Raw genomic sequence first — 55910 nt, 5'->3', positions numbered from 1 at the left:
CTTGGCCAGGATCGCGTCGGCACCGGGCAGCAGCTCCGCCTCGCACACCGTCGCCACCCGGCCGCGCGGCACGCGTGCGACCGTGACCGTCCACTCCCAGCCGCGGTAGCCGCGCGCCAGGCTGGCGAACCGGTGCGCGACCAGGCGCTCCGCCTCCTGCACCGCGCCGAGGTACTCGCCGACGTCCGCCGGGTCCTCCGCGAGCTCGACCGCCACCTCGCGAGCGAGGTCGACCGCGCGCTCGAGGACGGCGTCCTTGGTGGCCGCCACGTCAGGCCTCGAGGTCGTCGGCGACCGCCCGGAGCAGCTGCGCGTACTTCGTGGCGCGCTCCTTCTCGGGATAGCGGCCGCGGCGCAGGTCGTTGCCGACCTTGTCGAGCACCTTGATCAGGTCCTCGACCACCACGGCCATCTCGTCGGCCGGCCGACGCCGCGCCTTGACCACGGAGGGGACCGGGTCGAGCAGCGTCACGGACAGGGCCTGCGGGCCACGTCGCCCGTCGGCCACGCCGAAGTCCACCTTGGTGCCGGGCTTGGGTGCGGTGACACCCGCGGGCAGCGCGGAGGCGTGCAGGAACACCTCACCGCCGTCATCGCTGGCGATGAAACCGAAACCACGCTCGGCGTCGAACCACTTGACCTTGCCGGTGGGCACGGAACACCCCTCGCCTCGTAAGAACACAGACGAGCCCAGGCTACCGGCCGCGCCCCAGCGTTTTCGCCCCGGACCGCGCTGGTCACCTGCACGGGGCCGCAGTGAGGACGACGACGCAGCGGCGCAGTCGGCCCGGGCGTGCTGTGCTGGGCTGCGTGAGGCCGGCCGGCGACGAGGGTGACGACGAGGCGCGCCGGCGTCTGCTGCGCCTGCGCGCGGCGGTCGAGGCACGGCTGGCCGGGGTGACGACGAGCCGGTCGGACGTGGTGGACGCGGCGCGGGGCGCGAACGTCGACGACGAGCACGATCCCGAGGGCGCGACGATCGCGTTCGAGCGCGCCCAGCTGGAGGCGCTGGCCGACGACGCGCGCGTCGCCCTGGCCGAGGTCGATGCCGCACTGGCGCGGCTGGCCGACGGCACCTACGGCGTCTGCGCGGTCGGCGGTGAGCCGATCCCGGCCGAGCGGCTGGCCGTGCGACCCACCGCCACGACGTGCGTCCGGCACGCCGGCCGCTGAGCGGACCTACCCGTCACCCCTGCGCCAGGCGGTCCATCGCCAGCGCGGCCAGGATCGCCGGACCGATGGCGAGCGCCCGGTCGTCGAAGCGCGCCTGCGGCGAGTGGTTGTACGGAGCCGTCGCCGGGTCGGTGCCGGCGGGGGTGGCGCCGAGGCCGAGGAACGCCCCCGGCACCTGCTCCAGCACGTAGGAGAAGTCCTCCGAGCCCGGGATCGGCTGCGGTGCGACCGCGAACCCGTCGTCGCCGACCAGCCCCCGTGCGAGCTCGGAGGCCCGGTCGAACTCGAGCGGGTCGTTGATCGTCACCGGGTAGCCGGCCAGCCACTCGACGCGCGCCGCCATGCCGTGCGCGGCCGCGGTGTGCTCGCACAGCCGCCGGATCGACTCCTCGGCACGCGCGCGGCTGACGGTGGAGAAGGAGCGCACGGTCGCCGCGATGGTCGCCGTGTCGGGGATGACGTTGTTCACCGTGCCGGCCTCGAGCCGGCCCACGCTGAGCACCACGGGGTCGAACACGTCGAACTGGCGGGTGACCATCGCCTGCAGGCCCAGCACCAGCTCGGCCGCGACCGGCACCGGGTCGGCCGCCAGGTGCGGCATCGAGCCGTGGCCGCCGCGACCGAGCACGGTGATCCGCACCTCGTCGGCGGCCGCCAGGATGGGCCCCGGCCTGCTGACCAGCCCGCCGGCCGGCACCAGCGACGCCATCACGTGCAGCCCGTAGGCGGCCACCACCCGGGAGCCGGCGGCGTCGAGCACGCCCTCCTCGATCATGATCCGGGCGCCGCCGTCGCCCTCCTCCCCCGGCTGGAACATCAGCACCACGGAACCGGCCAGGTCCCCGCGGCGGGCGGCCAGCAGGCGGGCCGCCCCCACGAGCCCGGCGACGTGCAGGTCGTGGCCGCAGGCGTGCATCACGCCGGGGTGCTGCGACGTGAACTCCTCGCCGGTGTCCTCGGTGACCGGCAACGCGTCCATGTCGCCGCGCAGCAGCACAGCCGGGCCCCGACGGCCGCCGCGCAGCACCGCCACCACGGAGTCGAGGGCCGTGCCGGTCGTGACCTCCAGGTCCAGGCCGTCGAGCGCGTCGAGCACCAGCTGCTGGGTCTTCGGCAGGCGCAGCCCGAGCTCCGGCACGCGGTGCAGGGCGTGCCGCAGCGCGACGACGTCCGGCAGCTGCGCGGCCGCCTCGGTGCGCAGGGTGGTGAGGGTGGTCCGGTCGAGGGTCATGCCAGCTCCTCCGTCGTCGTCACCGGTGCCGTCGTCGGGCGCTGCGCCGCGCGCTCCCCCGCGAGCGTGCCCGCCAACGTGTCCACCGGGTACATCAGCCGCTCGTGCACCAGCCAGGAGCCGACCGCCGAGACGGTCAGCCCGATCCCGGCATACACCGGAACCCAGCCCAACGCGCCGTGGTCGATCAACCACTCGGCCACGTAGAGGAACGTGCCGCCGAACAGGGCGATCGCGGTACCGGCCGGCACGCCGAGCGCGACCGCCCGGATAGGCACCGGGAACAGCCGCGCGCCTGCCACCGGCGTGACCCCCAGCTGCAGCCCGACCCCGGCGGTGAACAGCGGTCCGGCGACGGCGTAGGGGAGCCAGCCGTGCGCCAGCCCCAGCATCAGCGGGACGACGAGCACCGCGGCGGCCGTGAACCCGGCGCGGATCACGGGCAGCGGCCCGAACCGGTCGGCGAGGAACCCGGACGCGATCATCGCCAGCACCAGCGCCACGAGGGCGATCGGCTGCACGGCCGTCGCCTGGTCCGCCGTGTACCGGCCCGTGTGCTGGGCGAACTCCGGCAGGTACACCGAACCGAAGTAGACGCCCATGGTGGAGCCGATGGTGAGCATGAACGCCAGCAGCATCCGCCCGCGGTGCGCCCGCAGCAGGGGCCGCACCGGCACCGGTCCGGCGGCACGGGCCTGCTCGAACACCGGCGTCTCCGGCACGCCGGTGCGGATCCACAGCGCCAGCAGCCCGCACGCTGCGGCCACCCCGAAGGCGATGCGCCAGCCACCGGACTGCACGCCGGAGACGCCCAGCGCCCCGACCAGCACCGCCAGCACGATGGTGCCGGCGAGCGTGCCGAACGCGTCGCCGGAGTAGGCGAAGGCGCCGTAGCGGTGTCGCCGCTCGGGCGGCGCGGACTCGACGACGAAGGTCGCGGCGGTGGCCACCTCACCGCCCATCGCGATGCCCTGCAGCAACCGGGCGGCGACCACGACCACCGCGGACCACGCGCCGATCGCGGCATGGGTGGGCACGAGCGCGATGATCGCCGAGCCGAGGGCGATCAGCGAGACCGACGCGAGCAGACCCGCGCGCCGGCCCCGGGTGTCCGTGATCCGCCCCATGAGGAAGGACCCGAGCGGGCGGGCGACGAACCCGGCCGCGAAGACGAGATAGGCCCCGAGCACCTGCGTCACGCGGTCGGCGCCCGGGAACACCTGGCCGGCGAAGTACGGCGCCAGCAACCCGTAGATCGTCCAGTCCAGCGACTCGACGAAGATCCCGGCGGTGCTGGCCACCACCACCCGTGTGCGGCTCGCCGCCATGACGCCCTCCCGTGCCGGCCGTGCGGCGGAGCGGACGTCCACCCGCCGCCGATCATGCTCGACGGCGGCCTCCGGCGGCAGGGGGCAGCGCCGTCGCGGGCGGGCCGCCGCGCCTCCCGCGGCGACGGCCGCCCGAGGGGTGACCACCAGCACGTGCGTATCGTGGTGCGGATGTCCACGTTCACCGACCAGCTGCGCGCGCGCACCGACGACGACCTCGTCACGCTGCTGCGCCTGCGGCCGGACCTGGGCAGCCCGTCACCCGCGACGCTCGCGTCGCTGGCCGTGCGGGCGACCTCGCGGATGAGCCTGGAACGGGCGCTCGCCGCCGTCGACGCCGCGGTGCTGCAGGCGCTCGAGGCGGTCGTCGCGCTCGCGGCCGAGGAGCCACCGACCAGGGACGACGTGCTGAGCGCGGTCGCGGGCACGGCGGTCGAGGACCGCGCGCTCGTCGGGCGGGCCCTGGACGACGCCGTCGCGCGCGCGCTCGTCTGGACCGACGACTCGGGTCGCCTGCACCCCAGCCCCGGGCTCGCCGAGGTGCTCGGCCCCTACCCTGCCGGCCTCGCCGCCCCCACGGCGACGCCCGCCCGTCCCGGCGTGCCCCCGCCACCGGCGGACGTGCACGCGCTGCTCGCCGAGGCACCGGCCGGGGCCCGCGCCGTCCTCGAGGCACTGGCGTGGGGACCACCGGTCGGGATCGCCCCCGAACCGTCGACGGCGGCCGGCCGCACGGTCGCGTGGCTGGTGCGGCGGGGCGCCCTGCGGGCGACGGACGCCCGGCACGTCGTCCTGCCGCGCACCGTCGCCCTCGCCCTGCGCGGTGGTCGGACCCACCCGGAGGTCGCCCGGGAGCCGGTGCCGGGCGTCGGTCGACGCTGGCCGGCGTCGCTGGTCGGCGCGGAGTCGGCAGCAGCCGCGGAGCGCATCGTGCGCCTGGTCGGCGTGCTGGTCGACGCGTGGGGACGCACGCCGCCGACGGTGCTGCGCGCCGGCGGCCTCGGCGTGCGCGACCTGCGCCGGCTGGCGCAGCGGCTGGAGGTGGACGAGGACGAGGCGGCGTTCGTCGCCGAGCTGGCGGCCGCGGCCGGCCTGGTGGTGGACGACGGCGGCGACCCGCCGGCGTTCGTGCCGACCGACCTGGTCGACGGCTGGGCGGCGCGCAGCCTGCCCGAGCGGTGGGCGGCGCTCGCCACGGCCTGGCGGGACACGATGCGCACGCCGTGGCTCGTCGGGACCCGCGACGACCGTGGCACCGCCCGTTCCGCCCTGGACCCCGAGCTGCACCGCCGGTGGGCGCCGCGCGTGCGGCGAACGGTGCTCGAGGTGCTGGCGTCCGCCCCGGAGGGCCTCGGCCCGGGCGCCGGCGGCGTGCTGGACGTGCTGCGCTGGCGGGCGCCACGGTCCGTGCCCCCCGAGGCGGTGGTCCGCGGGCTGCTGACCGAGGCGGCGCGCCTCGGGGTCAGCGGTGCCGGTGCGCTGTCCCCGGCGGGGCGGGCGCTGCTGACCGACGACCCCGCGGCGCCGGCCGCCGCCCTCGCCGCCGACCTGCCGGAGACGGTGGACGAGCTGGTGCTCCAGGCGGACCTGACCGGCATCGTGCCGGGACGGCCGTCGCCGCGCCTCGAGGCCCTGCTGGCCCGGACGGCGACGGTGGAGTCCCGCGGGGGCGCATTGACCGTGCGTTTCACCCCGGAGTCGCTGCGCGCGGGTCTGGACGCCGGCGCGACGGCCGACGACCTGCTCGGCGAGCTGGCCGCGGTGTCCCGCGGGCACGTGCCACAGCCGCTGGAGTACCTGGTGCGGGACGCGGCCCGCCGGCACGGCCGCCTGCGGGCGGGCGCGGCGATGGCCTACCTGCGCGCCGACGACCCCGCGCTGCTGGCCGGCCTGCCCGACGACCCCCGGTTCGCCTCGCTCGGCCTGGTCCTGCTGGCGCCGACGGTGCTCGCGGCAGCCGTGCCGCCAGCCGAGCTGGTGGAGGCGCTGCGCGAGCGTGGGCTGGCGCCGGTGCTCGAGGGGCCGGACGGCTCCGTGGTGCACGCGCAGGCGGCGCCGCTGCGGGTGCGCGTGCGGCCGTCGCGCGCGCAGGCGCAGCCGGCGTCCGACGACGAGCGCTCGGCGCTGGCCCGCGCGACCGCCCTGGTCCCACGCCTGCGGAGGGCCGAGGAGGCCGTCCCGCAGCTCGTCGCCGACCCGCCGGCGCTCGAGCCGGCGAGCCCGGCGGCCGGCGCGACGCCCACGCCGGCGGCGGCTGCACCGACAACGGCCGACCCCGGGACCGGGACCGCAGCACCGGTGCACGTGCGGGCTCCCGCACCGGCGCCGGACCGTGCGGACGTCCCGGACGGAACAGCCGACCCGGCGCTGGCGTTGCTGCTGCTGCGCGAGGCGGCCGACGAGCGCACCCCCGTGTGGGTGGAGCTGGTCGGTGCCCGTGGCGAGCTGGACCGCCGGCTGCTGGTCCCGGTCCGGGTCGACGGCGGACGCCTGCGCGCCGTGGACCCCGCCCGTGAGGCCGAGCTGACCGTGGCGGTGCACCGGATCGCCTCGGTGCACCGGGCCCAGCCGGCCAGCACGCAGGCACCCGAGGCAGCACCCGAAGGAGCGCAGTGACCGACGGCCCCCTGATCGTGCAGAGCGACAAGACGCTGCTGCTCGAGGTCGACCACGACCTCGCCGACGCCTGCCGTCGGGCCATCGCCCCGTTCGCGGAGCTCGAGCGCGCCCCCGAGCACGTCCACACCTACCGGCTGACACCGCTCGGCCTGTGGAACGCACGTGCCGCGGGCCACGACGCCGAGCAGGTGATCGACACCCTGCTGCTGTACAGCCGCTACCCGGTGCCGCACGCCCTGCTGGTCGACGTCGCCGAGACGATGTCCCGCTACGGGCGGCTGCAGCTGGTGTCCGACCCGGTGCACGGCCTGGTGCTGCACGCCCTGGACAAGGCGGTGCTGGCCGAGGTGATGCGGTCCAAGCGGACCGCCGGCCTGCTCGGCGCCCGGCTCGACGAGACCGACGTGGTGGTGCACCCGTCCGAGCGCGGGCACCTCAAGCAGGTGCTGGTGAAGCTCGGCTGGCCGGCGGAGGACCTGGCCGGGTACGTCGACGGTGAGCACCACGACATCGCGCTCGAGACGAACGGCTGGTCGTTGCGGCCGTACCAGCAGCAGGCGATCGACGGGTTCTTCCACGGCGGCTCCGGCGTGGTGGTGCTGCCGTGCGGCGCCGGCAAGACGCTGGTCGGCGCGGGCGCGATGGCCCGATCGTCGACGACGACGCTGATCCTGGTGACCAACACCGTCAGCGCCCGGCAGTGGCGCGACGAGCTGGTGGCCCGCACCACGCTGACCGAGGACGAGATCGGCGAGTACTCCGGTTCCCGCAAGGAGATCCGGCCCGTCACCATCGCCACGTACCAGGTGCTCACCACCAAGCGGAAGGGCGTGTACAGCCACCTCGAGCTGCTCGACGCCCGCGACTGGGGCCTGATCGTCTACGACGAGGTGCACCTGCTCCCCGCGCCGGTGTTCCGCATGACGGCGGACCTGCAGGCGCGTCGTCGGCTGGGCCTCACCGCGACGCTGGTCCGCGAGGACGGCCGTGAGGACGAGGTGTTCTCCCTGATCGGCCCCAAGCGGTTCGACGCACCGTGGAAGGACATCGAGTCCCAGGGCTACATCGCCCCGGCCCTCTGCACGGAGGTCCGGCTGACCCTCCCCGACCACGAGCGGATGACGTACGCCACCGCCGAGCCGGAGGACAAGTACCGCCTCGCGGCGACCGCCGGCGGCAAGAACGCCGTCGTCGACCGCATCGTGCGCCGGCACGCCGGCGAGCAGACCCTGGTGATCGGCCAGTACCTGGACCAGCTGCACGAGCTGGCCGAGCACCTGGACGCCCCGCTGATCACCGGCGAGACCACCGTCCGCGAGCGCCAGCGGCTGTTCGGCGCCTTCCGCACGGGCGAGCTCACCACCCTCGTCGTCAGCAAGGTGGCCAACTTCTCCATCGACCTGCCGGAGGCGTCCGTCGCCATCCAGGTGTCCGGGTCGTTCGGCTCCCGCCAGGAGGAGGCCCAGCGCCTCGGCCGCATCATGCGGCCCAAGGGCGACGGGCGCACCGCGCACTTCTACGCGGTGGTCGCGCGGGACACCGTCGACCAGGAGTTCGCCGCGCACCGGCAGCGGTTCCTCGCCGAGCAGGGCTACTCGTACACGATCGTCGACGCCGAGGACCTGGACCAGGCGCCGGACCCGGCCTGACCCACCGGCCGACCACCCGGTACGCAGCGCCGCCCGCCGGCGTTCGCGACGGGTGGAACCGTCCGCACCGTGAACTCGTTGCGGCGGTCGGACCGGTGAGAAAGGATCGTGTGGTGCGCAGGGTGGCGGCAGTGCTGGCGCGGGCAGGTGCGGCGATCGCCCTGGTGGGCGGGGTGATCCTGGCCGGTGGGCTGCCGGCGAGCGCCGAGGCGCCCCCGACCCTGTCCGGCGAGATCACCGACCACTCCGGCGTGCTCGGCAACGACACGGCGACGGTGCAGGCGGCGCTCGACCGCCTCGCGAAGGACACCCCGTACCAGCTGTACGTCGTTTTCGTCCCCGACTTCTCCGGCACCGACCCGCTCACCTGGACGCAGCAGGCCGCCAAGCAGTCCGGCCTCGGTTCGCAGGACTTCGTCCTCGCCGTCGCCACCAGCGCCCGGCGCTACATGCTCGCGCCGTCGTCGTCCGGCTCCATCACCAGCGCCGAGGTCCAGCAGGTCGCCTCGAAGGTCGAGGACCAGCTGCGCACGGACAGCTGGGCGCAGGCGGCGGTCACCGCCGCCGACGGCCTGCGGGCGGCAGCGTCCGGGAGCGGCACCGGTGCGACGGTCACCAGCAACGCCGCCGGCACGTTCGGGGCTCTCCTGGTGGTCGGGCTGATCGTCATCGTCGTGATCGCGATCATCGCCGGCGTCGTGAGCCGCAACCGCCGCCGTGCCCTCGCGGGTCCGATGGCCGACACGGCCGGCTCGACGCGCGTGGCCACGGCCGCCGACGAGTACGCCCAGCTGCCCACGGCCGAGCTCGACCGCCGGTCCGCCTCCGCGCTGGTGGGGCTCGACGACGCCCTGCGGTCCTCCGAGCAGGAGCTCGGCTTCGCCCAGGCGGAGTTCGGCCCGGACGCGACGCGGGAGTTCGAGAAGGTCCTCGCGGACGGCAAGCAGCAGATCACCGAGGCGTTCCGGCTGCGCCAGACGCTGGACGACGACGTCCCGGACACCGAGGCGCAGGTGCGTGCCACCTCGGCCCAGATCCTGCGGCTGTGCGCGCAGGTGTCCGCCGCGCTGAACGCCCAGAAGGACGACTTCGACCGCCTCCGCGACCTCGAGGCGCACGTCGGCGACGCCCTGGACGGCCACGAGCGCGCCGTCGCCACGTTGCGGTCGCGCATCGACCCGACGCGCACCACCCTCGCCGCCCTGGCCTCGCGGTACCCGGAGTCCGCCCTGGCGTCCGTCGCGGCCAACCCGGACCAGGCGTCCCACCTGCTCGACGACGTCACGGGGACGCTCGCGACGGGCCGCCAGGCCCTCGCCTCGGGCGACCGCGGCGCAGCCGTCGGCTACGCCCGCGCCGCCCAGACGGCCCTCGACCAGGCGACCACGCTGCTGGACGCCGTCGACTCGGCAGGCAACGACCTGGCCGCGGCGGGGTCCCGCCTGGACGCAGCGATCTCCTCCATCACGGGCGACCTGTCCGACGCCGCCCGGCTCGCGCCCGGCGACCCCCGCGTCGCGCCCGCCGCCACCGAGGCGAGCGCCGCCGTCGCCGCAGCCCAGGCTGCGCGGGCGGGTGACGGTGACCCGTTGGCCGCGCTGCGCCGCATCGCGGCCGCCGAGGCGACGCTGGACGCCGCGCTCGCCCCGTCCCGGGAGCAGGACGAGGCGAACCGCCGTGCGCTCGGCCTGCTGGACCAGACTCTCGGCCGCCTCGACTCCGCGCTGCGGGCCACCACCGACTACGTCGACACGCGCCGCGGTGCCGTCGGCCCCGAGGCCCGGACCCGCCTCGCAGAGGGTCAGCGGCTGCGTGACCAGGCCGTCGCCCAGCGCCAGACCGACGTGCAGGGGGCGCTGGCCACCGCCCAGCGCGCCGAGCAGCTGGTCGCGGAGGCCGGCCGGATCGCCCAGGACGACGTCGAGCGGTCCGACGACCAGCGCGGCGGCCCCTGGGGCGGCGGCCGCGGCGGTGGCGGGAACCTCGGCGGCATGATCCTCGGCGGCATCCTGATCGACTCGATCCTGCGCGGCGGCGGCGGCTGGGGCCACGGTGGCGGCGGCTGGGGCGGTGGCGGCGGCTTCGGCGGCGGCGGGGACGGCGGCGGCTTCGGCGGTGGTGGCTTCGGCGGCGGCTTCGGCGGCGGCGGGGACGGTGGGGGCTTCTGATCCTCGGCAGGTGGTGGCGACGACGTGACCGGCACATCGGCAGCACGAGCGGGACTCGACAGGAAGGCACGCGCATGACGGAGAAGCAGTCCATCTTCGGGCGGATCGCCCAGCTGGCGAAGGCGAACATCAACGCCCTGATCGACCAGGCGGAGGACCCCCAGAAGATGCTGGACCAGCTGGTCCGGGACTACACCAACGAGATTGCGGAGGCGGAGAAGGCGATCGCCCAGACGATCGGCAACCTCCGTCTGGCGGAGCAGGACTACAACGCGGACGTGGCTGCGGCCACCGACTGGGGCCGCAAGGCGGTCGCGGCCTCGAGCCGCGCCGACCAGTACCGCGCCAGCGGTGACACGGCCAACGCCGACAAGTTCGACGCGCTCGCCAAGGTCGCCATCGGTCGGCAGATCACCGCCGAGAACGAGATCAAGGAGGCCGAGCCGCTGCTCGCCTCCCAGCGCGACGCGGTCGAGAAGCTGAAGGCCGGCCTCGCGATGATGAAGGACAAGCTGGGCCAGCTGAAGTCCCGCCGCGACACGCTCGTCGCGCGGCAGAAGTCGGCGCAGGCGCAGCGTCAGGTGCAGGAGGCGATCGGCTCGATCAACGTCCTGGACCCGACCAGCGAGCTCGCCCGGTTCGAGGACCGGGTGCGGCACGAGGAGGCCTACGCGCAGGGCCAGGCGGAGCTCGCCGCCAGCTCGCTGGACGCGCAGTTCGCCGAGCTCGAGTCCTCGGACGCGCAGATCGAGGTCGAGGCCCGGCTCGCCGCGCTGAAGGCCGGCGCCGAGCCCGCTCAGCTGCCGGCGACGCAGGTCACGCCGCAGATCGCCGCAGGGCCGCAGTCCTGACCGGACCTCGCAGCGACGACGAAGGGGCCCCCGGCGCGATGCCGGGGGCCCCTTCGCGTAGCAGAGGAGCGGATCAGGCCGGGACGAAGGAGCCCTCGTCGGCCCGGGCCTGCACCAGCGTCACCAGCTGCGCCGCGATGCCGCGGCTGAACTCGGTGAGCGCCTCGTCCTGACCGCCCCACCCGGCGAGGACCGTGTCGGCGTCGTGCCCGGCGGCCTCCGCCCACTGACGCAGGGTCTCCTGCGAGGTCTCCGGGTGGAACTGCAGACCCCAGGCGGACCCGATCCGGAAGGCGTGGTACGGGTACATCGCCGACGAGCCGAGCCACACGCCGCCGCGCGGCAGCTCGACCACCGCGTCGTCGTGCATCGCCGGCTGCGGGGTCAGCCGCCGTGCCTGCCAGGGCTGCAGCAGCGGGCCGACGAGCGCGTCGGACTCCGCCTCCGGACGCCACCGGACGTTGACCACGCCGGCCTCGGACCCGGGAGGGGCGGCCACCTGCACGCGGCCGCCGCGGGCGACGGCCAGCAGCTGGGCGCCGAGGCAGATCGCCAGCGTGGGGATACCCGTCGCGCTGGTCTCGGCCAGCAGGTCGCGGACGGCGGGGAGCCACGGCGCCCGCTCGTCGTCGTACACCGACAGCTCGGCGCCCAGCACCAGGAGGCCGTGCCCCACCTCGGCGGCGGTCGGCACCGGCTCACCGAGGTCCGCACGGACCAGCTGCACGTCGACGTCGCCGAGCCACTCGGCGAACCGGTCGAGACCGCAGCTCGGGGAGCTCTGCAGCACGGTCAGGCGCGCGCGGGGCGCGCCGATCGGGTCGAGGCGGTCGCCGGCCTCGATCTGGACAGTCGTCATGGAGCAGAAAGGTACAGGGCGTCGCCGGGCGCCACGCCGCGCGAGCGCGGATCGATGTTATCGCTCACACGCTCCGGGCAGAGACGCCGCCCCGCCGCGACACCGACCGGGCCTCCCGCACGCGCAGGTGACGTCCAGCGCACTCCCAGACTCCCGTCGCACACTGGGTCGATGAACGCTGCGTCCGGTGCGCCCGAGGCTCGGCTGCTCGTCGTCGACGACGAGCCCAACATCCGCGAGCTGCTCGCCACCTCGCTGCGCTTCGCCGGTTTCGAGGTGAGCTCCGCCGCGGACGGCAGCTCCGCGCTGCGCCTGGCCAAGGAGGTGCAGCCGGACCTGGTGGTGCTCGACGTGATGCTGCCGGACATGGACGGCTTCACCGTCACCCGCCGGCTGCGGGAGAAGGGTCAGCACGTGCCGGTGCTGTTCCTCACGGCACGTGACGACACGGCCGACAAGGTGCAGGGCCTGACGGTGGGCGGCGACGACTACGTCACCAAGCCGTTCAGCCTCGAGGAGGTCGTCGCCCGCATCCGCGCGGTGCTGCGCCGCACCCAGCGGGTGGACGACGACTCGCAGGTGCTCCGCTACGCCGACCTCGAGCTGGACGACGACTCGCACGAGGTCCGCCGCGCCGGTCAGCTGATCGACCTGTCCCCCACCGAGTTCAAGCTGCTGCGCTACCTGATGCTCAACGCCGGCCGCGTGCTGTCCAAGGCGCAGATCCTCGACCACGTGTGGCAGTACGACTGGGGCGGCGACGCCAACATCGTCGAGTCCTACATCTCCTACCTGCGGCGCAAGGTCGACCAGCTGGACGACGAGCAGGGCCGGCGGCTGCCGCCGCTGATCCACACCAAGCGCGGGGTCGGCTACCTGCTGCGCGAGCAGACGTGAACCGGGTGCGGCTGCCGCGGCGGTGGACGGCCGCGTGGGACCGGGTACCGCTGCGCGGCCGGCTGGTCGCCGTCGCCACCGTGCTGATCGCCGTCGGACTGGTGCTGGCCGGGATCACCAGCACCGCCCTGCTGCAGCGCTCGCTGGTCGCGCAGATCGACGACAAGCTGCGCACCGAGGGGAAGGCGCTGGCCAGCCAGCGGATCACGGCCCTCGTCAACGGGCTGCACCAGGCCTCCGGGCCCTCGGACTACTACGTACGCCTGCAGGTGGAGGGCGCGCAGTCCTTCGTCTGGGGGTCGCAGAGCGTGGCCGACGCCTACGGCGAGCCGAACGTGCCGGACCTGACCGTGGACCAGGCGGCGGCGCTGGACGCCCGTCCCTTCACCGTCAAGTCGTCCGTCCCCGGCTCGCACTGGCGAGTGGTGGCCTTCACCACCAGCGACGGCACCGGGACGGTCCTGGTCGCACTGCCGCTCGGCGAGGCACGGGACACCACCAGCACGATGGTCTCGGTGCTGCTGCTGTCCGGCGTCGGCATCGTGCTGCTCGGCGGCCTCGCCGCCGGCTGGGCCGTGCGACGCTCGCTCGCGCCGCTGGGCCGCATCGAGGAGACCGCCGCGGCGATCGCCGCCGGCGACCTGTCCCGCCGCGTGCGCACCGCGCCGGAGAGCACCGAGGTGGGTCGCCTCGGCGTCGCGCTGAACGGGATGCTGACGCAGATCGAGGCGGCGTTCGACGCCCGCACCGCCTCCGAGACCCGGATGCGCCGGTTCGTCGCCGACGCCTCGCACGAGCTGCGCACCCCGCTGGCGACCATCCGCGGCTACGCCGAGCTGTACCGGATGGGCGCCCTGACCGGCGCCGACCAGGTGGACGACACGATGCGCCGCATCGAGGGCTCCGCCACCCGGATGGGCACGCTGGTGGAGGACCTGCTCGCCCTGGCCAGGCTCGACGAGGGACGGCCGATCGCCCACCAGCCGGTGGACCTGACGGTGCTGGCGGCCGATGCGATCAGCGACCTGCGCGCCCTGGACCCCGACCGGCCGGCCCGCCTCGCACCGCTCGACCCGAGCGGCACGGCCCGCGCCACGGTGGTGCTCGGCGACGACGCCCGCCTGCGGCAGGTGGTCGCCAACCTGGTCGGCAACGTCGTGCAGCACACACCGGCCGGCACACCCGTCGAGATCGCCGTCGGCACCGCGCCCGGCGTCGGCATCATCGAGGTGCGGGACCACGGGCCCGGCATCGACCCGGAGCACGCCGCCCGGGTGTTCGAGCGGTTCTACCGGGTGGACGCCTCGCGCACGAGGGAGTCCGGCGGAGCGGGTCTGGGGATGGCGATCGTCGCGGCCATCGTCTCGGCGCACTCCGGCCAGGTGACGCTCGCGCAGACGCCCGGCGGCGGCACGACGGTGCGCGTGGTGCTGCCCGCGGCACCCGCCGGTCCGGTCCCGCACGAGGTCGAGGTCGAGGTCGAGGAGCAGGACGACACCGACGTCCCGCACGTGCCCGCGGTCGCCGAGCGGACTGGCCGCACCGCCGTGACCAGGGACGATGCGCCGGCGCCGGACCCTGCACCCGAGGGCGACCCGTCCGACCGCCCTCGAGAGGCCGCAGACAGGGCCTGAGGCTACGATGGCTCGTCCTAGTCGCCAGCCGTGAGGTCGATCCATGGGCGTCCATGACGCGCCACAGTGGTTGTTGTCCGCGTTCGTCCGCAGTGTCCAGGCAGTCGGCGGTACCGCCGACGCCGACGAGATCCGCAGGACCGGTGAGGCCCTCCTGGCCAGGTGGACCGCTCCGGAGCGGCACTTCCACAACCTCCGCCACCTGGTGGACGTCATCGCCCGGGTGGACGAGCTGACGGAGGAGACCTACGACCCCGAGGTGGTGCGGCTCGCCGCCTGGTACCACGGGGCGATCTTCGACTCGGCCGAGCGAGCGGCGTACGCCAACCGCGGGGGCGAGGACGAGGTGGCCAGCGCGCGCCTGGCGTACGACGAGCTGACCGCGCTCGGCGTCTCCGCCGAGAAGGCACAGCGCGTGCACGACCTGGTGGTCCGCCTGGCGCGGCACAACCCGGACCCGGCCGACCCCGACAGCGCCGTCCTGTGCGACGCCGACCTGGCGATGCTGGCCACCGAGCCGCAGAAGTACCGCGCCTACCTCGAGGACCTGCGCGCCGAGTACGCCCACGTCCCGGTGGACAAGTTCCTCGCGGCCCGCGAGCACATCCTGCGCAAGCTGCTGGGCCGTCCACGCCTGTTCGTCAGCCCGCTGTCCGAGCGCTGGGAGGAGCCGGCCCGGCAGAACCTGACCGCCGAGCTCGCGCGCGTGGAGAAGGAGCTGGCGAAGCTCGCTGCCGCGTCCACGGAGAACGGCACGAGCGGTGCGACGGTTGCGGACGACGCCGCCGGGGCCTCCGGGAGCCCGACGCCGTCGACCACGAGCACGCCCGCCTGAGTCGGACCTCATCCGCCCCCAGCCCGGCACCCGTCCGTGCGACCGGGTGCCGGCGCCCTTCGACACCCGTGCGTCCCGGTGAGATCCCTAGCGTCGGCCGCGCCCCGTCGTCGAGAGCTGCCCGTCCGGCGGCCCGGTGGGGTACAGGAGGTCCGATGAGTCGTTACGAGGTCGATGCAGCCGAGCTGGCCCGCGCTGCCGGCGGTGTCCAGGCGCGGGTCGCCTCCATCCAGGCGGAGGTCGCGGCGATGCACCGCCAGCTGACCGAGCTGCAGACCGGGTGGCGCGGTGCCGCAGCCGGCGCCTTCGCCGGGCTCGTCGCCGACTGGTCGTCGACGCAGACCAAGGTGGAGGAGTCGCTCTCCCAGATCAGCGCGGCGATGACCACCGCCTCGCGCACCTACGCCGAGGCCGAGGCCGCCGCGTCCCGGCTGTTCGCAGCGGGCTGACCAGGCCGTCCGTGCGGCCGCGGCGCCGTGGCGGGGTCCGGCTGACGAGGCGGTTACCCTCGGCGGGATGACCGTCCTCGTCGACCCGCCCGCCTGGCCGCGGCACGGGACCGTGTGGAGCCACCTGGTCAGCGACGAGTCGTACGACGAGCTGCACGACTTCGCGCAACGCGCGGGACTTCCCGCCCGGGCGTTCGACCTGGACCACTACGACGTGCCGCAGCACCGGTACGACGAGCTGGTGGCGCTCGGCGCCCAGCCGGTCGACGGGCACCAGCTGATCCGCCGGCTGATCGCCTCCGGTCTCCGGGTACCCGCCCGGGACCGGAGGCGATCAGCGCACCGGCACGGCTGACGCCGCGCGGCGCACCGGGTGCGGTCGGTCCGTCAGCCGCGGGACCAGGACCACAGCCACGACCACGGCTCGCCCCACGACCACGGCTGAGACCACGGCCCACCCGACGACCAGGGGGCGCCCGACCACCAGGGAGCACCCCACGGTCCGGTCCACGGCGCACCGTGCTGCTTCTGCTCCAGCACCGCCACCGTGCGCGGCGGCACGGTGACCGTGCCGGTCGCACTGTCCCAGCGCGTCGTCTTCACCACGGGGTCGGACCCGTGCGCCTGGGCCTTCGACAGGGTCAGCGCGTGGCCGGTGAGCCCGGCGAGGTGCTCGCTGACCGGCGCGGTGCTCGCGTTGAAGACGACCAGCACACCGTCGCGGGCCTTGTCGACGTCGGCACCGCGGGTGTCGTCGATCCACATCGCGATCACACCGGGGTCCGTCGTCGGGAAGCTGACCTTCTGCTCGATCGCGGCGGCGTCGTCCAGCCGGAACAGCGGGCTGGACGCCTTGATCGTCAGCAGCGTCTGCGCCTGGGCGGTGGCGGCCGCCATGTCCGCCGCGGACGGCTTCAGCGCCGGGTCGGCGAGCAGCGGCGCCATCACCGGCCACTGACCGGAGTTCTTCGCCGCCGGCGGCAGGCCGGAACCCCACGTCGAGCTGGTCCCGGTCCAGTCGACGCGGTTGAACCAGTCGCCCGAGTCGTAGCTGTCGTTGTCCATCGACTTGCTGCGCAGCAGGTCCGTGCCGGCCAGCCACATCACGCGGCTCTGCGAGAGGGTGGCCGCCGCGAGCGAGAGCGTCTGCATCCGCACCCGGTCGGCCATCGTCGTCGCCTTCGGCAGCTTGAGCGCCAGCGCGTCGTACAGCGTCTGGTTGTCGTGGGCGTCGACGTAGTTGACCACCTCGTCCGGCTGGTCCGCGTAGCCGGCCGGCTGACCGTTGTAGTCGATCTGGTCGCCCCGCTTCACGGTGCCGTCCGACGCGGTGAACGTGAACGCCCGCAGGTTGCCGGCGAGGCCGACCTTGATCAGGTCCTCCGCATGGGCCAGCGCCGCCGCCTGCTGGGCCGGCGTGCCGTTGACCGCGACGCCGTTCGGGTCGGTGCCCAGCCCGCTGCCGTAGCCCTGGGCCTGCACGGAGGACGAGTCGACCGGGCTGCCGCCGCGCACGGCGTCCCGCAGCCGGTCGTTGAACGTGCCGATCCCGGTCCCGCCGAGCTGACCCTGGGACGCCTGCGTGAACAGGGCGTTGTTGGCCACCTCGCCGAAGTTCCAGCCCTCGCCGTAGAGGGCCACCTTCGACCCGTCCACGCCGTCGCGCTTCAGCGTCAGCTTGTCGAGGGCTGCCCGGACGTCCTTCATGTTCTGCACCGAGTGGAAGCCCATCAGGTCGAACCGGAACCCGTCGACCTTGTACTGCTGGGCCCACAGCACCACGCCGTCCACCATCAGCTTGCCGGCCATGGCGTGCTCGGTGGCGACGTTGGAGCAGCACGTGGAGGTCTGCACCGCCCCCTTGGCATCGAGCCGCTGGTAGTAGCCGGGCACCACGCGGTCGAGCACGGACGCGTCCGACTGACCGCTGGCGGAGGTGTGGTTGTACACCTGGTCGAGCACCACCTGCAGACCGGCCCGGTGCAGGGAGCCGACCATCGACCGGACCTCGGCGGTGCGCGCCGGTCCGTCGGTCTGCACGGCGTAGGACCCCTCCGGGGCTAGCCAGTGCAGCGGGTCGTAGCCCCAGTTGAAGCCGTCCTTCGCCGCGACGGCCGACGTGCAGGCCTGCTGCTGGTCGGACGCCGGCGGCAGCGAGGCCAGGTCGCACGCCGGCTGCTGCCAGGTGGACTTGTCCTCGTTCACGGTGGCGAAGTCGAAGACGGGCTGCAGCTGCACGGTGTTCAGCCCGGCCTTGGCCAGGTCCTTCAGGTGCGTCATCCCCGCGCTGTCCGCCACGGTGAACGCGTCGTAGGTGCCGCGCAGGCCCGCCGGGACGGTGGTGTCCGTCGCCGAGAAGTCGCGCACGTGCAGCTCGTAGGCGGTGCGGGCCGACTCGTTGGGGATCGTCGGCGCCTTCGCGGTGCGCCACACGTCCGGCTGCAAGGTCGGGTCGGACAGGTCGGCCACCACCGAGCGGGTCGCGTTGGTGGTCAGCGCCACGGAGTAGGGGTCGGTGACGTCGTTGGTCACCACCCCGTCGGCCGTCGGCACCGTGAGGCGGTAGAGGTAGCCCCGGTTCTTCCAGCTGCGGTCACCGGTCACCGTCCAGGTGCCGTCGGGCTGGCGCGTCGCGGGGACGACGGTCGCAGCGCCGGCCGACGAGGCCGGGTCCAGCACCACCGCGACGTGCTGGGCGGTCGGAGCCCAGACGGACAGGCTCGGCACCCCGCGGGCCCACGTCACACCGAGCTGCCGGGCATGCGCCGAGGCCGCGTCCAGGTCGTCCAGGACTCCCGGGACCTGGACCCCGGTGAACGCCGTCAGCGCGCCGGTGCCGTCCTGCTGCACCAGCCGCAGCTGGCCGGTCAGGGCCGCGGCGGCCGCCGCACGGTCCGCACCGACGTGCAGTGCGAGGTACCCGGTGAGGGCCGGGAACCGGTGCAGCTGGTCGGCGGTGAGGCCACCGGAGACCACCGACAACGGCAGCGTGATGCCCGTGCCGGACAGCTTCCCGTCGGTGACGGCCAGGTCACCGGCCTGCGACGAGCGTAGCGTCCACGTCAGCGCGGCCAGATCGGTCCCGGACGGCACCAGCGCCGGTGGCACCGCCACGGTGCCGGCGTCCACCCACTGCGCCAGCTCCTGCCCGGTGCCGGGCAGCGGCGGACTGCTGTTCACGATCGTCAGCACGTGCGTCGCCGCCGTGTAGGAGAACGTCACCTGCTTGCCGGTGGTCGCGGTGAAGTCGATGTTCGGGCCGCCCGGCACGCCGCCGGCGCCGTAGTTCTCGTTCCAGCTGAGGCCGACCGCGGCCTTGGCCTGGTAGGAGCCGGACGGGATCGCCGACGTGGTGAACGTGTAGACGCCGTCGCCCTTGAGGTCCTCCAGCCACGAGCCCATGCAGTCCGGCGCCCAGTCACCGGGGCAGCCGATCGCCGACTGGTACGAGCCGGGTGCGGTGACGATCGGCCCCTGCGCGGTGTTCTGCGCGTAGTGCGTCGTCGCGTCGTAGTAGAAGGTCACCGGCCCGCCGGTGGTGGTGAACGCGATGTTCGCACCGCCCGGCACGCCGCCGGCGCCGTAGTTCTCGTTCCAGCTGCCGCCGATGGCGATCTTGTACTCGTAGGAGCCGGCCGGCAGCGTGAACGTGCCGGCGTACACGCCGTCGGGCCGCTTGGTCAGGGCGATCGAGGCGCAGTCCGGCGCCCAGTCGGACGTGCACCCCACGGCCGAGTTGAAGCTGCCGGGGACGCTGACCTGCAGCGTCGTCCCGGTGCCGCCGCCGGCCACCACCCCGTCGACCCGGTTGCCCACCGAGGCGTACGTCGAGGCGGCCACGTGGTTGCCGGCCGCGTCGACGGACACGGCCCGGTACTCCACCAGCGTGCCGGGAGCGAGCCCGGACACGTCGGCGAACACCCGCGGCGCCCCGCTCTCCGCCGTGCCGAGCCCGGTCCACGTCCCGGACCCGACCACCCGGTACGCGAAGCTCGTCTCGCCCCAGCCGTCCGTCGCGTCGGCCGCCACGGGCGTCAGACCGGACACCCCGGCACCGGCGCTGGGCACGGACACCGCCAGCGTCCGAGACGGCACGGCGGCCACCTGCCGGTCGGCCCGCAGCACCACGGCCGACAGCGCCGGCACGGTCAGCGTCACCTTGCCGGACCCGTCGGCCGTCACACCGGAACCGCCGCCGTACAGCACGGCGTAGCTCGCACCCGGCGTCAGGGTGGTGAACGTGACGGTCTGCGCCGCTGCGGCGTTGTTCACCGCGACCAGGTTCTCCACCTTCTCGGTGCGGTCCACCCGGGAGAAGGCGTAGACGCCGGCACCGTCCTGCGCGTACCGCTCGATCTGGGCGCCGCGGGCGAGCGCCGGGTTGCCGGAGCGCAGCGCCGACAGCGCGGCGATGTGCTGGTACAGGGTCGAGGTGGTGTCGTACCGGTCCTTGGACCCGGCCGTCGTCCCGTCGACCAACGGCTGGTTCGCGTACGACGCGGTCTGCGTCGCGAACATGTCCTGGCGCGCGTCCTTGTCACCGCCGGAGCCGGCAAAGCCCTGCTCGTCGCCGTAGTAGACGATCGGCTGGCCCCGGGAGAAGAACATCAGGTCGTTGGCCAGCTCGTCGCGCGCCATCGGGTCGCTCTGCCCGGCGAGGAAGTAGCCGATGCGGCCCATGTCGTGGTTGCCGAGGAAGGTCGGCAGCGCATCGGCCGACGAGTGCGTGGTGGTGTACCGGTCGTCGGACGCGTACAGCGCCTGCAGCGACTTGGCGGACCCGCCCTTGGCGTAGCTGGTCGCCGCCGACTGGAAGGAGAAGTCGAGCGTGCTGGACATCGCCGTGTCCCGCACGTACGGCGCCGTCTTCGCCGAGTCGGCGTCGTACACCTCCCCGAACATGAAGAAGTCCGGCTTGCCGTGCGTGTGGGCGTAGTCGAGCACCGGCTGCGTCCAGGCCTTCCAGAACTCGAAGTTGACGTGCTTCGCGGTGTCGATGCGGAAGCCGTCGATGCCCAGGTCGATCCACGACTCGTAGATCTGCTCCATGCCGCTGACGACCTTCGGGTTCTCGGTCATCAGGTCGTCGAGGCCCGAGAAGTCGCCGAGCGTCGTGGACTCACCGGTGTAGGTCGAGTCGCCGCGGTTGTGGTAGAGCGTCACGTCGTTCAGCCAGGACGGGACCTTCACGTACGCATCCGCCGGGGCGACGACTGGCGTGTACGGGAACGACGTCGCCGCGTCGAAGGTGGGGAAGCTCGGGGAGTTCGCCAGGGCGCCGATGTCCGGGATCACCGTGCCGTCGGCCGCCTTGTAGGGCTTGTCGGCCTGGCTGACGTACGTGTACTGGTTCTGGGCGTAGCTGATCACGTCGGCGGTGTGGTTGGTGATGATGTCGAAGTAGACCTTCATCCCCTTGGCGTGCGCGTCGGCGATCAGGGTCTTCATCTCGTCGTTCGTGCCCAGGTGCGGGTCGATCTGCGTGAAGTCCGTCGTCCAGTAGCCGTGGTACCCGGCGGACGCGTCGGCGCCCGTGCCCTGCACCGGCTTGTTCTTGAACGACGGCGTCAGCCAGATCGCGGTCGTCCCGAGCCCGTGGACGTAGTCCAGCTTCGAGGTCAGGCCGGCCAGGTCACCGCCGTGGTAGAAGCCCTTGTCGGTCGGGTCGAACCCGGACACCATCCGGTCCGTCCCCAGCCCCGCCGTGTCGTTCGCCGTGCTGCCGTTGGCGAACCGGTCCGTCATCACGAAGTAGTACTGGTTGCCGCTGCCCGCCTCCCGCACCGGGCTCCCGACGAGCGCGTCGTCGGCCGCCGTGTACCCGGCCGCCAGGCCGAGCGGCGTCACGGTGACGCGCTGCGTGCTCACGTCGTAGGAGAACCGCAGCTGCTCCGTCCCGCCGGTGACCAGCGGGATGTTCGCCGCTCCCCCGTCGAGCCCGACGGCGCCGTCCCAGCCGCGGTCGAAGGCGATCTTGTACTCGTACGAGCCGCCCGGCAGCGTCAGGTCCGCCGCATACACGCCCGCCGTGCTGGTCACCGCGAGGTCCGTCGCCGCGCAGCTCGGGTCCCAGTCGTTCGCGCACCCTGCCTTGCTCTGCAGGCTGCCGACCAGGGTCACCACCCCGGGGGCCGCGGCGGCCGGTGCACCGGGCGTCGCGACCAGCCCGGTGACGGTCAGGGCGGCGGCCGCCAGGAGGGCCAGCAGCGATCGGGACGTGCGGGAGCGTGCGCGAGCAGCAGTCATCGTCGACCTTCTGGTCCAGCACACGTCGGTGTGCGCAGATTCGGACGGACCGCACGCTATCCGCCAGAAACGCCTTGCAGCAAGAGTCAGCAACGATTTCAGCGAGCACAGCGCTTCCACAGCGGACACCTGGACAAACGCCCAGGACCAGGGCGAACGCACGAGAGGCCGGCCACCCGCAGGTGACCGGCCTCTCGGTGCTCAGCGGCGCACGCGCCGCCTGGTGCTGCTCAGCGAACCCTCAGCGGATCAGAACCCGCCGCCGAAGTCCTCGCCACCGCCCGGAGCGGCCGGCGCGGCCTTCTCCGGCTTGTCGGCGACGACGGCCTCCGTGGTGAGGAACAGCGCCGCGATGGACGCCGCGTTCTGCAGCGCGGAGCGCGTGACCTTCACCGGGTCGTTGACGCCCGCAGCCAGCAGGTCCTCGTACTGGTTGGTCGCCGCGTTCAGGCCGTGGCCGGTGGGCAGGTTGCGCACCTTCTCGGCCACGACGCCGCCCTCGAGACCGGCGTTGATCGCGATCTGCTTCAGCGGGGCCTCGATCGCCAGCTTCACGATCGCGGCACCGGTCGCCTCGTCACCCTCGACCTCGAGCTTCTCGAAGGCGAGCTTGCCGGCCTGGATGAGCGCGACGCCACCACCGGCGACGATGCCCTCCTCCACGGCGGCCTTGGCGTTGCGGACGGCGTCCTCGATGCGGTGCTTGCGCTCCTTGAGCTCCACCTCGGTGGCCGCACCCGCCTTGATGACGGCCACGCCGCCGGCGAGCTTGGCGAGGCGCTCCTGCAGCTTCTCGCGGTCGTAGTCGGAGTCCGAGTTCTCGATCTCGGCACGGATCTGGGTCACGCGACCCTGGATCTGGGCCGCGTCGCCGGCGCCCTCGACGATCGTCGTCTCGTCCTTCGTCACGACGATCTTGCGGGCCTGGCCCAGCACCTCGAGGCCGACCGTGTCGAGCTTGAGACCGACGGTCTCGGACACGACCTGGCCACCGGTGAGGATCGCCATGTCCTGCAGCATCGCCTTGCGGCGGTCGCCGAAGCCCGGGGCCTTGACGGCGACGGACTTGAACGTGCCGCGGATCTTGTTGACGACGAGCGTGGCCAGGGCCTCACCCTCGACGTCCTCGGCGACGATGAACAGCGGCTTGCCGGCCTGGATGACCTTCTCCAGCAGCGGCAGCAGGTCCTTGACGTTCGAGATCTTCGACTCGACGAGCAGGACGTACGCGTCCTCGAGGACGGCCTCCTGGCGCTCCGGGTCGGTGACGAAGTACGCCGACAGGAAGCCCTTGTCGAACCGCATGCCCTCGGTGAGCTCGAGCTCGAGACCGAGCGCGTTGGACTCCTCGACGGTGATGACGCCTTCCTTGCCCACCTTGTCCAGCGCCTCGGCGATCAGGTCGCCGATCGCCTGGTCGCCGGCGGAGATGGCGGCCGTGGCGGCGATCTCCTCCTTGGTCTCCACCTCCTTGGCCTGGGCCAGGAGCTGGGTGGTGACGGCCTCGACGGCCTTCTCGATGCCGCGCTTCAGGGCGATCGGGTTGGCGCCGGCCGCGACGTTGCGCAGACCCTCGCGCACGAGCGCCTGGGCGAGCACGGTGGCGGTGGTGGTGCCGTCACCCGCGACGTCGTCGGTCTTCTTGGCGACCTCCTTGACGAGCTCCGCACCGATCTTCTCGTACGGGTCGTCGAGGTCGATCTCCTTGGCGATGGAGACGCCGTCGTTGGTGATGGTCGGCGCGCCCCACTTCTTGTCGAGCACGACGTTGCGGCCCTTGGGGCCGAGGGTGACCTTGACGGTGTCGGCGAGGATGTTCAGGCCGCGCTCCATGGAGCGACGGGCCTCCTCGTCGAAGGCGATGATCTTGGCCATGGGGCTATCGATCCTTCTGCTGGGTTCTGGGGGTGGCCGTCCGATGCCCGCGACGGACGGGCCCGCCGTCCGCAGTCACGTCCCGCGGCTGACGGCCCTCATCTGACGGCCGGTACTTCTGTCACTCTCACCAGGAGAGTGCTAGCCCAATGGTTAGCACTCGACCCTGGAGAGTGCAAGCCGCTGGCACCCGTCAGCGGCACTGCGACGATCCCGTCGAGAGCCGCAGCGGCAGCTAGCCGAGCACCACCGTGATGCCGGTGCCGGCCTGCGCCGGCGACAGCGTGACGGTGCTGATGCCGAGCGTCGACGCCGCGAGCGCGGCGGTCTGCTGCTGACCGGCGGTGGCGTAGTAGACGACGCTCTGCTTGGTGCTGCTGGGGCTGTTGCCCGTGGTGACGGAGGTGAAGCCGGCCTTGGTCAGCTTGGTGGCGGCGGTCGCGGCGGCACCCGAGAGGCCCGACGCGTTCAGCACCTTCACGGGGGTGGCCTTGTCGACCGTGCCGGACGACGACGCCGGGGGGGTGGCCGGTGCGCTGCTCGGCGTCGTGGACGCGGGTGCGCTGGCGGTGGCGGCGCCGGACTCGGCGGCCGAGGGGGACTCGGCGGGGGTCTCGGTCACGGCCGGGACGGCGAGGTTGGGCAGACCGCCGTGGTTGGACATCCACGTGACGGCACCCCAGGCGATCAGCGGTACCAGCACGATCACCAGGAGAAAGGGCCACCAGCGGCTCCAGGCCGAGCGGGGGGCGCGGTGCACGCCGCGGGGGGCACCCGCGTCCGGCTGCGCGTCGAACTCGTCGGCGGGGTACGGGTAGGCGGCCTTGCTCACGGCGAGAAGGCTAACGGCTCAGCCCGTGAACCCGGTGCGCCCCGCGCTCACGCGTCGGCGCTGAGCCGACGGGCGGTGCGGGCCCGCTGGCGGGAGGAGCGCAGCCGACGCAGCCGCTTGACCAGCATCGGGTCGAACGCGAGCGCCGCCGGGTCGTCCAGCAGCCCGTTGAGCACCTGGTAGTACCGCGTCGCCGACATGTCGAACAGCTCGCGGACCGCCTGCTCCTTGGCACCGGCGTACTTCCACCACTGCCGCTCGAACGTGAGGATCTGCTGGTCCCGCTCGCTCAGGCCGGTCGACCCCTCGGCCGGCTCCGACAGCTCCACGGTGAGGCTGCGCGCTGCTGCGACGTCCATGCCGGTCCCCTCTCGTCGTACCGGCGCCCAGCGTACGGCCCGAACGACACCGGTGTCATTCGCCCCGCGGCCGCCGGTCACGCGCGTGGGTGCGTGCGGCACTCGGTACCGTGCCGACCGTGGCACCCGCACCGCTCGACCAGCTGATCGACCCCGGATGGGCGGCGGCCCTCGCACCCGTCGAGCCGCAGATCCGTGCGGCCGGGGACTTCCTGCGCGCCGAGCTCGCGGCGGGCCGCACCTACCTGCCGGCCGGCGACGCCGTGCTGCGGGCGTTCACGCGACCGCTCGACCAGGTGCGGGTGCTCGTCGTCGGGCAGGACCCCTATCCCACGCCGGGCCACCCGATGGGCCTGTCGTTCTCGGTGCAGCCCGACGTCCGGCCGCTGCCCCGCTCGCTCGACAACATCTTCCGCGAGCTGGTCGACGACCTGGGCGTGCCGAGGCCCAGCTGCGGGGACCTGAGCCCCTGGGCCGACCGCGGCGTGATGCTGCTCAACAGGGTGCTCACCGTGCGGGCGGGCGCGCCGGCCTCGCACCGGGGCAAGGGCTGGGAGGCGGTGACCGACCGGGCGATCGCGGCCCTCGTCGAACGCGGCGGGCCGCTGGTCGCCGTGCTGTGGGGTCGCGACGCGCAGACCCTGGCACCGGCTCTCGGCGACGTGCCGATCGTCCGCAGCGCGCACCCCAGCCCGCTGTCGGCGCACGGCGGGTTCTTCGGCTCGCGTCCGTTCTCCCGGGTCAACGAGCTGCTGGTGGCCCAGGGGGCCGATCCGGTGGACTGGCAGCTTCCCTGAGCCGAGGGCGCCGACAGGCCTGCGCGGCGTCGGTGCCCGTGTGCAAGATGTCGGGGTGCGCGACCACCTTCCCCCCTGGACCCGGTACGTCGCCATGGGCGACTCGTTCACCGAGGGCCTGTGGGACAGCCCGGCAGGTCCCGACGCCCCGCAGCGCGGCTGGGCCGACGTGCTGGCGTCCCGGCTGTCCGAGCGGCGCACGGCCGCGGGCGAGCAGCCGCTGGAGTACGCGAACCTCGCGGTGCGGGGACGGCTGCTGCGCCCGATCCTGCGGGAGCAGGTGCCGATGGCGCTCGACCTGAAGCCGGACCTGGTCAGCCTGGTCGGCGGCGGCAACGACCTGCTGCGGCCCACCGGTGACCCGGACCGGCTCGCTCGCGACCTCGAGTCCGCCGTGCGCAGGCTGCGGTCCGCCGGCATCGACGTGCTGCTGGGCACCGGGTACGACACCAAGGAGAGCCCGCTGGTGCGCCGCATCCGACCGCGGGTGGGCGTCTACAACACGCATATCTGGTCGATCGCGCGCCGGCACGGCGCCCACGTGGTGGACCTGTGGGGCATGCGATCGCTGGCGGACTGGCGGATGTGGGCCGAGGACCGCATCCACCTGACGACCGACGGGCACGCGCGCGTGGCGCAGGCGGCGCTCGTGGCCCTCGGGCTGCCGCCGGACCGGGACGACTGGGACGACCCGCTGGCCCCGCTGCCGCCCGTGCCGCGCGTCGACCAGCTGCGCGCCGACGCGCACTGGCTGCGGGTGCACGCCTACCCGTGGGCGACGCGGCGGCTGCGGCGGTCGTCGAGCGGGGACGCCCGCAGGCCGAAGCGTCCGCAGCCCGCGCCGATCGTCCCGGCGGAGCACGTCGCGGAGGACTGACGCCCCGGCCGAAGGCGCCCGGCTGGACACCGCCGCCCCGGCGGTGGACCCTCCCCCGGTGACCACGCCTGTCCCCGGCCGCCCGACGCTCGACGCCGAACGACGGGCGGTGCTGCACCGTCGGGTCCGCCGGATCGTCGCGACGACGATCAGCTACAACGTGCTCGAGGCGGCGGTGGCGATCGGCGCCGGGGCGGCCGCGTCGTCGGCGGCACTGCTCGGGTTCGGGCTGGACTCCGTGGTCGAGGTGCTGTCCGCCGTCGCCGTCGCCTGGCAGTTCAGCAGGCGCGACCCCGAACGCTGGGACGCGCTGACCGCCCGGCTGGTCGCGGTGGCGTTCTTCCTGCTCGCGGCCTACGTGACGGTCGAGTCGGTGCTGACGCTCACGGGCGTGCAGCGCGTGGAGCAGAGCGCCGTCGGCATCGGCATCGCAGTGCTGAGCCTGGTGACCATGCCGGCGCTGGCGTGGGTGGAGCGGCGCACCGGGCGGGAGCTGGGCTCGGCGAGCGTCGTCGCCGACTCCCGGCAGCTGCTGGTGTGCATGCAGCTGTCCGGCACCGTGCTGGTGGGCCTGCTGGCGAACAGCCTGCTGCACTGGCAGTGGGCAGACTCGGTGGCGGCGCTGGTGGTCGCCGCCCTGGCGGTGCGGGAGGGCCACGAGGCCTGGCGGGGCGAGGTGGAGTCGCCGTTCGAGGTCCTCGAGGAGCTCGAGGAGGACGACGAGCACGACGACGACGCGCGTGCCGGTTCAGCGGACGGCGCGCCCGTCCAGTAGTCCGCCGGGGGACGGTCAGTCCGAGGACGGGGCGCCGAAGCGGAGGCCGTCGACGACGAGGTCGAGCAGCTTGCGCACCTGCGGCGCCCAGCTGTCGCCGTCCGGCACCATCCAGACGGCGGACATCGCACACATCACGTCCTCCGCGGTGACGTCCGGGCGGACGGAACCGTCGGCCTGACCGGCCGCGAGCAGCACGCCGATCGCGTCGACGATCCGGCCACGCGTCTCGCCGAACAGCGGCGAGTCGGAGCCGACCGCCGCGCGCAGCGCCGCGCCCATGCCGCGCTTGGCGGCCGCGTAGCGGACGAAGCGCCCCATCCACTCACGCAGTGCGTCGACCCCGGACCGGTCCGGTCCCAGCAGCGCCGGCGCCGCGTCGCACAGCTGCTGCACCTCCTGCCGGTAGGCCGCCTCGACCAGGGCGTTCCGGTTGGGGAAGTGCCGGTAGAGGGTCCCGATGCCGACCCCGGCCTGCTCGGCGATGGACTCGAGCGGGACGTCACCGTCGCGCGAGAGCGCCGTGGCGGCGCACACCAGCAGCTTCTCGCGGTTGCGCTGCGCGTCCGCGCGCTGCGGCCGGGCTGCTGCGGTGGTCACGGGTGCTGCTCCTTCGCCGTCGTCCTGCGAGTCGTCGTCTTGCGTGCTCAGCGGGCAATTCCCCTTGCGTACCGGAGGAACCTCCGCTTATGGTGATGCCCACAAACGATAGTCGCCTCCGTTACAGGGTACGCGTACCCGGTCGGAGCGTCGACCGCCGGTCCCCGCTCGGCCACCGGCACCCCGTCGCAGCCCGCAGCCCGCACCCCGTGCCCACCGGCGCAGCGTCGGCATCCTTCGAAGGGAACCACCATGAAGACCTGGTTCATCACCGGCACGTCCCGCGGCTTCGGCCGCGAGTGGGCGATCGCCGCCCTGCAGCGCGGCGACCGCGTCGCCGCCACCGCCCGTGACGTCTCCACCCTCGACGACCTGGTCGAGCGCTTCGGCGACGCGGTGCTGCCGATCCAGCTCGACGTGACGGACCGAGACGCCGACCTCGCCGCCGTCGCGCAGGCTCACCAGCACCTCGGCCGGCTCGACGTCGTGGTGAACAACGCCGGCTACGGGCAGTTCGGCTTCATCGAGGAGCTGTCCGAGGCCGAGCTGCGCGACCAGCTGGAGACCAACCTCTTCGGCGCCTTCTGGGTCACCCAGGCGGCGCTGCCGTACCTGCGGGAGCAGGGTGGCGGGCACATCGTGCAGGTGTCCTCGATCGGCGGGATCGTCGCTGCCCCCGGCATCGGGGCGTACCACGCCTCCAAGTGGGCGCTCGAGGGGTTCAGCGAGTCGCTGGCCCGGGAGGTCGCCGGGTTCGGCATCCACGTGACTCTGGTCGAGCCGGGCGGGTTCGCCACGGACTTCGCCGGCCCGTCGGCCCGGCAGGCCGCACCCCTGCCGGCCTACGAGGAGGCTCACGCCCAGGCGGCGGCCTGGCGCGCGACCCGGGTGGCCGACCGAGGCAACCCGAGGGACACGGCCGAGGCGCTGCTCCGGGTGGTCGACGCCGAGAAGCCGCCGCTGCGCGTCTTCTTCGGCGCGGCGCCGCTCGGCATGGCCACGGCCGACTACGAGGACCGCGTGGCTACCTGGCGCGACTGGCAGCCGGTGTCGCTGCTCGCGCAGTACGGGGCGGGCGCCTGACCCGTCCCGGTGGCCGCCCGGCACGTTCCCGCCGACCGCCCTCCCCCACCACCCTTCCCACCGTGAGGAGATCCCCATGGCCACCTTCCGTGGACTGACCTTCGACGCCTACGACGCGCAGTCGACCGCCCTGTTCTGGGCCGCCGCACTGGGCCGCGACGTCGCCCCCGGCGCCTCGCCGGCGCACGCCGAGCTGCTCGACGACGCGGCGCAGGGACTGCCGCGCATCGTCTTCGAGCAGGTCACCGAGGGCCGGCCGGCCCGCAACGCCCTGCACCTCGACCTGGTCACGGCCGACCTGCTCCGCGAGTCCGAGCGGCTGGTGCGGCTCGGCGCCCGCCGCCTCGGCGGCGTCAGCGCCGGCAGCGGGTGGGTCACGCTGACCGACCCCGAGGGGAACGCGTTCGACCTGATCGCGGCCTGATCGCGGCCGGAGCAGCACCCGGGCCTCGTTCGTCCGTCCGGTCGCGAGCTCCGCGCCGCTCCGACCAGGGCGCGGATACCGTCTGCGCCATGCAACAGGCGGTCGCGAGCACGGGAGGCACCGACCGCGCGCTGGCCTGGGCGACGGACCGGCTGCTCGAGCTCGGCACGCGGCCTACCGGTCCGGCGGAGCTGGTGAAACGACGGCCCTGGTCCGCGGTGCACCGGCTCCCGGTGGACCACAAAGTCGTGTGGGTCAAGGCGTGCGGTGGCCGGACGGGCTACGAGGCACCGCTGAACCAGGCCCTCGCGGCGTGGGTCCCGGACCTGGTGCTGACCCCGCTGGCGACGGACGACGACGAGGGCTGGCTGCTGCTGCCGGACGGTGGGACGCCGCTGCGCGAACGGGCCGACGGGGCGCAACCGGCGGGCTGGACCCGCTTCGTGCGGGAGTACGCCGGGCTGCAGCGGGCGGTGGCGCCGCACACCGCGGAGCTGCTCGCGCTCGGCGTCCCCGACCAGCGACCCACGGCACTGCCCGCGCTGCTCGACGAGCTGCTGGACGACCCGCTGCTGCCGCTGGACGGCGCTGTGCGGGCCGCCCTGCTGCGCCTGCGGCCGGCGTTCGCGGACGCCTGTGCCGAGCTCGCGGCCGGTGGCGGCACGCTCGGGTCCGAGCCGGCGAGCGTGCAGCACGACGACCTCCACGCCGGCAACGTGCTGCCCGCTGACCGATCCGGCCGCCCCGACCGGTTCTTCGACTGGGGCGACGCCTGCGTCGCGCACCCCTTCAGCACCCTCCTGGTCACGCTGCGCAGCATGGCTGCCACGTCGGGGCTGCCCGCCGAGCACCCCGCGCTGCGCGCGACCCGCGACGCCTACCTGTCCGGGTGGGAGGTCGAGGGACCCGAGGGGGTGCGGCTGGCCCGGCTCGCGGCGTGGACAGGGTGCGTCGGGCGGGCGCTGGCGTGGCGCCGGGCGCTGCACGGCGCACCGCCGCAGGAGGCGTCCGAGTGGTCCGACGCCGTGCCCGGGTGGCTCGCCGAGCTGCTCGAACCGACATCCGCGTGGTTCGAGGACGGTGCCGCCGGCGGCTGAGGTGCTGTGTCGGTGGTCGGCGCGATGCTGACCCGACGGCGCACCCGTCGGGCGCGCGACGACATCGGGGAGTGGTCGAGATGGCGGACGACGAGCTGACCGAGCTGCTGAGCTCGCTGGAGCACCGGTTCTGGGACGCGATGGTGGAGCGGGACGCGGCGGCAGCGACCGCCCTGTCCGACGAGCCGACCGTGGTGGCGGGTGCCAGCGGCGCCGCGAAGATCGACCGCGCGACGCTCGGCGCGATGATGAGCTCGGGCGGCTGGACCCTGCGGTCGTACGCGATCACCGACCTGCTGGTGCACCGGGTGACCGACGACGTGGTCGTCGTGGCGTACCGGGTGCACGAAGACCTCGAGGTGGACGGTGCGGACGTCGCCTTCGATGCCGCGGACGCCTCGACGTGGGTCCGGCGGGACGGGACGTGGGTGTGCGCGCTGCACACCGAGTCGATCCTGGGCGACGCCTACGGACGGGATCGCGCGACGAGCTGACCGCACCGCGGGACACGGTGTCCCGAGCCGCGAGATTCGCGTCCGACCAGGCAGGTCATGAGTCATAGGCCTTAACGCCCATGACATGATGGTGGGGTCCCGGGACCATGGGACACGTCGGCAACCCCGGCACCCGCCTCACGCACCCACAAGGAGCGCACCACCATGACCACGCTGTCCCTGGCGCGCGTCGAGCCCCAGCTCGCCCGCCGTGCCGCCGCCCGGATCCGCGACCTCGGCGAGCAGATCTACTTCGGTCGCACCCCCAGCTACGGCCCGGACCGGGCCGGCAAGCTCGCCTTCGTCGGCTACGTCGTCGGCAGCGTGGTGGCGTGGTCGCTCGCCACCCTCCTCGTCACCGGGGTGCTGGCCGCCGTCCTGCGCTGACGCAGGGCCGGCCACTCACTGACGACACGCCCCGGACCGTGGACGGTCCGGGGCGTCTCTGCGTCCGCCCGGGGGTCCGCGGTCCGGGGGCGTGGCTGTACCTCTCCGCCGCGCCCTGGTGAACGCAGGTCAGGCCGCCGCACCCAGCGGGCGGTCGCCGGCCACGCTCGCCTCGACGAAGGCGCGGACCGACCGTGGCGCGATGCCTGCGTCCCGCAGAGGCTGGTCGTCCCACGTCGCCGCGTGCAGGTCACCGTTCAGCGCGAGGCCCATCAGAGACGACAGCCCGGGCCGGAGCCGCGCCGTCGCGCGCCGCCCGACGGACAGGGCGAACCGCGGCACGTGCCGCACGCGCACCCGCACGCGCGCGGCCTGCTCGTAGAGGTGCACCACGTCGAGGACGGTGTGCGCATCCGGACCGCCGAACTCGACCAGCCGGGGCGGCTCGTCCATCGTCGCGAGCCGCACGCACAGCGTTGCGACGTCGGCCATCGCCACGTACCGGTGCGGCGTCCGGCCCCGGCCGTAGACGAGCATCCGTCCCGCACCGGGGACGAAGCCCGCCGACCGGCCCAGCCAGGCCTCCTGGAACATGTCGGGGCGGACGACGACCCGTCGCATCGACGTCGTGGCCAGCAACTTCTCGGCCTCCCACTTGCCCGCCATCATCGGCGACAGCCGCGCCATCTCGTCGCCCATGCCCGCCGCCGACACGAAGACGAACCGGCGGACCCCCGCCCGGTCGGCCGCCCGGATCAGGTTCAGGTTCCCGTCGCCGTCCACCCCGGCGATCGTCAGGTCGGTCGGTCCCGTCATGATCCGCGTGATCGCCGTGACCGTGGTGACCACCGTGCCGACGCCCGCCAGCGCGTCCGACAGGCTGCCCAGGTCCCGCAGGTCCCCGCGGACCACCTGCGCACCGGCCGCGACCAGAGCGGTGGCGTCGGTGACCGGTCGCACCAGGGCACGGACCTGCCGGCCCTCGGCCAGCAACCCCCGGACGATCAGACCGCCGAGCTCGCCGGTGGCCCCGGCGACCAGGACGACGTCACCGTCCATCGCGGCACCCCCTGCCGGCCCGGCCGTCAGCGACTGTTGACCAGCAGCCCCAGGTCGCTGCCCCAGCGCTCGGCGCGCTCCAGCTCACCGTCCTTGAGCGGGCCGGTGCTGTCCTTCACCCAGAACGTCTCGGGGTCGGACACCTCGGGGAAGGCCAGGCGCTGCAGCGCCTTGGCGACCTTGTGGGCGGCGGACCCTGGCAGCGGCGTCCGGACGCGCGTGTCGAAGGCGGCGACCATCGTGCCGACGCCGCCCGGGTGCACCGTCTCCAGCCACTCGCGCACGCCCCGGCCGGTCGAGACGATCGTGCCGCCGGGCGCCTGCTTCACGGCATCGGCGCGGGTGCTGGCGCGGCTCATGCCGAACGCGTGGGTCGGCGCGCCGACCACGAGCAGGTCCAGCTCGGCGGAGATCTCGTCGGGCGCCAGGCCCACCTCGGTCACCTCGACCTCGACGTGCTTGCCGAGACCGGCCGCCACCGCCTGCGCGATCTGCTGGGTGTTGCCGAACATCGACTCGTACACCACGAGTGCCTTCATCGCCCGTCCTCCGAACGCTCCGTTGCGGTCTGGTGACCCCTCCAGCGTTTCTCGCTGGTCAGGGGCGCGCCAGGGCCGAAGGGCCCGGCCTGGCGCGCCCCGGCGACCCCCTTCGGCGCGCGCGCCGTTCACCCGTGCGGGACGGTGGCAGTGCTTGTCGGCGCCCCGCGGCGCTCCTAGCGTCGGCACCGAGGGCGGGCGACCGGCCGGGTCGTCCGGACCCGCGTCGAGAGGGACGACGATGTCTCCTGAAGCTGCACTGGTACCCGGTCGGTTCGACGGCCGGACGGTGATCGTCACCGGGGCGGGCTCCGGCATCGGCAAGGCGACGGCGCTCCGACTGGCCCGCGAGGGGGCCACGGTGGTGGCGACCGACGTCGTGGAGAGCCGGCTGGCCGAGCTGGTCGAGGAGAACCCGGGACTGACGTTCGTCACCGTGCCGGGCGACATCTCCGCGCAGGAGGTGGTGGACCGCGTGGTCGCCGCGGCAGGTGGGCGCGTGGACGGCCTGGCCAACGTCGCCGGGATCATGGACGCGTTCCTGCCGCCCGCCGAGGTGGACGACGAGACGTGGGAGCGCGTGCTGCGGATCAACCTGACCGCGCCCATGCGCACCACCCGGGCGGTGCTGCCGCTGATGCTCGCGGCGGGAAAGGGCGCGATCGTGAACGTCTCGTCGGAGGCCAGCCTGCGGGCGTCTGCGTCCGGCGTGGCGTACACCGCCTCGAAGCACGCGGTGAACGGGCTGACCAAGGCCACGGCGGTCTTCTACAAGGGCGACGGGGTGCGGTGCAACGCCGTGGCGCCGGGCGCGGTGGCGACCAACATCGAGGCCCCGTTCCACTCGGCGCACGCGGGTGCGGTGCTCGGCCCCTTCATGCAGGCGATGGTCACGTCGGTGGCGCAGCCGGACCAGCTCGCGGCGCTGATCACGTGGCTGCTGTCCGACGACGCGAGCAACGTCAACGGTGCAGTGATCCCGTGCGACGGCGGGTGGTCGGCGATCTGATCGCACCGACGGGGCGTCGTCCAGGCGGGACGGCGCCCCGTCGTGGTTCCGGGGCGTCGACGGCTCGGCCGGCCTCCGCGGCGAACCGGTTCTCCGCGAGCGAGCGCCGGAGGCGATCTGCGCGGATGACTTCGCGAGCACGAGGATGTCGGCGCTCGCACGCCCTGTCGGTACATCGTCGCAGGTCAGACCGCATGCAGCCGTCTGCTGGCCCTTCAGGGCGCTCGCGTCCGGCGTGACGGGCGCCACATCGGTGCTTGCCTGACGCGCTCACGTGTGCGTAATCTGCGAACCGGTTCGCTGCCGCACCGTGAGGATGGACGATGACGACGATCGGGGACGTGGCCCGCCTCGCGGGTGTCTCCCGCAGCACGGCCTCGAACGTGCTGTCGGGGAAGAAGTCGACGTCGCCGGAGATCCAGGAGCGCGTCCGCCGCGCCGTCGAGGAGCTGGGCTACACGCCCAACGCCGGCGCACGTGCGCTGGCGACGGCGCAGACCCAGGTGATCGGCCTGCTCGCGCAGTTCTTCGAGGACGAGTTCGCCCCGGCGATGCTGCAGTACATCCTCGGCGTCTCCAACACCGCCCGGGAGCTGGGCTACGACATCCTGCTGGTGTCCGAGCCGGACGGCGCCCGGGCGCTGAAGCGCATCACGGACTCGCGGATGGTCGACGGCGTGGTGCTGCTCAACGTCGCCGACCGGGACGACCGGCTCGAGGTGCTGCGGGCCGCCGAGCAGCCGGGCGCCCTCGTCGGGCTCCCCGCCGACCCCCGCCACCTCGACGTGTTCGACCTCGACTTCGCCGAGGCCGGTCGTCTCATGGTCGAGCACCTCGCCCGGCTCGGCCACCGCGAGCTGCTGCTGGTCTCGCAGCCGGAGCACGTCGTCGAGCGTGGCGGCGCCTACGTCTGGCGGCTGGCGGACGCAGCAGCGGAGGAGGCCGAGCTGCGCGACGTGAGGCTGCACGCCATCTTCGGCTCCTCGCACCAGCCGGACGTCGGCCGGGACCTGCACGCGGCGCTGGACGCCCACCCCGGCGTCACCGGCCTGCTGGTGAACAACGAGGCCGCCGCGGCCGCGCTGCCCGCCGTGCTGCGCGAGCGGGGCCTGACCTCCCCGCAGGACATGTCCGTCATCGGGCGCTACTCCGACGAGTTCGCCCGCACCTTCTCGCTGCCGTTCTCCTCGATCGAGAGCGCACCCGACCGCCTGGGGCAGATGGCCGTGCGCCAGCTGGTCCGGCGGATCGAGTCGGCGGCGGGCCGCACAGAGCCGCACGTGGTCCGGTTCATCTCGCCGGAGCTCGTGGACAGGGGGAGCACAGCGGCGCCGCCCACCGGCGCCCGCTGACCGTCATGCGCCGGCGGCCCACCCACCGGCGCAGCTGCACTCATCACTGATTCAAGGAGGAACACCGTGATGCGCATCTCCACCCACCGGCGCGCCCTCGGCGCGCTGGGCATCGCCGTGACGGTCGCCAGCCTGGCGGCCTGCTCGTCGAGCGCCGGGGCCGGCGCTGGGAGCACCGCGAGCGCCGCCGGCGGCGGCAGCAAGACCTACACCTGGTGGGACCCGTACCCCCAGCACGACGCCTCGTCCAGCTGGGCCAAGCGCGTCCAGTCCTGCGGCGACGCCGCGGGCGTGACCGTGCAGCGCACGGCGTACGACACCACCGCCCTGACCAACCAGGCGCTGCTGGCCGCGCAGGAGGGCACCGCACCGGACGTGATCCTGCTGGACAACCCGGCGGTCTCCACGCTGGCGGACACCGGCATGCTCACCACCACCGACGAGTTCGGCCTCGACACCTCGAAGATCGACCCGAACCTGCTCGCCGCCGGTCAGATGAACGGCAAGACGTACGGCATCCCGATCGGCGCCAACACCCTCGCGCTCTACTACAACAAGTCGATCCTCGACGCCGCCGGCATCGACCCCACGTCCATCAAGGACTGGGACAGCCTGACCGCCGCGCTGCAGAAGGTGAAGGCCGCCGGCCACAAGGGCATCACCTTCGCGGGCATCGGCACCGAGGAGGGCTCGTTCCAGTTCCTGCCCTGGTTCTGGGGCGCCGGCGCCAACCTCACGCAGCTGGACTCCCCGGAGGCGACCTCGGCGCTGCAGCTGTGGACCGACTGGGTCAAGCAGGGCCTGGCGCCCAACTCGGTGATCCAGAACTCGCAGAACACCACGTGGGAGGAGTTCCTCACCGGCGACTTCGCCTTCGGTGAGAACGGCACCTGGCAGGTGGACGCCGCCAAGAAGGCGAAGTTCCCCACCGGCGTCATCACCATCCCGGCGAAGACCGGCGGTGCCGCGCCGGCCCCGACCGGTGGCGAGTTCATCGAGATGCCCGTGCAGAAGGACACCAAGCGCTACGCGACCACCAAGAAGATCGTCGACTGCATGACCAGCACCGACGGCATGGTGCAGACGGCCACCACCTTCGCGTACTACATCCCGCCGACGGCCGACGGGCAGACCGCCCTGCTGGCCAAGGACTCCTCGCTGCAGCCGTGGGTCGACGCGGTCAAGGCCGCCAAGGGCCGCACCAGCGACAACCTGGGCACCAAGTACCCGAAGATCTCCGAGCAGCTGTGGACCGCGGTGCAGAGCGCGCTGTCCGGCTCGGCCTCTCCGGCCGACGCCCTGAAGACGGCCCAGACGAAGGCCGCTGCGGCCACCAAGTGACGCCCGGTCGCGGCTGACCAGGCACGACGCAAGGACTGTCCTCATGGAATCCCTGACCACCACGGTCGGGACGACGGCACGGACGGCAGGTGCGACCCGCACGGGCGCACCTGCCGTCCGGCCGGACCGTCGGCCCGCCGCCAGCACCCGGTGGGCGGCGTTCGCGTTCATCGCCCCGCTGATCGTGTACCTCGTCGTGTTCTACGCGTACCCGCTGTACCGGAACATCGACCTGAGCCTGCACGACTACACGCCGCGGGCCTTCGTCCAGGGCAACGCCGCCTGGGTGGGCCTGAAGAACTACTCGGACATCGTCGCCTCCAGCACGTTCGCGAAGGCGGCCGTGAACACGGCTCTCTTCGTGCTGCTGTCGATCCTGTTCCAGTACACGATCGGGTTGGCGCTGGCGGTGTTCTTCCGTACCAGCTTCCGGCTCAACGGCGTGCTGCGCGGCATGTTCCTGGTGCCGTGGCTGCTGCCGCTGATCGTCTCCGGCTCGTCGTGGGCATGGATGCTCAACAGCGACAACGGCATCGTCAACTCGGTGATCAAGGCGTTCGGCGGCAGCCAGATCAACTGGCTCACCTCGCCGCAGTGGGTGCTGTGGTCGGTGATCATCGCCAACATCTGGCTCGGGATCCCGTTCAACCTGGTGATCCTGTACTCGGGCCTGCAGAACATCCCCGGGGAGCTGTACGAGGCCGCGTCCTTGGACGGTGCCAACGGCTGGCAGCAGTTCCGGCGGATCACGTTCCCCCTGCTGCGCCCCGTGTCCGCGGTGACGATCCTCCTCGGCCTGATCTACACGCTGAAGGTCGTCGACATCATCTGGATCATGACCAAGGGGGGTCCGGCGGACGCCTCGACCACCTTCGCCACCTGGTCCTACCGGCAGGCGTTCGGCACCGGCCAGCCCGCGTTCTCACCGGCCGCATCCATCGGCAACGTCCTCATCGTCATCGCGCTGGTGTTCGGGTTCGTGTACCTCTACCTCCAGCGCCGGCAGGAGAAGCAGTCATGAGCAGGCGCAGCGGCTGGCGGACGGCGGTCGGCGTGGTCCTGACCGCGGTCATGCTGTTCCCCGTCTACTGGATGCTGAACGTCTCGTTCACCAAGACGTCGGACATGCGGGCGACACCGCCGCACTGGTTCCCCTGGGACCCGACGGTCGAGGGGTACCAGGCAGTGTTCCGGCAGCAGCTGCCCGCGCTCGGCACCAGCCTCCTGGTGGGCCTCGGCTGCGTGGTGCTGACCGTGGCCATCGCGGCACCGGCGGGGTACTCGCTGGCCAAGCTGCGGCCGCGCGGCGCCGGCGCGCTGAACTTCGTGCTGCTGGTGGTGCAGATGATCCCCGCCGTGGTGATGTCGATGGGGTTCTACGTCATCTACCTCAAGGCCGGGATGCTCAACACCGTCTGGGGCCTGATCGTCGCCGACTCGACGGTGGCGGTGCCGTTCGGCGTGCTGCTGTTCACCGCCTTCATGAGCGGGATCCCGAACGAGCTGATGCAGGCCGCCCGCATCGACGGCGCCGGGACGTGGCGGATGTTCCAGTCGATCGTCATGCCGATCAGCCGGAACTCGGCGATCACGGTGTCGTTGTTCGCCTTCCTGTGGGCGTGGTCCGACTTCATCTTCGCGTCGACCATCGACCGGAACGGCCGGCTGATCCCGATCACGCTCGGCATCTACAAGTACATCGGCAACAACACCACCGAGTGGAACTCGATCATGGCCACCGCGGTGATCGCCTCGATCCCGGCCGCGATCCTCCTGGTGGTCGCCCAGCGGTACGTCGCCGCGGGCGTGGTCGCCGGCGCCATCAAGGACTGACCGGCTCAGGTGGGCGCCCGGCCGCGCCGGGGCGTGCCCGCTCGTGCCCTCACCGTGCCCTCATCTCGACAACGGAGCTCTGCACCCATGACCTCGGACCTCGTCGACGCCGACCGCGCCGGCCTCAGCGGGCGGCTCGACCCCACGGGCGGCCGACCGGTGGTGCCCGCCCGTGGGGCGCTGCGTCCGCTCGGCCTGCACGAGGTGGCCCTGACCGACGGCTTCTGGGCCGGGCTGCAGCGCACCAACGCCGATGCGACGCTCGAGCACTGCGAGCGCTGGATGGGCCGACTGGGCTGGCTGGCCAACTTCGACCGGGTCGCCGAGGGAAGCACCGCCGGGGCGGAGCGGCCGGGCTGGCAGTTCTCCGACTCGGAGGTCTACAAGCTGCTCGAAGCACTGGCGTGGGAGTCCGGGCGCACCGGGGACGTCCGGGCGGAGGCGGCCTTCCAGCGGCTGACCGCGCGGGTGGTGCGGGCGCAGGACGACGACGGGTACCTCAACACCTGCTACGGCCACGCCGGCCAGGCACCGCGGTACTCCGACCTGGAGATGGGTCACGAGCTGTACTGCACCGGCCACCTGCTGCAGGCGGCGGTCGCCCGGCTGCGGACCCACGGTGCGGACGCCCTGGTCGCGGCGGCGCGGCGGGCTGCCGACCACGTGTGCGCGACGTTCGGCACCGATGGCCTGCAGGGCATCTGCGGCCACCCGGAGATCGAGGTCGGCCTCGCCGAGCTGGGTCGGGCGCTGGACGAGCCCCGGTACACCGAGCAGGCACGGCTGTTCCTCGAGCGCCGGGGCCACGGCACCCTCGCCGACATCCCGCTGGGCCGGGCGTACTTCCAGGACGACGTGCCGATCCGCGAGGCCGACGTGTGGCGCGGGCACGCGGTCCGGGCGCTGTACCTCGCGGCAGCCGCCGTCGACGTCGGTGTCGACACCGCGGACGACGAGCTGGTCGACGCCGTCGTCCGGCAGTGGGAGCGCTCCGTGGCCCGGCGGACCTACCTGACCGGCGGCATGGGCAGCCGGCACCAGGACGAGGGGTTCGGTGAGGACTGGGAGCTGTCACCGGACCGCGCGTACTGCGAGACCTGTGCGGGGATCGCGTCGACGATGGTGTCCTGGCGGCTGTTCCTGGCCAGCGGTGACATGCGGTACGCCGACCTGATCGAGCGCACGTCGTACAACGTCGTCGCCACCTCCCCGCGATCGGACGGGCGCGCCTTCTTCTACGCCAACCCCCTGCACCTGCGGGCGGCGGGTCAGCCGTCCGACGACGACCAGGTGAGTCCGCGTGCCGAGGGCGGCAGCCGCGCGGCGTGGTTCGACGTCTCGTGCTGCCCCACCAACGTCGCCCGGACGCTCGCCAGCTGGCACACCTACGCCGCAGCCGTCCGCGGCCAGGAGCTGGTGCTGCTGCAGTACGCGAGCGGCCGCATCCGCACCGTGCTCGAGGACGGGACCGTGCTGGCGCTGGACGTCGAGACGGCCTACCCGGACGACGGTGCCGTGGTGGTGCGTGTCGTCGAGGCGCCCGCCACGCCGGTCACGCTGACGTTCCGGGTGCCGGCCTGGAGCCCGGACGCGGTCCTCACCACGCCGGAGGGGCCACTGGGTGCCGAGGGGCGGCGGTCGGTCTCGGTCGTGCGCGTGCTGCGGCCCGGTGACGAGCTGACGCTCCGGCTCGACGTCTCCCCCCGGCTGACCTGGCCCGACCGGCGGATCGACGCGGTCCGCGGCTGCGTCGCGGTCGAGGCAGGGCCGCTGGTGCTGTGCGCCGAGCAGACCGACGTGCCGGCCGGGATCGACCTGGCCGACCTGGTCGTCGACGCCTCCGTGGCGCCGACCCGTCGGGACGAGCGGGTCACCGTCGCCGCAACCGTGGTGCCGCCGGCCGACCGCACCTGGCCCTACGACGGCACGCAGGCCGGTGACCAGGGTGGACGCCTCGAGCTGCCCCTGATCGCCTACCACCGGTGGGCCGAACGCGAACCCGGTGAGATGCGCGTCTGGCTGCCGGTCCGATGAGCGCCGCGACGAGTCCCGCGGTCGCGGGGGTGTCCGCCGGCCCGCTGTTCGACGTGCGGGAGGTGCCGTTCAGCCGGCGCGGCTCCTGGCTCGACCTGTCCCCGGTGATCGGGTTGCACCAGCGGGCCGACGACGTGCACCTGGTGTCCCACCAGACCGGTATGCACCCCGTGCTGCGGCTGGTGCCGACGATCGCCGGCGAGCGGGTCGCGACGGCGCTGACCGCGACGCCGGGGGTGCTGACGTGGACGGCGGACGGTGCTGGTGCGGGGGACGCGGCCACCGCCGCCACGGGCGGCGCGGCGGGCACCGTCGAGGCGGCCTTCGAGTCGGTCGACACGGTGCGGCTGCGGGGTCGGGGGCTCGGGCTGGTGCTCGCCGACCCCAGCTCGTCACTGACCTCGTTCACCGGCCTGTACCTGTTCCGCGACCCGATCGACGGCTCGGCCGTGCTGACGTCGTACGAGACGGGGCGCCGCTACCGCATCACCGCGCTGAGCGGCGAGCTGGACGTGCTCGGTGCCGAGGCGCTGGGCGAGGCCACCCGCACCGTGACCGTGGCCGGCGACGAGTGGGAGCTCGTCGTCGAGGAGCTGGAGACGGCCCGACCCCCCTACCGGCGGCGGCGGACGTTCGACGACGTCGTCACGACGAGCGCCCACGACTTCGCCACCTACCTCGACCAGGTGGCGCCGTGGCGCGACGGCTCGACGCCCGCCGCCGCCCTCGCGGCGTACGTGATGTGGTCCGCCACCGTGCGGCCCGCCGGGTTCCTGGGCCGCGAGGCCGTGCTGATGTCCAAGCACTGGATGGACAAGGTGTGGAGCTGGGACCACTGCTTCAACGCGCTGGCCCTCGCGCCGGGCCGACCGGCGGAGGCGCTCGACCAGCTGCTGCTGCCGTTCGACCACCAGGACGCCTCCGGCGCGCTGCCGGACTCGGTGACGCACTCCGAGGTGCTGCACAACTTCGTCAAGCCGCCGATCCACGGCTGGGCCGTCGCCCGGCTGCGCGCCGCGCTCGCCGAACCGCTGGACGCCGCGACGCTCCGGCAGCTGTACGACGCGCTGGTCCGGTGGACGGACTTCTGGCTGACGTCCCGGCGGGTGCCGGGGCACGTGCTGCCGCACTACCAGCACGGCAACGACAGCGGCTGGGACAACGCGACGATGTTCGACGCGGACCGGGTGGTGGAGGCGCCGGACCTCGCGGCGTTCCTGGTGGTGCAGCTCGACGTGCTGGCGGGGTTGGCCGACGAGCTGAGGTCGGCGTCGCAGCCCGGTGCGACGCAGACCGGCGACGGCGCGCAGTGGGCGGCCCTGCGCGACCGGCTCGCCGCAGCGCTGGTGGACCAGCTGTGGACCGGCTCGGCCCTGGTGGCCCGGAACCCCGGATCGGGCCGCGCCAGCAGCAGCACCAGCCTGCTCCCCCACCTCGCGCTGCTGGCCGCCGACCACCTGCCGACGGACGTCGTCGACGCCGTGGTCGAGCAGCTCGACGCGTTCCTCACACCGTGGGGACCGGCCACCGAGCGGCCCGACTCGCCGCAGTACGAGGCGGACGGCTACTGGCGCGGTCCCATCTGGGCGCCGTCGACGATGCTCCTGGTCGACGGCCTGCGCCGGGCCGGCCGGGACGAGCTGGCCGACGAGGTGAGCACGCGGTTCCGACGGCTGTGCGAGGCGCACGGGTTCGCGGAGAACTTCGACGCGCTGACCGGCGAGGGGCTGCGCGACCGGGCGTACACATGGACGGCCAGCTGCTACCTGGTGCTGGCGCGCGAGGCGGTCCGCTGAGCCTGCGTCAGCCGCGGTGGTCGATGGCGTACTGCAGCGACTGCTTGTACCCGGCGGACGTGTAGGACGCCCCGGACACCGCCGCGATGTTCGCCGAGCCGGCCGCGACCGCCTCGCGGGACAGCACCGGGACGGAGAACGAGCTGACCTGGCTGCTGTAGCCACCGGACGGTGCCTGCAGCGCCTGCGCCGCGGTGATCGCGGTGCCGGTGAACGTCACCTGCACCTGCACGGGGCCGTACGGGGTCTGGACGGTGGAGCCGACCACCACGGTGGTCACCGGTGCGGGCGGCGGTGGTGCGGGAGCCGGGGCGGCGGGCTTCGGCGCGGGCACGGGCGCGGTGGTGCGGGTCGCCGTCGGGGTCGCGGTCGGGGACGGTCGCTGGGTAGGGACGGTCGGCGTGCGCGACGGGGTCGGCGACGGCGTGGCCGACGGGTGCGGCCCGCGGCCCCAGCTGAGGCTGCTGCCGGTCGCCGTCGGCGTGGACGACGGTGTGGCGACGGCCGCCGCCGTGACCGGTGCGCCCGTGGCGGCGCCGTGCGCGGCGGTCGCGCGCAGGTCCGGCGTCGTGGTGAAGAACCGCACGCCGGCCGCCGCACCGATGGTGACCAGCGTCGCGGCGTACAGGGCGGAGCCGCGCGACGGCGGCGTCATCGGACGGTCGCCGGGCGTGCTGCGCCGGTCGGGGTCGGCGCGCTCGTCGTCATGGGGCCCCACGGCACCAGCCGATTCTCAGAGGATTCTGAGAACGAGCGTGGCGCCGTCGCCGGCGTGTCGCGACGACGGCGCCGTGCGGTCGGCCCCCGGCGGGCGTCCCGGGCGGGCCTCCCGGCCCGCGGCTCAGGTCAGCGACGCGTCGTAGATCGCCTGGATGGAGCCGTCGAGCACCGCGTCGAACTCGTCGTCGGACTGCTGCGCCGTCAGGCCCTCGGTCAGCGCCCGCGAGAAGCTGGCGATCACCCCCGGCTGCCGCGCCAGCCGCTGCACCGCCTCCGCACGGGTGTAGCCGCCGGACAGCGCCGCGACGCGCAGCACGTGCGGGTGCTCGACGAGCGGCGTCCACCAGCCGTCCTGGTCGGGCAGCGTCAGCTTGAGCATCACCTTGGCGTCCGTCGGCAGCCGGTCGAGCCCGTCGTGCAGCGCCGAGCGGAGCACGTCCTCCGCCTGACCCTTCGTCGGGCTGTGGATGTCCACCTCCGGCTCGACGATCGGCATCAGCCCCGCCGCGAGGATGCGCTGCGCCAGCTCGAGCTGCTGGTCGACGATCGCCGCGACGCCGCCCTTGTCGGCCTGCACGACGAGCGAGCGCATCTTGGTGCCGAACACCCCGTGCCCGTTCGCCCTGCTCAGCGCGTCGTCGAGGTCCGGGATCGGCTTCATCAGCCGCACGCCGTCGGCCTCGTCCACCAGCCCCTTGTCCACCTTGAGGAACGGTGCGACGTGCTTGACCTGCCACAGGTACTCGGCGGCGCCCATGCCGCCGATCTGGCTCTCCATCGTGCGGTCGAACAGGATCGCGCCGACGATGCGGTCGCCGCCGAACACCCGGCTGGTGATGATCCGCGAGCGCATCGCGTGCACCAGCTCGAACATCTGCGCGTCGTCGGCCCACGTCTCGATGCCGTACCGCTTGAGCGCACCGGGGGTGGAGCCGCCGCTCTGGTCCAGGGCGGCGATGAAGCCGCGGCCCGTGGCCATCTGCTGGAGCTGTTCCGTGCTCATGACCCCTCCATCGCGGCGCTGCCCGACGACGGCCCGGCGACTCGCTCACCGGTGAGGCGGCGCCTGCTGCCAGTCTTCTCCGCCCGCCGGGCGGGGGCCAGTGCCGGCCGGCGGAACCCGTGCCGACGCCGGCCCGTCCTCCATCGACCGCTCGCGCCAGGAATCCGTTCGGGGTTCACGCCGGCCCTGCCGGACAATCCTCGGCATGAGCGCGACCGTGCAGGCCAAGGGGGTGGCCGCCGGCTTCGGCGATCGCGAGCTGTTCTCGGGGGTCGACCTCGTCGTCGCGCCAGGTGACGTCGTCGGGCTCGTCGGGCCCAACGGCGCCGGCAAGTCCACGCTGCTGCGCATCCTCGCCGGCGAGCGTCGGCCCGACGCAGGGACCGTGTCGGTGTCGCCCACCCACGCCCAGCTGGGCTTCCTCGCGCAGGAGATCGAGCGGCGACCGGACGAGTCGGTGCACGCGCACCTGGAGCGGCGGACCGGCGTCGGCGCCACGCAGGTGGCCATGGACGCCGCGGCGGAGCGGCTGGCCGCCGGGGTCGACGGTGCGGACGACGAGTTCGCCGAGGCGCTCGAACGCTGGATGGCCCTCGGCGGTGCGGACCTGGAGGCCCGCACCGGCTCGGTGCTGGCCGACCTGGGCCTCGGTGTGGACCCCGGGCTGCCGATGACGGCCCTGTCCGGTGGCGAGGCGGCCCGCGTCGGGCTCGCCGCGCTGCTGCTGTCCCGGTACGACCTCTACCTGCTGGACGAGCCGACCAACGACCTGGACCTGGAGGGGCTGGCGCTGCTCGAGGACTTCGTCGCTCGCTCGTCGGCGCCCGTCGTCGTCGTCAGCCACGACCGCGAGTTCCTGTCCCGCACCGTGACGTCGGTCGTGGAGATCGACCGCAGCCTGCAGCGGGTGGCCGTCTACGGCGGCTCGTACGACGCCTACCTGGACGAGCGCTCGACCGCTCGGCGGCAGGCGCGGGAGGCGTACGAGGAGTACGCGGCCCGTCGGGACGCGCTCCAGGCGCGGGCGCGGATGCAGCGCGCCTGGATGGAGAAGGGCGTCCGCAACGCCCGGCGCAAGGCGACGGACAACGACAAGTTCGTGCGGAAGTTCCGCGGTGAGACGTCGGAGAAGCAGGCCGCCAAGGCCCGGCAGACGGACCGGATGATCGCTCGGCTCACCGAGGTGGCCGAACCGCGCAAGGAGTGGCAGCTGCAGATGACCATCGCGGGCGCACCGCGGTCCGGCAGCGTGGTCAGCGTCGCGCGGCACGCGGTGGTGCGGCGCGGCGACTTCCGGCTCGGCCCGGTGGACCTGGAGCTCGACTGGCAGGACCGGGTGGCGGTCACCGGCCCGAACGGCGCCGGCAAGACCACGCTGCTCGGCCTGCTGCTCGGCCGGCTGACCCCCGACGAGGGCCGCGTCGACGTCGGGTCCGGTGTGCTGGTCGGCGAGGTGGACCAGGCGCGAGCCGCCTTCGAGGGTGACGACGCCCTGGTCACGGCTTTCTCGCGCGAGGTGCCGGACTGGCCGACGGCCGACGTGCGCACGCTGCTGGCGAAGTTCGGGCTAGGTGGCCACCACATCCCGCGGCCCGCCACGTCCCTGTCGCCCGGGGAGCGGACCCGGGCCGCGCTCGCCCTGCTGCAGGCGCGCGGGGTGAACCTGCTGGTGCTGGACGAGCCGACCAACCACCTGGACCTGCCCGCGATCGAGCAGCTGGAGCAGGCGCTCGAGGCGTTCGACGGCACGGTGCTGCTGGTGACCCACGACCGCCGGATGCTCGACACGGTGCGGCTGACCCGCCGGTGGCACGTCGAGGACGGTCAGGTCACCGAGGTCGTGCCCGACTGATCCACCCGCGCCGGGGCCCCTGGTGTCGGCGGGCGGCCGGGTGCGGAGGGGCGCCCCGCGCGGGGGCGCCCCTCGCCTCGGGCCGCTGGTCAGTCGAAGACGCGGCCGAGCAGGCCCTTGGACACCTGGTTGGGCCGCTGCATCTCGCCCTGCTGCGCGCCGAGCACGATGATCGTGCCGACCAGCGCCGGGGTGACCCACTGCAGGATGCGCTCCTGGCGCTGCGCCGCGGCCACCTCGTCGGACGTGCTGGACGACGGCGTGACGCCGCTGTACGCCGGCTCGGACGAGCCCTTCGCGATCTTGGTGCCGAGCATCCCGCTCCAGGCGGTGGTGCCGAGGGCCGCGATCGTCAGCGCCGTCTTCACGACGGTGTTGGCCGTGACGCCCTCCTGGGCCTGGACGCGGCCCCGGTTGGCCAGCAGCAGGCCGGCACCGCCGACCAGGTGCGCGCCGATGGCCAGGGCGTTCACCGGTGCCCACTTCGCCCAGCCCATGGACGCGGTGTGCACGCGCTGACGCGGGTCCTCGACCTCCTCGGACGCGCCGTTGAGGCCGATGGCGCCCATCAGGCCGCCGCCGAACCAGGCCGCGGCACCGAGGTCGTGCAGGGATCGGACGAAGGTGTTGGAGCTCATGGGGTGGGTCCCTCCGGTCGCTGTCGGGACCACCACCATCCGTCGATCCGGCCGCGAGCGCCCGTCGAGAGCGCGCCCCGCGGCCCGTTCCGGGGCCGTCAGCCCTTGCCGACGCTCGACAGCTGGCTGGTGCTGTGCTGCCACACCGCGCGGGCCCCGGAGTCGCCGACGCGGTACACCTGCCACCCCGTGGCCAGGCTCGCGACCACGGACAGGACCGCGAGCGTCAGCGCGAGCGGACGGGCCAACGCCGGGCCGGAGCGGGCCCGACGGGTCACCCACCACAGGGTCACGGCGAGCGCCGCGACGGGGAAGACGAAGAACTTCAGCTGGTCGCCCAGCTCCGCGTGCTCGCCCACCGGGCCGATCTGGGCCTGCAACGACTCACCCGTCTCCGAGGCGACCGGCGTCAGCACCAGCGCGACCAGGGCGATCAGCGCACCGAGCCCGGCGTACCGGTCCCGCCACCGCGGCACGAACGTCAGCACGAGCAGCCAGACGACCGCGAGCGGCACCAGCACCACCACGGCGTGCACCACCAGGGGGTGCAGGGGCAGACCGTTGAACGAGCTGGGCATCGTGGGCCTCTCGGACGGGCGCCGCCGGTCGGCGCGACGGGTGCGGGTGCTGACGGCGTGCGGCGCACGGTGACCGCCGCCGACGTCGCGGGCGCCCGCGGCCTGCCCAGTATCCGCGCCGGCACGCGTAGCCCGGTCGACGCGTCCGTCCGCAACCAGGAATCAGCTGGCCTCGCAGGGGGGTCGGCACGTTACGGTCCCGCCCATGTTCGCGACCCTGCGCACGCACCGACAGGCGGTGCGACCGTGACCTCCACGCCCACCGACTGGATCGAGCACCGTCGGGCGGGCGACCGCGAGCTGCTCGGCTGGCTGCGTCTGGAGGACGACGGCGCCGTCGCGATCGACCGGCTCGGCCGGACGGCGTCCGGCGTGCTGCCGTGGGACGAGGCCGAGGCGGTGCTCGACGAGCGCGGCATCGGCTGGCTGGCCGACCTGTGGGAGCTGGAGCTCGACGGGCGGCCGGTGCGGGTGCGGCTGCGCGAGGTGTCCACCGAGCGGGTCGTCGTGACCTACGACGACCACGGGGACGTGCACACCAAGGTCGACGCCATCGAGCTGCCGTTCCCGGCGCCCGAGGCGCTGCGGCCCTTCAGCGGCGACCGGCACGTGCTCGACCCGCACGCCTGAGGCCGTCGGCGCGGGACGTCACCGTCTCGTAAGCACCGGAACCCTTGTCCGGCGGGTGAGGCGGTCCGCACAGTGGACGCATCCGGTTCACCGGCGAACGCCCTGGTCAGGGGCGCGCGGTGGGCCTTCGTCCGCTCCCTGGAGGTTCCGATGTCCCCTCTGCACGCCCTCGTCCGCCGGCGCACCGTCCTTGCTGCCGTCGGCGCCGCCGCCGCGCTGGCCCTCGTGCCCCTCGGGGCGTCCGGGGCGCTCGCCTCGGACGGCGCCGACGGCGGCCCCGACGGCCACGGTGCACCCGGCGCCGTCTTCGTCCAGCTCAACGGCACCACCGGCAACACGATCGCGGCCTACACCCGGCACGCCGACGGCACGCTGACCGCGGCCGGGCGGTACGCCACCGGCGGGCTGGGCGGCACGCAGGTGGGCGCACCGCTCGACGCGCTGGCCTCCCAGGGCTCGCTGGTGCTGGACGAGCGTGACGACGTGCTGCTCGCGGTGAACGCCGGCAGCGACTCCGTGACGGCGTTCGGCGTGCACGGCGCCGCGCTCGGCACGCCGCGGACGGCGCCCTCGGGCGGCCACTTCCCCACCAGCATCGCGGTGCACGGCGACCTGGTGTACGTGCTCGACGCCGGTGGTGACGGCGCCGTCTCCGGGTTCCGGCTGGTGCACGGCGCGCTGGTGCCGATCCCGGGGTCCACCCGCTCGCTGGGCCTGGGCGGCAGCAACCCGCCGGTGTTCATCGCCTCGCCGGGGCAGATCGGGTTCGCCGCCGACGGGCACGCGCTGGTGGTGACCACCAAGAACCACGACGAGCTGCTCAGCTTCCCGATCGACGACGCGGGCCTGCCCGCCGCCACCCCGGTGGCCACGCCGTCCGCCGGACCGGTGCCGTTCTCCTTCGTCGTCGACCGGCACGGCGGGCTGCAGGTGACCGAGGCCGGCACGGGCCGGACCAGCACGTACACCGCCGCACGTGACGGGTCGCTGCACCTGGTCGGCTCCTCCGCACCGGACGGTGGCGCGGCGCTGTGCTGGAACGTCCTGGCGGGACGCACGCTGCTCGGCGCCAACGCCGGTTCGGCGACGTTGTCGGCCTGGGCCGCACCGTGGTTCGGCCCCGCGGTGCTGACGGCGCCGGTCGCGGCCTCCACCGGCGCCGGGCCCATCGACCTCGCCGCGTCCCACGACGGTCGCTTCGTGTACGTGCAGGAGTCCGTCGCCGGCACGGTCGGCGCCTACGCCGTCTCGCCGCACGGCACCCTGACCCGGATCCAGACGGTGTCCGGCCTGCCGGCCTTCAGCGGCACCGGCATGGAGGGCATCGCGGCCCGGTGACGCCGCGCTGACCCAGGGGTGATCATCAGGACGGCCCGGCACCGCGGTGCCGGGCCGTCCCCAACGTTCGGGAAGGGACCGACGTGACGCACGTCCTCGTCGTCGACGACGACGCCACCGTCCGCGAGGTGGTCGCGTCGTACCTGCGCGCGAGCGGGCACGACGTGGTCGACGTGCCGGACGGCGAGCAGGCGCTGGACGCGATGCGCCGCACGCGCGCCGACCTGGTGGTGCTCGACCTGATGCTCCCCGGGATCGACGGCCTCGAGGTGTGCCGGCGCCTGCGGGAGGACGGCGACGTGCCGGTGATCATGCTCACCGCGCTGGGCGCCGAGACCGACCGCGTGATGGGGCTGGCGCTCGGCGCCGACGACTACGTGACCAAGCCCTTCAGCCCGCGCGAGCTGGTGCTGCGCGTGGACGCCGTGCTGCGGCGGGCCGGTCAGCAGGCGTCGCCGCAGGACGAGACGCTGACCGACGGCGACCTCGTCGTCGAGCCCGCCAAGCGTTCGGCGAGCCTGGCCGGACGCCCGCTGTCCCTCACCGCGCGGGAGCTGGACCTGCTGCGCTTCCTCGTCTCCCACCCCGGCCGGGTGTGGTCTCGTGAGGAGCTGCTGCAGGAGGTGTGGGGCTGGTCGTTCGGCGACCGGTCCACCGTCACGGTCCACGTGCGGCGGCTGCGCGAGAAGGTGGAGACCGACCCGACCAACCCGGTGCGGCTGCTCACCGTCTGGGGCACCGGCTACCGCTGGGAGCCGGCTGCATGAACGTCGCCCAGGTGGTGCTGGTCGCGGTCGGCTGGTCCGCCGGCGTCGTGGCGCTCGGGGTCGTCGCCGCGTGGCTGCTGCGCCGGGCGTCGCTGCGCTGGTCGGCGGCCGTGGTCGCGCTCGTCTCGGTGGGCGGGGTCGCCGTCGGCGTGCTCGGGACGGCCCAGGCGATGTTCCTCTCGCAGCACGACCTGCACGTGGTGATCACCGTGTGCGTCGTCTCCGGCCTGCTGTCCGTGGCCGTCGCGCTGTGGCTCGGCGAACGCCTGGTCAGGTCCACGCGCCGGCTGCGCGACGCCGCGACCCGGTTCGGCGACGGCGGTCCGTTCGAGGGACCGGCGTCGGGCCCGCGGGAGCTGACGGACATCGCGGCAGAGCTCGCGCGCAGCAGCGACCGGCTGCGGGAGGCCGCGGAGCGGGAGCGCCGTCTCGAGCAGTCGCGGCGGGAGCTGGTCGCCTGGGTGTCGCACGACCTGCGCTCGCCGCTCGCGGGGATCCGCGCGATGTCCGAGGCACTCGACGACGGTCTCGCACCGGACCCCGCCCGGTACCGGGCCCAGATGCGCACCGAGGTCGACCGGATGGTCCGGATGGTCGACGACCTGTTCGAGCTGTCCCGCATCCACGCCGGCGCGCTCCACCTGACCCCGCAGACGCTCCAGCTCGCCGACGTGGTCAGCGAGGCGATCGCCGCCGCCGACCCGGTCGCGCGCGCCAAGGGCGTGCAGGTGGGCGGCGCCGTCGCCGGGGACGTGCTGGTGCGCGCGGACCCGGACGCGCTGGCGCGGGTGGTGGCGAACCTGGTGATGAACGCCGTGCGGCACACCCCGTCCGACGGCTCGGTGGTGATCACGGGCCGGGCCGACGGGCCCACGGTGACCGTCGCCGTGGCGGACGCCTGCGGCGGCATCCCGCCGGACGACCTCGGTCGCGTGTTCGACGTCGGCTGGCGCGGCGGCAGCGCTCGCACCCCGGACCCCGACGCGGGAGCCGGGCTCGGGCTGGCGATCGTGCGCGGGCTGGTCGAGGCGCACCACGGCGAGGTGGCCGTGCACAACGCCGCGCCGGGCTGCCGGTTCGTGGTGACCATCCCGGCGTGAGCCCTGGTCAGTCCCCGCCGTCCCCGCCGCCCTTGCCCTTGTCCTTGGGCTGGTGGGCCGGAGCCGGTGCCCGAGCGGGCGGCGGTGCGGACGCCGGCACGGACGAGGTCGTCGGGGCGGGCGCCTGGACCGCCGCGGTGACGTCGGCGAGCACCGCCGTCGCCGCGCTCTCGATGGTCGCCGCGCGCGCCGCGTCGAGCGTGCCCGCCTGACGTGCGGCGACCACGTCCGCGTTCAGCCGACCGATCGCCGCGCTGGTCGCCGCCAGGTCGCGGGCGGCGGCGGCCTGGGAGACGGCGAGGACGTCGGTCTGGAGGACCGTCGGGCGCGGTGGCGTCGCGGAGCACGCGGCGAGGGACGGCCCGACGACGAGGAGCGCGACCGCCGCAGCCGCGGCCCTCCGGCTGATCCGGCCGGTCACGGCCGCACCGCCTGCTGGAGCCGGTTCAGGTCCTGCCCGAGCTGACCGCTGACCGAGGGGTAGGTTATGGTGCCGGTGGGCGCGTGGTGGCGCGTCGTGGCGGCCAGCGCCGCGATGCCGATCAGCACCAGCGCGACGATCACCGCGACCAGCAGCACCGGTCGCCGCCCGCCCAGCAGCGACCGGGCCCCCACGGACCGCCGCACCGTCTGACGGTCCGCCGTAGGCGCCGGGCGCACCGCCGTGCGGTCGGCGTCGCGACCGTCGCCCCCGAGCTCGAACCGGCGGGTCGGGGCGAGCTCCTCCGCCGACGTCACGAGCAGGACCGCGGTGCTCGCGGCAGGCGGATCCGCCTGCGCATCCGTCGCGTCCACCGGGAACGGGAGCCGGACGGTCGCCGCGGACGCTGCCGCGTGGTCGCTCCCCAGCGCCGCCGCCACCTGCGCTGCGGTCGGCCGGTCGTCGGGCTCGAGCGCGGTCATCCGCTCCAGGACTCCCCCGATCGGCCCCGCCGCACCGGGCAGCTGCGGCTGCCGGTGCAGCCGCGCCACCGCCGACTCCACCGCGCGACCGGGGAACACCAGCTGTCCGCTGAGGGCCTCGATCAGCACCAGGCCCAAGGCGTAGACGTCCGTGGCCGGACCCACCGACCCGCCGCGCACCTGCTCGGGGCTCAGGTACGCGGCCGTGCCGACCAGCTGCCCGGTGGCGGTCAACCGGGTTCCGTCCTCGAGCCGCGCGATGCCGAAGTCGGCCAGCCGTGCGTCCACGGCCCCGCTCGGGTCGGCGCCCAGCAGGATGTTGCCGGGCTTGACATCGCGATGCACAAGACCGCGCCCGTGCACGTAGGCCAGCGCGTCGGCCACCTGCGTGCCGACCCGACGGACGTCGTCGGTGGACAGCGGCCCCTCCTGCAGCCGCCGGTCCAGGCTCTGCCCGGCAACCAGCTCCATCACGAAGAACGGCTCGTCACCGTCGAGGTGCGCGTCGTAGACCGTCACCAGGTGCGGGTGACTGAGGGAGGCCAGCAGCCGCGCCTCCGCCTGCTCGCGGTGACCGTTCAGCCCCGTCCCCGTCCGGCGGAGCAGCTTCACGGCCACCTCGCGGCCCAGGCGCTCGTCCCGGGCCAGCCGCACGTCGGACGTCGCACCGTTCCCCAGCAGCGGCCCCAACCGGTACCGGCCGGCCAGCAGGGTGCCCTGCAGGGCGCCGGTGCCGAGGTCGGGGCCGGCGCCCGGGCCGGAGCCGACGTCGAAGCCGCCCGGCGACTCGGTCGATCGCGTCGCACTCACCGTTCGAGTATCGGCGAGGCCCTGCAGCCCGGCATCACGGCACGGTCCACGCCCCGTCCCCTCCGACCACGCGACCCTCCGCCGGCTCAGCCGCCGAGCGCCGCCCCGTGCCACTCGGGCGCCGTGAGCAGGTGGCTGTGCACGAGGTGCACGTCCGGTGGCGGTTTGACCCGAGCCGATCGCTCAATCATCATTGACTCAATGAGTGACGAGCAGAACTGGGGCGTGGTGCGTCGCGCCGCCGTGCACGCGGCGCTGGCCGATCCCGCCCGGCTGCAGGTGGTCGACACCCTCGCCCTCGGCGACGCCTCGCCGTCCGAGCTGGCGCACCTGCTGGCCATGCCGTCCAACCTGGTGGCGCACCACCTCGGCGTGCTCGAGCAGGCAGGGCTGGTGAGCCGCCACCGCTCCGAGGGTGACGGGCGCCGCACCTACGTCCGGCTCGTGCCGAGGGCGCTGGAGGGCCTGGTGCCCGGAGCGACCCGTGCCGCCCCTCGCGTGCTGTTCGTCTGCACCGCCAACTCCGCCCGATCGCACCTCGCTGCCGCGCTGTGGCGGCAGGCGTCGGACGTCCCCGCCGCCTCGGCCGGCACGCATCCCGCCGACCGCCTCGCCGCCGGTGCCGTCGCCGCAGCCGCCCGTCACCACCTCCCGATGCGCCGCCTGCGACCGCGCGCGCTGGTCGACGTGCAGCGCGACGGCGACCTCGTGGTCACGGTGTGCGACCGAGCCCACGAGGAGCTTCCCGTGCCGGCCGACGTGCACTGGTCCGTCCCGGACCCCGTCCGCACCGGCACCGCCGAGGCCTTCGACGCCGCGCTGGCGGAGCTGACCGGCCGCGTGGAGCACCTGGCCCCGCTCGTCGTCCCTGCCTGACCCCGACCCCTGGAGAGACCGATGCCCTCGACCACCACCCACCGCCCGTCCGTCATGTTCGTCTGCGTGCACAACGCCGGTCGTTCCCAGATGGCCGCCGGCTTCATGTCCGCCCTGTCCGGCGGCCGGGTCGAGGTCCGCTCCGCGGGGTCGATGCCCGCCGACCAGGTGAACCCCGTCGCGGTCGAGGCGATGGCCGAGGTCGGCATCGACATCACCGCCGAGCGCCCCAAGATCCTCACCGGGGACGCCGTGCAGGCGTCCGACGTCGTGGTGACCATGGGCTGCGGCGACACCTGTCCCTTCTTCCCCGGCGTCCGCTACGAGGACTGGGAGCTGGAGGACCCCGCCGGCAAGGACCTGGACACGGTCCGGCGCGTGCGCGACGAGATCCGTGGTCGTGTCGACGCGCTGCTGGCCGAGCTGCTGCCCGCCTGAGCCTGCGCTCGAGCGGTCGCCGCCGCGCTGTCCCGACCCGCCGCCTACGTCACCCAGGCGTGGCAGGCGCCGCGCACCTGAGGTCTCGACGGCCGGGGCTCACCGCCGCCACACCACGCCGGTGCGCGTCCCCGCGGCCGTCCGGACCGTGACGGTGGCCCAGGTGCCGACCAGCAGCAGGTACAGCGCGGCACCCAGCGCCTCGAGCACCGGCGTCTGCCAGGCCCGTGCGAGCGTCAGGGTCGCCACGGTGAAGGCGCCGAGCGGGAAGGTGAACGCCCACCAGCCGAGGTGGAAGCCGAACCCACCTGCCCTCAGGTAGCGCACCAGCAGCGCCACGGCGATGCCGAGCCACCACAACCCGAACCCCCACAGGGCCGAGGCGAAGAGCAGCGACACGGTGCCGACCGCGCCGGCGGTCGCGGCGCTCGCCACCGGCATCTGCCGCGCCAGGCCCAGGGCGGCCAGCGCGCCGACCCCGACCGGGCCGAGCGCGATCCACACCGTGGGCGCGAGCGCGGCGGGCGGCAGCGGGTGCAGCACGAGCCGGGCGAACAGCAGACCCAGGGTCAGCAGGAACAGCACGAACCCCATGCCGAACGTCGCGTAGCCGAGCACCAGCAGCAGCCGCGCGTCGCGCGCACCGACGTGCGGGACGAGCGCCGCGGTGGCGACGGGGACGATGATCGTGACCACGGGCGGGATGAACCAGCCGCCGTTCACCGACCCTGCGGCCACCTCGCCCGTGAACAGCGTGTACGCGAAGGCCACGCCCAGCACGAGCCCGACCACCGCGCCGACCGCCAGCAGCGCGCCGGCCAGCGGCACGGTCACTGCCGACGGCAAGAAGCGCGGGCCGACGGCCGTGGTCATCACCGACAGCACCAGCAGCCCCGCCGGCAGGGTGGCGTGCATCGCGCCGAGCACGGGATGCCGCAGGTCGGCCCGGCACGCGTCCGTGTGGCGCACCCAGCGCACCACGTAGGCCACCAGCAGCACCGCGCCGAGGACGTAGGTGAGCACGGCGAACGCCACACCGAGGGCGTGCGCTGCGGGCGCCAGCGCGGTCAGACCGCCGGGGTTGCCGTCGCTGGCCACCGCGACGATGCCCGTGCCCATCACGGCGGCGAACCAGCCGGGGTGCAGGTCACGCATCCGCGACGCACGGTCGGTGGGCGTGGCCGGCGACGACGGTGCCGAGCTGGCCTCCCGGGTCACCTCGACCGCCGGCACGTCCGGACCGGCCGGGCTCTGGGTCGTCATGACGGCGCGCCGTTCCTGCGCCGGTCGATCAGGAGGCGAGGGGCGCGAGGAGCTCGCGCACCTGCGCTGCCGTGGGGACCCGGCCGGACATGACCACCTGCTCGTCCACCACGAGCCCGGGCGTGCGCATGACGCCGTAGCCGGCGATCTCCCCGTAGTCGGTGACCTTCTCGAACACGGCGTCCAGGCCCAGGTCGGCGGCGGCCTCCCGCGTGACGCGCTCGAGGTTGACGCAGTTGGCGCAGCCGGAGCCGAGGATCTTGATGATCATGGTCTGTCTCTCCTGTGGTGAGCGGTGCCGGCGTCAGGCCGGCAGGACGGCGTTGAACAGGTAGCCGACGGCGATGATGCCGAGGGCGGTCACCGCGACGAACGCGGCGATGAGCGGCGGCTTGAGCACGCGGCGCAGCAGGATCATCTCGGGCAGGCTGAGCGCGACGACGGCCATCATGAAGGCGAGCAGGGTGCCCATCGGCAGGCCCTTGTCGTGCA

General features: G+C 73.9%; 53 protein-coding genes (2 of these 53 running past the window's edge). 32 read left to right on the top strand and 21 right to left on the bottom strand.

Going from position 1 to position 55910, the window contains the following annotated elements; translation table 11 throughout:
* Both N0B34_RS11795 and N0B34_RS11790 read right to left on the bottom strand, forming a co-directional pair.
* Positions 1 to 270: the 5' portion of a DUF3027 domain-containing protein gene (locus tag N0B34_RS11795; protein ID WP_263731585.1), read on the bottom strand. The gene continues 735 nt to the left of window position 1, outside the view; the window shows 270 of its 1005 coding nt (coding positions 1-270); its start codon is at positions 268 to 270; the stop codon falls past the left edge of the window.
* A gap of 1 nt (position 271) precedes the next feature.
* Positions 272 to 655 carry a cold-shock protein gene (locus tag N0B34_RS11790; RefSeq protein ID WP_263731584.1) on the bottom strand — a complete coding sequence of 128 codons (384 nt, stop codon included), beginning with the start codon at positions 653 to 655 and terminating at the stop codon, positions 272 to 274.
* Between the two features lie 155 nt (positions 656 to 810).
* Between N0B34_RS11790 and N0B34_RS11785 the strand changes: the two genes are divergently transcribed.
* Positions 811 to 1173 (top strand): TraR/DksA family transcriptional regulator, encoded by a 363-nt coding sequence (locus N0B34_RS11785; RefSeq protein ID WP_412175733.1) that lies wholly within the window; start codon positions 811 to 813, stop codon positions 1171 to 1173.
* A gap of 13 nt (positions 1174 to 1186) precedes the next feature.
* Here the strand turns inward: N0B34_RS11785 and N0B34_RS11780 are convergent, their stop codons facing one another.
* Both N0B34_RS11780 and N0B34_RS11775 read right to left on the bottom strand, forming a co-directional pair.
* The gene (locus N0B34_RS11780) at positions 1187 to 2404 is read right to left on the bottom strand and encodes a M20 metallopeptidase family protein (protein ID WP_263731583.1); all 1218 of its coding nucleotides are present in this window, start codon (positions 2402 to 2404) and stop codon (positions 1187 to 1189) included.
* Entirely contained in the window at positions 2401 to 3732 is a 1332-nt protein-coding gene (locus N0B34_RS11775; RefSeq protein WP_263731581.1) for an MFS transporter, read from the bottom strand. The genes N0B34_RS11780 and N0B34_RS11775 overlap by 4 nt, the downstream gene beginning before the upstream one ends.
* 171 nt (positions 3733 to 3903) lie before the next feature.
* Here N0B34_RS11775 and N0B34_RS11770 point away from each other — a divergent pair, with 171 nt between their 5' ends.
* The 4 genes from N0B34_RS11770 (at position 3904) to N0B34_RS11755 (ending at position 11019) form a co-directional block, all read left to right on the top strand.
* The gene (locus tag N0B34_RS11770) at positions 3904 to 6348 is read left to right on the top strand and encodes a helicase-associated domain-containing protein (RefSeq protein WP_263731580.1); all 2445 of its coding nucleotides are present in this window, start codon (positions 3904 to 3906) and stop codon (positions 6346 to 6348) included.
* Positions 6345 to 8000, top strand: coding sequence for a DNA repair helicase XPB (locus tag N0B34_RS11765; protein ID WP_263731579.1), 1656 nt, complete (start codon positions 6345 to 6347; stop codon positions 7998 to 8000). The genes N0B34_RS11770 and N0B34_RS11765 overlap by 4 nt, the downstream gene beginning before the upstream one ends.
* A gap of 113 nt (positions 8001 to 8113) precedes the next feature.
* Positions 8114 to 10168 (top strand): TPM domain-containing protein, encoded by a 2055-nt coding sequence (locus N0B34_RS11760; protein ID WP_263731578.1) that lies wholly within the window; start codon positions 8114 to 8116, stop codon positions 10166 to 10168.
* Between the two features lie 74 nt (positions 10169 to 10242).
* On the top strand, positions 10243 to 11019 hold the full coding sequence (locus N0B34_RS11755; protein ID WP_263731577.1) for a PspA/IM30 family protein: 777 nt from the start codon (positions 10243 to 10245) through the stop codon (positions 11017 to 11019).
* Between the two features lie 73 nt (positions 11020 to 11092).
* Here the strand turns inward: N0B34_RS11755 and N0B34_RS11750 are convergent, their stop codons facing one another.
* Positions 11093 to 11878 (bottom strand): type 1 glutamine amidotransferase, encoded by a 786-nt coding sequence (locus N0B34_RS11750; RefSeq protein ID WP_263731576.1) that lies wholly within the window; start codon positions 11876 to 11878, stop codon positions 11093 to 11095.
* Between the two features lie 171 nt (positions 11879 to 12049).
* On the opposite strand from N0B34_RS11750, the gene N0B34_RS11745 reads away from it, so the two are divergent.
* The 5 genes from N0B34_RS11745 (at position 12050) to N0B34_RS11725 (ending at position 16048) form a co-directional block, all read left to right on the top strand.
* On the top strand, positions 12050 to 12775 hold the full coding sequence (locus N0B34_RS11745; RefSeq protein ID WP_263731575.1) for a response regulator transcription factor: 726 nt from the start codon (positions 12050 to 12052) through the stop codon (positions 12773 to 12775).
* Positions 12772 to 14409 carry a sensor histidine kinase gene (locus tag N0B34_RS11740; RefSeq protein ID WP_263731574.1) on the top strand — a complete coding sequence of 546 codons (1638 nt, stop codon included), beginning with the start codon at positions 12772 to 12774 and terminating at the stop codon, positions 14407 to 14409. The genes N0B34_RS11745 and N0B34_RS11740 overlap by 4 nt, the downstream gene beginning before the upstream one ends.
* 43 nt (positions 14410 to 14452) lie before the next feature.
* The gene (locus N0B34_RS11735) at positions 14453 to 15244 is read left to right on the top strand and encodes a hypothetical protein (RefSeq protein WP_263731573.1); all 792 of its coding nucleotides are present in this window, start codon (positions 14453 to 14455) and stop codon (positions 15242 to 15244) included.
* A 155-nt stretch (positions 15245 to 15399) separates the two neighbouring features.
* Positions 15400 to 15693, top strand: coding sequence for a WXG100 family type VII secretion target (locus N0B34_RS11730; RefSeq protein ID WP_263731572.1), 294 nt, complete (start codon positions 15400 to 15402; stop codon positions 15691 to 15693).
* 67 nt (positions 15694 to 15760) lie between these two features.
* Positions 15761 to 16048 carry a DUF4031 domain-containing protein gene (locus tag N0B34_RS11725; protein WP_263731571.1) on the top strand — a complete coding sequence of 96 codons (288 nt, stop codon included), beginning with the start codon at positions 15761 to 15763 and terminating at the stop codon, positions 16046 to 16048.
* A gap of 32 nt (positions 16049 to 16080) precedes the next feature.
* On the opposite strand, the gene pulA is transcribed toward N0B34_RS11725, so the two are convergent.
* From pulA to N0B34_RS11705, 4 genes are all read right to left on the bottom strand, one after another.
* Entirely contained in the window at positions 16081 to 21939 is a 5859-nt protein-coding gene (gene pulA, locus N0B34_RS11720) for a pullulanase-type alpha-1,6-glucosidase (RefSeq protein WP_263731570.1), read from the bottom strand.
* A 249-nt stretch (positions 21940 to 22188) separates the two neighbouring features.
* Entirely contained in the window at positions 22189 to 23814 is a 1626-nt protein-coding gene (gene groL / locus N0B34_RS11715; protein ID WP_263731569.1) for a chaperonin GroEL, read from the bottom strand.
* A gap of 235 nt (positions 23815 to 24049) precedes the next feature.
* Positions 24050 to 24646, bottom strand: coding sequence for a LytR C-terminal domain-containing protein (locus N0B34_RS11710; RefSeq protein WP_263731568.1), 597 nt, complete (start codon positions 24644 to 24646; stop codon positions 24050 to 24052).
* A gap of 47 nt (positions 24647 to 24693) precedes the next feature.
* On the bottom strand, positions 24694 to 25005 hold the full coding sequence (locus N0B34_RS11705) for a DUF3263 domain-containing protein (protein ID WP_263731567.1): 312 nt from the start codon (positions 25003 to 25005) through the stop codon (positions 24694 to 24696).
* Positions 25006 to 25124: 119 nt separating this feature from the next.
* On the opposite strand from N0B34_RS11705, the gene N0B34_RS11700 reads away from it, so the two are divergent.
* The 3 genes from N0B34_RS11700 (at position 25125) to N0B34_RS11690 (ending at position 27454) form a co-directional block, all read left to right on the top strand.
* On the top strand, positions 25125 to 25802 hold the full coding sequence (locus tag N0B34_RS11700; protein WP_263731566.1) for a uracil-DNA glycosylase: 678 nt from the start codon (positions 25125 to 25127) through the stop codon (positions 25800 to 25802).
* 94 nt (positions 25803 to 25896) lie between these two features.
* Positions 25897 to 26679, top strand: a complete 783-nt coding sequence (locus N0B34_RS11695) for an SGNH/GDSL hydrolase family protein (protein WP_263731611.1) — start codon at positions 25897 to 25899, stop codon at positions 26677 to 26679.
* Between the two features lie 58 nt (positions 26680 to 26737).
* Positions 26738 to 27454: a cation transporter gene (locus N0B34_RS11690; RefSeq protein ID WP_263731565.1), complete on the top strand. Its 717-nt coding sequence runs from the start codon at positions 26738 to 26740 to the stop codon at positions 27452 to 27454.
* Positions 27455 to 27469: 15 nt separating this feature from the next.
* Here the strand turns inward: N0B34_RS11690 and N0B34_RS11685 are convergent, their stop codons facing one another.
* The gene (locus N0B34_RS11685) at positions 27470 to 28054 is read right to left on the bottom strand and encodes a TetR/AcrR family transcriptional regulator (protein WP_263731564.1); all 585 of its coding nucleotides are present in this window, start codon (positions 28052 to 28054) and stop codon (positions 27470 to 27472) included.
* Between the two features lie 252 nt (positions 28055 to 28306).
* Here N0B34_RS11685 and N0B34_RS11680 point away from each other — a divergent pair, with 252 nt between their 5' ends.
* From N0B34_RS11680 to N0B34_RS11660, 5 genes are all read left to right on the top strand, one after another.
* Entirely contained in the window at positions 28307 to 29137 is an 831-nt protein-coding gene (locus tag N0B34_RS11680) for an SDR family oxidoreductase (protein ID WP_263731563.1), read from the top strand.
* A gap of 76 nt (positions 29138 to 29213) precedes the next feature.
* Complete coding sequence (locus N0B34_RS11675; protein WP_263731562.1) at positions 29214 to 29561, top strand: VOC family protein; 348 nt, start codon at positions 29214 to 29216, stop codon at positions 29559 to 29561.
* Between the two features lie 89 nt (positions 29562 to 29650).
* Positions 29651 to 30658, top strand: coding sequence for an aminoglycoside phosphotransferase family protein (locus N0B34_RS11670; RefSeq protein ID WP_263731561.1), 1008 nt, complete (start codon positions 29651 to 29653; stop codon positions 30656 to 30658).
* Between the two features lie 80 nt (positions 30659 to 30738).
* Complete coding sequence (locus N0B34_RS11665; protein ID WP_263731560.1) at positions 30739 to 31152, top strand: nuclear transport factor 2 family protein; 414 nt, start codon at positions 30739 to 30741, stop codon at positions 31150 to 31152.
* A gap of 165 nt (positions 31153 to 31317) precedes the next feature.
* Entirely contained in the window at positions 31318 to 31539 is a 222-nt protein-coding gene (locus N0B34_RS11660) for a hypothetical protein (RefSeq protein WP_263731559.1), read from the top strand.
* 129 nt (positions 31540 to 31668) lie between these two features.
* Here the strand turns inward: N0B34_RS11660 and N0B34_RS11655 are convergent, their stop codons facing one another.
* Both N0B34_RS11655 and N0B34_RS11650 read right to left on the bottom strand, forming a co-directional pair.
* Entirely contained in the window at positions 31669 to 32598 is a 930-nt protein-coding gene (locus N0B34_RS11655) for an SDR family oxidoreductase (RefSeq protein WP_263731558.1), read from the bottom strand.
* A 26-nt stretch (positions 32599 to 32624) separates the two neighbouring features.
* Positions 32625 to 33137: a flavodoxin family protein gene (locus tag N0B34_RS11650; protein ID WP_263731557.1), complete on the bottom strand. Its 513-nt coding sequence runs from the start codon at positions 33135 to 33137 to the stop codon at positions 32625 to 32627.
* Positions 33138 to 33378: 241 nt separating this feature from the next.
* Between N0B34_RS11650 and N0B34_RS11645 the strand changes: the two genes are divergently transcribed.
* The 7 genes from N0B34_RS11645 to N0B34_RS11615 all read left to right on the top strand — a co-directional run bounded on the left by N0B34_RS11645 (position 33379) and on the right by N0B34_RS11615 (position 42502).
* Positions 33379 to 34146: an SDR family NAD(P)-dependent oxidoreductase gene (locus N0B34_RS11645; protein ID WP_263731556.1), complete on the top strand. Its 768-nt coding sequence runs from the start codon at positions 33379 to 33381 to the stop codon at positions 34144 to 34146.
* Positions 34147 to 34469: 323 nt separating this feature from the next.
* Positions 34470 to 35498, top strand: coding sequence for a LacI family DNA-binding transcriptional regulator (locus N0B34_RS11640; protein WP_263731555.1), 1029 nt, complete (start codon positions 34470 to 34472; stop codon positions 35496 to 35498).
* A 69-nt stretch (positions 35499 to 35567) separates the two neighbouring features.
* Positions 35568 to 36839, top strand: coding sequence for an extracellular solute-binding protein (locus tag N0B34_RS11635; protein WP_263731554.1), 1272 nt, complete (start codon positions 35568 to 35570; stop codon positions 36837 to 36839).
* Positions 36840 to 36882: 43 nt separating this feature from the next.
* Entirely contained in the window at positions 36883 to 37860 is a 978-nt protein-coding gene (locus tag N0B34_RS11630; protein ID WP_263731553.1) for a carbohydrate ABC transporter permease, read from the top strand.
* Entirely contained in the window at positions 37857 to 38672 is an 816-nt protein-coding gene (locus N0B34_RS11625; protein ID WP_263731552.1) for a carbohydrate ABC transporter permease, read from the top strand. Before N0B34_RS11630 ends, N0B34_RS11625 begins: the two co-directional genes overlap by 4 nt.
* 87 nt (positions 38673 to 38759) lie before the next feature.
* Positions 38760 to 40706, top strand: a complete 1947-nt coding sequence (locus tag N0B34_RS11620; protein ID WP_263731551.1) for a glycoside hydrolase family 127 protein — start codon at positions 38760 to 38762, stop codon at positions 40704 to 40706.
* Complete coding sequence (locus N0B34_RS11615) at positions 40703 to 42502, top strand: amylo-alpha-1,6-glucosidase (RefSeq protein ID WP_263731550.1); 1800 nt, start codon at positions 40703 to 40705, stop codon at positions 42500 to 42502. The genes N0B34_RS11620 and N0B34_RS11615 overlap by 4 nt, the downstream gene beginning before the upstream one ends.
* A 7-nt stretch (positions 42503 to 42509) precedes the next feature.
* Here N0B34_RS11615 and N0B34_RS11610 read toward each other — a convergent pair whose 3' ends face one another.
* Together N0B34_RS11610 and N0B34_RS11605 are read right to left on the bottom strand one after the other, a co-directional pair.
* Complete coding sequence (locus N0B34_RS11610) at positions 42510 to 43220, bottom strand: FMN-binding protein (RefSeq protein WP_263731549.1); 711 nt, start codon at positions 43218 to 43220, stop codon at positions 42510 to 42512.
* A gap of 123 nt (positions 43221 to 43343) precedes the next feature.
* A complete protein-coding gene (locus N0B34_RS11605) occupies positions 43344 to 44225 on the bottom strand; it encodes a fructose bisphosphate aldolase (protein WP_263731548.1) in 882 nt (293 codons plus the stop codon).
* A gap of 205 nt (positions 44226 to 44430) precedes the next feature.
* On the opposite strand from N0B34_RS11605, the gene N0B34_RS11600 reads away from it, so the two are divergent.
* A complete protein-coding gene (locus tag N0B34_RS11600) occupies positions 44431 to 46077 on the top strand; it encodes an ABC-F family ATP-binding cassette domain-containing protein (RefSeq protein WP_263731547.1) in 1647 nt (548 codons plus the stop codon).
* Positions 46078 to 46166: 89 nt separating this feature from the next.
* Here N0B34_RS11600 and N0B34_RS11595 read toward each other — a convergent pair whose 3' ends face one another.
* The gene (locus N0B34_RS11595) at positions 46167 to 46715 is read right to left on the bottom strand and encodes a hypothetical protein (protein ID WP_263731546.1); all 549 of its coding nucleotides are present in this window, start codon (positions 46713 to 46715) and stop codon (positions 46167 to 46169) included.
* Positions 46716 to 46813: 98 nt separating this feature from the next.
* Entirely contained in the window at positions 46814 to 47293 is a 480-nt protein-coding gene (locus N0B34_RS11590; RefSeq protein ID WP_263731545.1) for a DUF2231 domain-containing protein, read from the bottom strand.
* Positions 47294 to 47539: 246 nt separating this feature from the next.
* On the opposite strand from N0B34_RS11590, the gene N0B34_RS11585 reads away from it, so the two are divergent.
* From N0B34_RS11585 to N0B34_RS11570, 4 genes are all read left to right on the top strand, one after another.
* Complete coding sequence (locus N0B34_RS11585) at positions 47540 to 47923, top strand: hypothetical protein (RefSeq protein ID WP_263731544.1); 384 nt, start codon at positions 47540 to 47542, stop codon at positions 47921 to 47923.
* A 150-nt stretch (positions 47924 to 48073) separates the two neighbouring features.
* The gene (locus N0B34_RS11580) at positions 48074 to 49261 is read left to right on the top strand and encodes a lactonase family protein (protein WP_263731543.1); all 1188 of its coding nucleotides are present in this window, start codon (positions 48074 to 48076) and stop codon (positions 49259 to 49261) included.
* An 83-nt stretch (positions 49262 to 49344) separates the two neighbouring features.
* Positions 49345 to 50028: a response regulator transcription factor gene (locus tag N0B34_RS11575; RefSeq protein WP_263731542.1), complete on the top strand. Its 684-nt coding sequence runs from the start codon at positions 49345 to 49347 to the stop codon at positions 50026 to 50028.
* Entirely contained in the window at positions 50025 to 51128 is a 1104-nt protein-coding gene (locus tag N0B34_RS11570; protein ID WP_263731541.1) for a sensor histidine kinase, read from the top strand. The genes N0B34_RS11575 and N0B34_RS11570 overlap by 4 nt, the downstream gene beginning before the upstream one ends.
* A gap of 7 nt (positions 51129 to 51135) precedes the next feature.
* Here the strand turns inward: N0B34_RS11570 and N0B34_RS11565 are convergent, their stop codons facing one another.
* Complete coding sequence (locus N0B34_RS11565; protein WP_263731540.1) at positions 51136 to 51549, bottom strand: hypothetical protein; 414 nt, start codon at positions 51547 to 51549, stop codon at positions 51136 to 51138.
* Positions 51546 to 52841: a serine/threonine-protein kinase gene (locus N0B34_RS11560; protein WP_263731539.1), complete on the bottom strand. Its 1296-nt coding sequence runs from the start codon at positions 52839 to 52841 to the stop codon at positions 51546 to 51548. Before N0B34_RS11560 ends, N0B34_RS11565 begins: the two co-directional genes overlap by 4 nt.
* A 201-nt stretch (positions 52842 to 53042) precedes the next feature.
* Between N0B34_RS11560 and N0B34_RS11555 the strand changes: the two genes are divergently transcribed.
* Positions 53043 to 53717 carry a metalloregulator ArsR/SmtB family transcription factor gene (locus N0B34_RS11555; protein WP_263731538.1) on the top strand — a complete coding sequence of 225 codons (675 nt, stop codon included), beginning with the start codon at positions 53043 to 53045 and terminating at the stop codon, positions 53715 to 53717.
* Between the two features lie 21 nt (positions 53718 to 53738).
* On the top strand, positions 53739 to 54155 hold the full coding sequence (locus tag N0B34_RS11550; RefSeq protein ID WP_263731537.1) for an arsenate reductase ArsC: 417 nt from the start codon (positions 53739 to 53741) through the stop codon (positions 54153 to 54155).
* Between the two features lie 99 nt (positions 54156 to 54254).
* Here the strand turns inward: N0B34_RS11550 and N0B34_RS11545 are convergent, their stop codons facing one another.
* The 3 genes in view from N0B34_RS11545 to N0B34_RS11535 are tightly spaced (at most 33 nt apart) and all read right to left on the bottom strand, a layout consistent with a single transcriptional unit that may run on beyond the window.
* A complete protein-coding gene (locus N0B34_RS11545) occupies positions 54255 to 55418 on the bottom strand; it encodes a hypothetical protein (protein WP_263731536.1) in 1164 nt (387 codons plus the stop codon).
* A gap of 28 nt (positions 55419 to 55446) precedes the next feature.
* Positions 55447 to 55689 (bottom strand): thioredoxin family protein, encoded by a 243-nt coding sequence (locus N0B34_RS11540; RefSeq protein WP_263731535.1) that lies wholly within the window; start codon positions 55687 to 55689, stop codon positions 55447 to 55449.
* Between the two features lie 33 nt (positions 55690 to 55722).
* Positions 55723 to 55910, bottom strand: the final stretch of a protein-coding gene (locus N0B34_RS11535; protein WP_263731534.1) for a permease. It continues 868 nt past the right edge of the window; 188 of the gene's 1056 nt are visible here — the last part of the coding sequence; its start codon lies off the right edge, out of view; it ends in the stop codon at positions 55723 to 55725.

It is taken from the genome of Cellulomonas sp. SG140, from assembly GCF_025770785.1.
GTDB lineage: Bacteria > Actinomycetota > Actinomycetes > Actinomycetales > Cellulomonadaceae > Cellulomonas.
The sequence above is the reverse complement of the archived record's forward strand: the minus strand, read 5'-3'. Positions and strand labels throughout refer to the sequence as shown.

Excerpts from the sequence above, each read along its gene's own strand:
- N0B34_RS11780 (WP_263731583.1), bottom strand. The coding sequence starts at position 2,404 with ATGACCCTCGACCGGACCACCCTCACCACCCTGCGCACCGAGGCGGCC.
- N0B34_RS11775 (WP_263731581.1), bottom strand. The coding sequence starts at position 3,732 with ATGGCGGCGAGCCGCACACGGGTGGTGGTGGCCAGCACCGCCGGGATC.
- N0B34_RS11770 (WP_263731580.1), top strand. The coding sequence starts at position 3,904 with ATGTCCACGTTCACCGACCAGCTGCGCGCGCGCACCGACGACGACCTC.
- N0B34_RS11755 (WP_263731577.1), top strand. The coding sequence starts at position 10,243 with ATGACGGAGAAGCAGTCCATCTTCGGGCGGATCGCCCAGCTGGCGAAG.
- N0B34_RS11750 (WP_263731576.1), bottom strand. The coding sequence starts at position 11,878 with ATGACGACTGTCCAGATCGAGGCCGGCGACCGCCTCGACCCGATCGGC.
- N0B34_RS11745 (WP_263731575.1), top strand. The coding sequence starts at position 12,050 with ATGAACGCTGCGTCCGGTGCGCCCGAGGCTCGGCTGCTCGTCGTCGAC.
- N0B34_RS11735 (WP_263731573.1), top strand. The coding sequence starts at position 14,453 with ATGGGCGTCCATGACGCGCCACAGTGGTTGTTGTCCGCGTTCGTCCGC.
- N0B34_RS11730 (WP_263731572.1), top strand. The coding sequence starts at position 15,400 with ATGAGTCGTTACGAGGTCGATGCAGCCGAGCTGGCCCGCGCTGCCGGC.
- N0B34_RS11725 (WP_263731571.1), top strand. The coding sequence starts at position 15,761 with ATGACCGTCCTCGTCGACCCGCCCGCCTGGCCGCGGCACGGGACCGTG.
- pulA (WP_263731570.1), bottom strand. The coding sequence starts at position 21,939 with ATGACTGCTGCTCGCGCACGCTCCCGCACGTCCCGATCGCTGCTGGCC.
- groL (WP_263731569.1), bottom strand. The coding sequence starts at position 23,814 with ATGGCCAAGATCATCGCCTTCGACGAGGAGGCCCGTCGCTCCATGGAG.
- N0B34_RS11705 (WP_263731567.1), bottom strand. The coding sequence starts at position 25,005 with ATGGACGTCGCAGCAGCGCGCAGCCTCACCGTGGAGCTGTCGGAGCCG.
- N0B34_RS11695 (WP_263731611.1), top strand. The coding sequence starts at position 25,897 with ATGGGCGACTCGTTCACCGAGGGCCTGTGGGACAGCCCGGCAGGTCCC.
- N0B34_RS11680 (WP_263731563.1), top strand. The coding sequence starts at position 28,307 with ATGAAGACCTGGTTCATCACCGGCACGTCCCGCGGCTTCGGCCGCGAG.
- N0B34_RS11675 (WP_263731562.1), top strand. The coding sequence starts at position 29,214 with ATGGCCACCTTCCGTGGACTGACCTTCGACGCCTACGACGCGCAGTCG.
- N0B34_RS11670 (WP_263731561.1), top strand. The coding sequence starts at position 29,651 with ATGCAACAGGCGGTCGCGAGCACGGGAGGCACCGACCGCGCGCTGGCC.
- N0B34_RS11665 (WP_263731560.1), top strand. The coding sequence starts at position 30,739 with ATGGCGGACGACGAGCTGACCGAGCTGCTGAGCTCGCTGGAGCACCGG.
- N0B34_RS11660 (WP_263731559.1), top strand. The coding sequence starts at position 31,318 with ATGACCACGCTGTCCCTGGCGCGCGTCGAGCCCCAGCTCGCCCGCCGT.
- N0B34_RS11655 (WP_263731558.1), bottom strand. The coding sequence starts at position 32,598 with ATGGACGGTGACGTCGTCCTGGTCGCCGGGGCCACCGGCGAGCTCGGC.
- N0B34_RS11650 (WP_263731557.1), bottom strand. The coding sequence starts at position 33,137 with ATGAAGGCACTCGTGGTGTACGAGTCGATGTTCGGCAACACCCAGCAG.
- N0B34_RS11645 (WP_263731556.1), top strand. The coding sequence starts at position 33,379 with ATGTCTCCTGAAGCTGCACTGGTACCCGGTCGGTTCGACGGCCGGACG.
- N0B34_RS11640 (WP_263731555.1), top strand. The coding sequence starts at position 34,470 with ATGACGACGATCGGGGACGTGGCCCGCCTCGCGGGTGTCTCCCGCAGC.
- N0B34_RS11635 (WP_263731554.1), top strand. The coding sequence starts at position 35,568 with ATGCGCATCTCCACCCACCGGCGCGCCCTCGGCGCGCTGGGCATCGCC.
- N0B34_RS11630 (WP_263731553.1), top strand. The coding sequence starts at position 36,883 with ATGGAATCCCTGACCACCACGGTCGGGACGACGGCACGGACGGCAGGT.
- N0B34_RS11625 (WP_263731552.1), top strand. The coding sequence starts at position 37,857 with ATGAGCAGGCGCAGCGGCTGGCGGACGGCGGTCGGCGTGGTCCTGACC.
- N0B34_RS11620 (WP_263731551.1), top strand. The coding sequence starts at position 38,760 with ATGACCTCGGACCTCGTCGACGCCGACCGCGCCGGCCTCAGCGGGCGG.
- N0B34_RS11615 (WP_263731550.1), top strand. The coding sequence starts at position 40,703 with ATGAGCGCCGCGACGAGTCCCGCGGTCGCGGGGGTGTCCGCCGGCCCG.
- N0B34_RS11605 (WP_263731548.1), bottom strand. The coding sequence starts at position 44,225 with ATGAGCACGGAACAGCTCCAGCAGATGGCCACGGGCCGCGGCTTCATC.
- N0B34_RS11600 (WP_263731547.1), top strand. The coding sequence starts at position 44,431 with ATGAGCGCGACCGTGCAGGCCAAGGGGGTGGCCGCCGGCTTCGGCGAT.
- N0B34_RS11595 (WP_263731546.1), bottom strand. The coding sequence starts at position 46,715 with ATGAGCTCCAACACCTTCGTCCGATCCCTGCACGACCTCGGTGCCGCG.
- N0B34_RS11590 (WP_263731545.1), bottom strand. The coding sequence starts at position 47,293 with ATGCCCAGCTCGTTCAACGGTCTGCCCCTGCACCCCCTGGTGGTGCAC.
- N0B34_RS11580 (WP_263731543.1), top strand. The coding sequence starts at position 48,074 with ATGTCCCCTCTGCACGCCCTCGTCCGCCGGCGCACCGTCCTTGCTGCC.
- N0B34_RS11570 (WP_263731541.1), top strand. The coding sequence starts at position 50,025 with ATGAACGTCGCCCAGGTGGTGCTGGTCGCGGTCGGCTGGTCCGCCGGC.
- N0B34_RS11555 (WP_263731538.1), top strand. The coding sequence starts at position 53,043 with ATGAGTGACGAGCAGAACTGGGGCGTGGTGCGTCGCGCCGCCGTGCAC.
- N0B34_RS11550 (WP_263731537.1), top strand. The coding sequence starts at position 53,739 with ATGCCCTCGACCACCACCCACCGCCCGTCCGTCATGTTCGTCTGCGTG.
- N0B34_RS11545 (WP_263731536.1), bottom strand. The coding sequence starts at position 55,418 with ATGACGACCCAGAGCCCGGCCGGTCCGGACGTGCCGGCGGTCGAGGTG.
- N0B34_RS11540 (WP_263731535.1), bottom strand. The coding sequence starts at position 55,689 with ATGATCATCAAGATCCTCGGCTCCGGCTGCGCCAACTGCGTCAACCTC.